The organism is Mesorhizobium sp. M0145 (assembly GCF_040322355.1).
GTDB lineage: Bacteria > Pseudomonadota > Alphaproteobacteria > Rhizobiales > Rhizobiaceae > Mesorhizobium.
Genome location: NZ_JAMYTK010000013.1, coordinates 109,875 through 167,545, shown reverse-complemented (window position 1 = coordinate 167,545; position 57,671 = coordinate 109,875). Strand labels below are relative to the sequence as shown.

General features: G+C 62.1%; 51 protein-coding genes and 1 pseudogene (2 of these 52 cut by a window edge). 28 read left to right on the top strand and 24 right to left on the bottom strand.

The features are described from left to right. Both gltA and gltX read right to left on the bottom strand, forming a co-directional pair. Positions 1-939, bottom strand: the 5' portion of a protein-coding gene (gene gltA, locus NKJ28_RS19830) for a citrate synthase (RefSeq protein ID WP_352636751.1). 390 nt of this gene lie to the left of the window's left edge; the window shows 939 of its 1,329 coding nt (coding positions 1-939); it begins with the start codon at positions 937-939; its stop codon lies beyond the left edge, outside the window. A gap of 179 nt (positions 940-1,118) precedes the next feature. Then, entirely contained in the window at positions 1,119-2,540 is a 1,422-nt protein-coding gene (gene gltX / locus NKJ28_RS19825; RefSeq protein ID WP_352636750.1) for a glutamate--tRNA ligase, read from the bottom strand. A 96-nt stretch (positions 2,541-2,636) separates the two neighbouring features. Between gltX and NKJ28_RS19820 the strand changes: the two genes are divergently transcribed. Next, positions 2,637-5,102, top strand: coding sequence for a ComEC/Rec2 family competence protein (locus NKJ28_RS19820; protein ID WP_352636749.1), 2,466 nt, complete (start codon positions 2,637-2,639; stop codon positions 5,100-5,102). Here NKJ28_RS19820 and lexA read toward each other — a convergent pair. Next, complete coding sequence (gene lexA / locus NKJ28_RS19815; protein WP_023674949.1) at positions 5,096-5,830, bottom strand: transcriptional repressor LexA; 735 nt, start codon at positions 5,828-5,830, stop codon at positions 5,096-5,098. The genes NKJ28_RS19820 and lexA overlap by 7 nt on opposite strands. A gap of 448 nt (positions 5,831-6,278) precedes the next feature. Between lexA and kynU the strand changes: the two genes are divergently transcribed. Together kynU and NKJ28_RS19805 are read left to right on the top strand one after the other, a co-directional pair. Beyond that, positions 6,279-7,526 carry a kynureninase gene (gene kynU / locus NKJ28_RS19810; protein WP_352636748.1) on the top strand — a complete coding sequence of 416 codons (1,248 nt, stop codon included), beginning with the start codon at positions 6,279-6,281 and terminating at the stop codon, positions 7,524-7,526. A gap of 95 nt (positions 7,527-7,621) precedes the next feature. After that, positions 7,622-8,452 carry a hormone-sensitive lipase gene (locus NKJ28_RS19805; RefSeq protein WP_352636747.1) on the top strand — a complete coding sequence of 277 codons (831 nt, stop codon included), beginning with the start codon at positions 7,622-7,624 and terminating at the stop codon, positions 8,450-8,452. Between the two features lie 7 nt (positions 8,453-8,459). On the opposite strand, the gene NKJ28_RS19800 is transcribed toward NKJ28_RS19805, so the two are convergent. Genes NKJ28_RS19800 through NKJ28_RS19780 form a run of 5 tightly spaced genes read right to left on the bottom strand, consistent with a single transcriptional unit; the run spans position 8,460 to position 13,890 of the window. Beyond that, positions 8,460-9,665, bottom strand: a complete 1,206-nt coding sequence (locus tag NKJ28_RS19800; protein ID WP_023674952.1) for a molybdopterin molybdotransferase MoeA — start codon at positions 9,663-9,665, stop codon at positions 8,460-8,462. Next, positions 9,665-10,171 (bottom strand): cyclic pyranopterin monophosphate synthase MoaC, encoded by a 507-nt coding sequence (gene moaC / locus NKJ28_RS19795; RefSeq protein ID WP_023674953.1) that lies wholly within the window; start codon positions 10,169-10,171, stop codon positions 9,665-9,667. The genes NKJ28_RS19800 and moaC overlap by 1 nt, the downstream gene beginning before the upstream one ends. 2 nt (positions 10,172-10,173) lie before the next feature. After that, complete coding sequence (gene trpC / locus NKJ28_RS19790; RefSeq protein ID WP_023674954.1) at positions 10,174-10,986, bottom strand: indole-3-glycerol phosphate synthase TrpC; 813 nt, start codon at positions 10,984-10,986, stop codon at positions 10,174-10,176. A 4-nt stretch (positions 10,987-10,990) separates the two neighbouring features. Then, positions 10,991-12,001 carry an anthranilate phosphoribosyltransferase gene (trpD, locus tag NKJ28_RS19785; protein ID WP_023674955.1) on the bottom strand — a complete coding sequence of 337 codons (1,011 nt, stop codon included), beginning with the start codon at positions 11,999-12,001 and terminating at the stop codon, positions 10,991-10,993. Then, on the bottom strand, positions 11,998-13,890 hold the full coding sequence (locus tag NKJ28_RS19780; protein WP_352636746.1) for a SurA N-terminal domain-containing protein: 1,893 nt from the start codon (positions 13,888-13,890) through the stop codon (positions 11,998-12,000). Before NKJ28_RS19780 ends, trpD begins: the two co-directional genes overlap by 4 nt. Before the next feature lie 142 nt (positions 13,891-14,032). On the opposite strand from NKJ28_RS19780, the gene tpiA reads away from it, so the two are divergent. From tpiA to NKJ28_RS19755, 5 genes are all read left to right on the top strand, one after another. Then, entirely contained in the window at positions 14,033-14,800 is a 768-nt protein-coding gene (gene tpiA, locus NKJ28_RS19775; protein ID WP_352448837.1) for a triose-phosphate isomerase, read from the top strand. A gap of 163 nt (positions 14,801-14,963) precedes the next feature. Continuing rightward, positions 14,964-15,416, top strand: a complete 453-nt coding sequence (gene secG, locus NKJ28_RS19770) for a preprotein translocase subunit SecG (protein WP_254817294.1) — start codon at positions 14,964-14,966, stop codon at positions 15,414-15,416. A 199-nt stretch (positions 15,417-15,615) separates the two neighbouring features. Then, a complete protein-coding gene (locus tag NKJ28_RS19765) occupies positions 15,616-16,737 on the top strand; it encodes a L,D-transpeptidase (RefSeq protein WP_352636745.1) in 1,122 nt (373 codons plus the stop codon). A 147-nt stretch (positions 16,738-16,884) separates the two neighbouring features. Next, a complete protein-coding gene (pyrG, locus tag NKJ28_RS19760; RefSeq protein ID WP_352458118.1) occupies positions 16,885-18,513 on the top strand; it encodes a CTP synthase in 1,629 nt (542 codons plus the stop codon). A gap of 11 nt (positions 18,514-18,524) precedes the next feature. Further along, positions 18,525-19,064 (top strand): DUF1697 domain-containing protein, encoded by a 540-nt coding sequence (locus NKJ28_RS19755; RefSeq protein WP_352458119.1) that lies wholly within the window; start codon positions 18,525-18,527, stop codon positions 19,062-19,064. Positions 19,065-19,093: 29 nt separating this feature from the next. On the opposite strand, the gene NKJ28_RS19750 is transcribed toward NKJ28_RS19755, so the two are convergent. From NKJ28_RS19750 to NKJ28_RS19740, 3 genes are all read right to left on the bottom strand, one after another. Beyond that, positions 19,094-20,524, bottom strand: coding sequence for an NCS1 family nucleobase:cation symporter-1 (locus tag NKJ28_RS19750; protein ID WP_352636756.1), 1,431 nt, complete (start codon positions 20,522-20,524; stop codon positions 19,094-19,096). A gap of 220 nt (positions 20,525-20,744) precedes the next feature. Further along, complete coding sequence (locus NKJ28_RS19745; protein ID WP_352568681.1) at positions 20,745-21,137, bottom strand: MmcQ/YjbR family DNA-binding protein; 393 nt, start codon at positions 21,135-21,137, stop codon at positions 20,745-20,747. Positions 21,138-21,164: 27 nt separating this feature from the next. Next, positions 21,165-21,848, bottom strand: coding sequence for a TetR/AcrR family transcriptional regulator (locus NKJ28_RS19740; protein ID WP_502898068.1), 684 nt, complete (start codon positions 21,846-21,848; stop codon positions 21,165-21,167). Between the two features lie 145 nt (positions 21,849-21,993). Here NKJ28_RS19740 and NKJ28_RS19735 point away from each other — a divergent pair, with 145 nt between their 5' ends. From NKJ28_RS19735 to NKJ28_RS19725, 3 genes are read left to right on the top strand one after another with little or no spacing between them, the layout of a single operon-like run. Then, on the top strand, positions 21,994-23,004 hold the full coding sequence (locus NKJ28_RS19735; RefSeq protein WP_502898067.1) for an efflux RND transporter periplasmic adaptor subunit: 1,011 nt from the start codon (positions 21,994-21,996) through the stop codon (positions 23,002-23,004). A gap of 6 nt (positions 23,005-23,010) precedes the next feature. Beyond that, positions 23,011-24,252 (top strand): ABC transporter permease, encoded by a 1,242-nt coding sequence (locus NKJ28_RS19730; RefSeq protein ID WP_352593659.1) that lies wholly within the window; start codon positions 23,011-23,013, stop codon positions 24,250-24,252. Next, a complete protein-coding gene (locus tag NKJ28_RS19725) occupies positions 24,249-24,920 on the top strand; it encodes an ABC transporter ATP-binding protein (RefSeq protein ID WP_352593657.1) in 672 nt (223 codons plus the stop codon). Before NKJ28_RS19730 ends, NKJ28_RS19725 begins: the two co-directional genes overlap by 4 nt. Before the next feature lie 17 nt (positions 24,921-24,937). Here the strand turns inward: NKJ28_RS19725 and otsB are convergent, their stop codons facing one another. The 4 genes from otsB to NKJ28_RS19705 form a co-directional block, all read right to left on the bottom strand. Further along, entirely contained in the window at positions 24,938-25,699 is a 762-nt protein-coding gene (gene otsB, locus NKJ28_RS19720) for a trehalose-phosphatase (protein ID WP_352593655.1), read from the bottom strand. Next, positions 25,696-27,477: an alpha,alpha-trehalose-phosphate synthase (UDP-forming) gene (locus tag NKJ28_RS19715; protein ID WP_352636744.1), complete on the bottom strand. Its 1,782-nt coding sequence runs from the start codon at positions 27,475-27,477 to the stop codon at positions 25,696-25,698. Before NKJ28_RS19715 ends, otsB begins: the two co-directional genes overlap by 4 nt. A 179-nt stretch (positions 27,478-27,656) precedes the next feature. Then, positions 27,657-29,819: an amylo-alpha-1,6-glucosidase gene (locus NKJ28_RS19710; protein WP_023674970.1), complete on the bottom strand. Its 2,163-nt coding sequence runs from the start codon at positions 29,817-29,819 to the stop codon at positions 27,657-27,659. Positions 29,820-29,866: 47 nt separating this feature from the next. Next, entirely contained in the window at positions 29,867-30,928 is a 1,062-nt protein-coding gene (locus NKJ28_RS19705; protein ID WP_352568676.1) for a glycosyltransferase family 4 protein, read from the bottom strand. Here NKJ28_RS19705 and NKJ28_RS33015 point away from each other — a divergent pair. The 12 genes from NKJ28_RS33015 to NKJ28_RS19645 all read left to right on the top strand — a co-directional run bounded on the left by NKJ28_RS33015 (position 30,818) and on the right by NKJ28_RS19645 (position 42,172). Further along, positions 30,818-31,486 carry a DUF982 domain-containing protein gene (locus NKJ28_RS33015; RefSeq protein ID WP_502896931.1) on the top strand — a complete coding sequence of 223 codons (669 nt, stop codon included), beginning with the start codon at positions 30,818-30,820 and terminating at the stop codon, positions 31,484-31,486. The two genes, NKJ28_RS19705 and NKJ28_RS33015, sit on opposite strands and share 111 nt — an antisense overlap. A 535-nt stretch (positions 31,487-32,021) precedes the next feature. Beyond that, complete coding sequence (locus NKJ28_RS19695) at positions 32,022-32,270, top strand: hypothetical protein (RefSeq protein ID WP_156937288.1); 249 nt, start codon at positions 32,022-32,024, stop codon at positions 32,268-32,270. Between the two features lie 27 nt (positions 32,271-32,297). Then, entirely contained in the window at positions 32,298-32,825 is a 528-nt protein-coding gene (locus NKJ28_RS19690) for a hypothetical protein (protein ID WP_023674974.1), read from the top strand. A gap of 263 nt (positions 32,826-33,088) precedes the next feature. Continuing rightward, positions 33,089-33,313: a hypothetical protein gene (locus NKJ28_RS19685; protein WP_352636743.1), complete on the top strand. Its 225-nt coding sequence runs from the start codon at positions 33,089-33,091 to the stop codon at positions 33,311-33,313. Between the two features lie 215 nt (positions 33,314-33,528). Beyond that, positions 33,529-33,783, top strand: a complete 255-nt coding sequence (locus NKJ28_RS33010) for a DUF6894 family protein (protein WP_502898254.1) — start codon at positions 33,529-33,531, stop codon at positions 33,781-33,783. Positions 33,784-34,246: 463 nt separating this feature from the next. Beyond that, positions 34,247-34,789 (top strand): class I SAM-dependent methyltransferase, encoded by a 543-nt coding sequence (locus tag NKJ28_RS19675; protein ID WP_352636741.1) that lies wholly within the window; start codon positions 34,247-34,249, stop codon positions 34,787-34,789. A gap of 237 nt (positions 34,790-35,026) precedes the next feature. Next, on the top strand, positions 35,027-36,814 hold the full coding sequence (locus NKJ28_RS19670) for an ABC transporter ATP-binding protein (protein WP_352636740.1): 1,788 nt from the start codon (positions 35,027-35,029) through the stop codon (positions 36,812-36,814). A gap of 6 nt (positions 36,815-36,820) precedes the next feature. Next, positions 36,821-38,002 (top strand): glycosyltransferase family 9 protein, encoded by a 1,182-nt coding sequence (locus NKJ28_RS19665; protein ID WP_023674979.1) that lies wholly within the window; start codon positions 36,821-36,823, stop codon positions 38,000-38,002. Positions 38,003-38,011: 9 nt separating this feature from the next. Further along, positions 38,012-39,199 carry a glycosyltransferase family 9 protein gene (locus NKJ28_RS19660; RefSeq protein ID WP_352636739.1) on the top strand — a complete coding sequence of 396 codons (1,188 nt, stop codon included), beginning with the start codon at positions 38,012-38,014 and terminating at the stop codon, positions 39,197-39,199. Next, positions 39,189-40,367, top strand: a complete 1,179-nt coding sequence (locus NKJ28_RS19655; protein ID WP_352636738.1) for a glycosyltransferase family 9 protein — start codon at positions 39,189-39,191, stop codon at positions 40,365-40,367. The genes NKJ28_RS19660 and NKJ28_RS19655 overlap by 11 nt, the downstream gene beginning before the upstream one ends. Positions 40,368-40,667: 300 nt before the next feature. Continuing rightward, complete coding sequence (locus NKJ28_RS19650; protein WP_352636737.1) at positions 40,668-41,483, top strand: sulfotransferase domain-containing protein; 816 nt, start codon at positions 40,668-40,670, stop codon at positions 41,481-41,483. Then, a complete protein-coding gene (locus tag NKJ28_RS19645) occupies positions 41,477-42,172 on the top strand; it encodes a sulfotransferase family protein (protein WP_352448858.1) in 696 nt (231 codons plus the stop codon). Before NKJ28_RS19650 ends, NKJ28_RS19645 begins: the two co-directional genes overlap by 7 nt. Before the next feature lie 30 nt (positions 42,173-42,202). On the opposite strand, the gene NKJ28_RS19640 is transcribed toward NKJ28_RS19645, so the two are convergent. After that, positions 42,203-43,600, bottom strand: a complete 1,398-nt coding sequence (locus NKJ28_RS19640) for a glycosyltransferase family 2 protein (RefSeq protein WP_156937290.1) — start codon at positions 43,598-43,600, stop codon at positions 42,203-42,205. On the opposite strand from NKJ28_RS19640, the gene NKJ28_RS19635 reads away from it, so the two are divergent. The 4 genes from NKJ28_RS19635 (at position 43,517) to NKJ28_RS19620 (ending at position 47,601) form a co-directional block, all read left to right on the top strand. After that, positions 43,517-44,572: a glycosyltransferase family 4 protein gene (locus NKJ28_RS19635; protein ID WP_210164203.1), complete on the top strand. Its 1,056-nt coding sequence runs from the start codon at positions 43,517-43,519 to the stop codon at positions 44,570-44,572. The genes NKJ28_RS19640 and NKJ28_RS19635 overlap by 84 nt on opposite strands. A gap of 113 nt (positions 44,573-44,685) precedes the next feature. After that, a complete protein-coding gene (locus NKJ28_RS19630; protein ID WP_023674986.1) occupies positions 44,686-45,459 on the top strand; it encodes a glycosyltransferase family 2 protein in 774 nt (257 codons plus the stop codon). Between the two features lie 108 nt (positions 45,460-45,567). Continuing rightward, positions 45,568-46,290 (top strand): glycosyltransferase, encoded by a 723-nt coding sequence (locus tag NKJ28_RS19625; protein ID WP_352568663.1) that lies wholly within the window; start codon positions 45,568-45,570, stop codon positions 46,288-46,290. 273 nt (positions 46,291-46,563) lie between these two features. After that, positions 46,564-47,601, top strand: a complete 1,038-nt coding sequence (locus NKJ28_RS19620; protein WP_352456718.1) for a phosphatidylglycerol lysyltransferase domain-containing protein — start codon at positions 46,564-46,566, stop codon at positions 47,599-47,601. Between the two features lie 590 nt (positions 47,602-48,191). Here the strand turns inward: NKJ28_RS19620 and NKJ28_RS19615 are convergent. The 8 genes and pseudogenes from NKJ28_RS19615 to NKJ28_RS19580 all read right to left on the bottom strand — a co-directional run bounded on the left by NKJ28_RS19615 (position 48,192) and on the right by NKJ28_RS19580 (position 56,999). Further along, on the bottom strand, positions 48,192-49,268 hold the full coding sequence (locus NKJ28_RS19615; protein WP_352636736.1) for an ABC transporter ATP-binding protein: 1,077 nt from the start codon (positions 49,266-49,268) through the stop codon (positions 48,192-48,194). After that, positions 49,265-50,065 carry an ABC transporter permease gene (locus NKJ28_RS19610; protein WP_352448865.1) on the bottom strand — a complete coding sequence of 267 codons (801 nt, stop codon included), beginning with the start codon at positions 50,063-50,065 and terminating at the stop codon, positions 49,265-49,267. Before NKJ28_RS19610 ends, NKJ28_RS19615 begins: the two co-directional genes overlap by 4 nt. Position 50,066: 1 nt before the next feature. Next, positions 50,067-50,927, bottom strand: coding sequence for an ABC transporter permease (locus NKJ28_RS19605; protein ID WP_023674991.1), 861 nt, complete (start codon positions 50,925-50,927; stop codon positions 50,067-50,069). A gap of 66 nt (positions 50,928-50,993) precedes the next feature. Beyond that, complete coding sequence (locus NKJ28_RS19600; protein WP_023674992.1) at positions 50,994-52,013, bottom strand: ABC transporter substrate-binding protein; 1,020 nt, start codon at positions 52,011-52,013, stop codon at positions 50,994-50,996. Between the two features lie 84 nt (positions 52,014-52,097). Beyond that, positions 52,098-53,573, bottom strand: coding sequence for an aldehyde dehydrogenase (locus tag NKJ28_RS19595; RefSeq protein ID WP_023674993.1), 1,476 nt, complete (start codon positions 53,571-53,573; stop codon positions 52,098-52,100). Then, positions 53,570-54,628: an LLM class flavin-dependent oxidoreductase gene (locus tag NKJ28_RS19590; protein WP_023674994.1), complete on the bottom strand. Its 1,059-nt coding sequence runs from the start codon at positions 54,626-54,628 to the stop codon at positions 53,570-53,572. The genes NKJ28_RS19595 and NKJ28_RS19590 overlap by 4 nt, the downstream gene beginning before the upstream one ends. 5 nt (positions 54,629-54,633) lie before the next feature. Next, positions 54,634-56,419: pseudogene (locus tag NKJ28_RS19585) on the bottom strand (alpha/beta fold hydrolase). Continuing rightward, on the bottom strand, positions 56,412-56,999 hold the full coding sequence (locus NKJ28_RS19580) for an amino acid synthesis family protein (protein WP_352636735.1): 588 nt from the start codon (positions 56,997-56,999) through the stop codon (positions 56,412-56,414). Before NKJ28_RS19580 ends, NKJ28_RS19585 begins: the two are co-directional and overlap by 8 nt. A 139-nt stretch (positions 57,000-57,138) precedes the next feature. Between NKJ28_RS19580 and NKJ28_RS19575 the strand changes: the two genes are divergently transcribed. Then, a protein-coding gene (locus NKJ28_RS19575; RefSeq protein ID WP_352593622.1) for a GntR family transcriptional regulator crosses the window boundary here: on the top strand, positions 57,139-57,671 show its 5' portion. 139 nt of this gene lie beyond the right edge of the window; the window shows 533 of its 672 coding nt (coding positions 1-533); the start codon lies at positions 57,139-57,141; its stop codon lies off the right edge, out of view.

Below are 57,671 nucleotides of genomic sequence, written 5' to 3'. Positions count from 1 at the left end.
TCGGAACGGATCGTTCTTATCCTTGGCGCGCGCAATGAATTCCGGGATGTGATCGACATGACCGATCTCGCCCAGCATGTTCAGGGCTGCCTCGTTGGCGCCGCCATGTGCGGGACCCCACAGGCAGGCGATGCCGGCAGCGATACAGGCAAAAGGATTGGCGCCCGACGAGCCGGCCAGGCGGACGGTCGAAGTCGAGGCGTTCTGTTCGTGATCGGCGTGCAGGATGAAGATGCGCTCCATCGCGCGGGCCAGCACCGGATTGATCTTGTATTCCTCGCAAGGCACGGCGAAGCACATATGCAGGAAATTGGCTGCGAAATTCAGCTCGTTCTTCGGGTAAATGAATGGCTGGCCGATGTGGTATTTATAGGCCATCGCCGCGATCGTCGGCATCTTGGCGATCAGCCGCATTGACGCGACCATGCGTTGATAGGGGTCCGAGATGTCGGTGGAATCGTGATAGAAGGCCGACAGCGCGCCGACCACGCCGCACATCACCGCCATCGGATGCGCATCACGGCGGAAGCCGGTGAAAAAGCGCGACATCTGCTCATGCACCATGGTGTGGCGCGTCACCCGGTAGTCGAAATCGTCCTTCTGCGCCTTGGTCGGGAGTTCACCATAGAGCAAGAGATAGCAGACTTCGAGGAAGTCGCCGTGCTCGGCCAATTGGTCGATCGGGTAGCCGCGGTGCAAAAGAATGCCGGCATCGCCATCGATGAAGGTGATTTCCGATTCGCAGCTCGCCGTCGACGTAAAACCGGGATCGTAGGTAAAGATGCCGGCGGTGTTGTAGAGCGAACCGATGTCGATGACGTCAGGTCCTACCGAACCACTTCGTATCTTGAATTCATGGGTTTTGCCGCCGAGTTCCAGCTTGGCCGTCGATGCCTGGGTTTTGCCGCCAAATTCCATTTTTGTCGCAGGTTCGGTCATAGCAAACTCCTTTTTGTTTCCTCAGGCCGGCAAAGGCAAAATATCTGAACCCAACACGTCAAAAGCATCGGAATACGCACATTTGCGCCCGCAATTGAATCTGCGCGGCAGATTAGGCCAAGACCCAATGTTGCACTGCGAAACACACCTTTCAATGCCAATCTTCTTAGGCCAGTTTGCTAATCGATTTGATCAGCGATCCGCGCCAGGCTTTCCTCGCGGCCAAGCACGGCAAGCACATCAAAGACACCTGGCGAGGTACTTTTGCCGGTGAGCGCGGCGCGCAAAGGTTGGGCCACGGCGCCGAGTTTATGGCCGGCGGCCTGCGCATAGTCGCGGATCGCGGCTTCGGCTGAGGCGGCAGACCACTCCGAAACCGTGGCTAGTGCCGCATGAGCGCCCCGCAGGATCGCGCGCGCCTCACCGCTGAGCAGCGCCGCCGCCTTCTCGTCGACCGGCAGCGGCCGCTCGACGAAAAGGAATGCAGCCCCTTCAACAAGTTCGACCAGCGTCTTGGCGCGCTCCTTCAGGCCCGGCAAAGCGGCAAGCAGTTGCGCCCTGCGTCTGTCGTCGAGGCGCGCGGCGATTGCCGGGCCGCCTTCAAGATAGGGCAGAGTGGCGATGAAGATGTCGAGCAGCGCCGCGTCGTTCATCCGGCGCATATGCACGCCGTTAAGCGCCTCGAGCTTGGCGAAGTCGAAACGGGCGGCGCCCTTGTTGACGTCGCCAATGTCGAACCATGCAATCATGTCGGCGATCGACATGATCTCATCGTCGCCGTGGCTCCAGCCAAGCCTCGCCAGATAGTTGAGCAGCGCCTCCGGCAGGTAGCCCATAGCGCGATAGGCTTCGACGCCAAGCGCACCGTGCCGCTTCGACAGCTTGGCGCCGTCGGCACCGTGGATCAGCGGGATATGCGACATCGACGGCACCTCCCAGCCCATGGCCTGATAGATTACGGTCTGGCGTGCCGCGTTGGTCAAATGATCGTCGCCGCGGATGATGTGGGTGATGCCCATGTCGTGATCGTCGACGACGACGGCATGCATGTAGGTGGGATTGCCATCCGAGCGCAGAATAATGAAATCGTCGAGATCCTTGTTGGGAAAGCGCACGTCGCCCTGGACGCGGTCATGCACCACCGTCTCGCCGTCTGTCGGCGCCTTGATGCGGATCGCCCCCTTGGCGCCGGGCGGCGCCTCCGACGGGTCGCGGTCGCGCCAGCGTCCATCATAGCGGGGCGGAAGCCCCTTGGCTCGCGCTGCCTCGCGCATCGCCTCCAGCTCCGCCGGCGTCGCGTAGCAGTAATAGGCCTTGCCCACGCGCACCAGCTCCTCGGCCACCTCGCGATGGCGCGGCGCGCGCTCGAACTGCGAGACAGGCGCGCCGTCCCAGGTGAGTCCGAGCCAGGAAAGTCCGTCGAGAATGGCTGCCGTCGCCGCATCGGTGGAGCGCTCGCGGTCGGTGTCCTCGATGCGCAGCAGCATCGTGCCGCCTGTGTGCTTGGCATACAGCCAGTTGAACAGCGCCGTGCGCGCGCCGCCAATGTGCAGATAGCCGGTGGGCGAGGGGGCAAAACGGGTGACGACCTTATCGGGCATGGAACTCTCAGGCGGGCGAAGGAAGTGGGTTTGCGGACTTTCGCGCGTTGCGCGTTCATGTAGCATAGGAGGTCGAGGGCGCAAGGGGCAGACCCGATGGCTGTGCGAGGCCGTGGTGCGGGCGAGGGCGAGGACGTTGGCAGCGGCGTCAGCGAACGCTTGCTGTTTGCCGCTCCCCCGCCTGTCCTGCCGGCACCGGCATTGCTACCCGCTCGGCGCTTCGATGCTCCGTCGCTGCCGGCCAGCGACCCAGCAACGGTTCTCGTGCCCGCGGGCGAGCCCATCGTACGCCTGCCCAGGCGTTTCCGCCTCCCGTCACCGTCCCGTATCCGCAACAGCGTAACCTCGGCAGCCGGCCTGGAACTCGACCGCGGCATCGCCTTCCTGCTGGTGCCGGTGTTCCTCGCATGCGGGGTGGTCGTATATTTCGGGCTGTCGGTGGAGCCGGCCTTTCCACAGCCGATCGCAATCGCGCTCCTCGCGGCCCTTTGTGCCGTCGTCTCGCGGTCATGGCCCAGGACGCGCCTGTGCTTCATGGTGGCGCTGCTCTGCGCGCTTGGCGTACTTGCCGCCAAGTTCGAGACATGGCGTGTCGGAACGCATATGCTCGGTTCCGAAATCTCGACGCGGCTGACGGGTCGCGTCGTATCGTACGAGCCCATGGCGAGCGGCCGCATCAGGCTGACAATCGATGTGACCTCAACCGCCAGGCCGACACTGCGCTACATGCCGGAACGGGTCCGCGTTTCGGCGATGAAGATACCGGCTGAGCTGACCGCCGGTTCCGAGATCACCGGCTATGTGCGGCTGCTGCCGCCGACCGGCCCGGTGCGGCCCGACAGCTATGATTTCTCCTTCGACAGCTATTTCGCCGGTATCGGCGGCAGCGGCTTTTTTCTCGGCAATCCGAAAGTCGTGTCGTCGGGCAGCATGCCGCTTGCCGCGCAGCTTTCTTCCGCGATCGAAGACGCGCGCGAATCCATCGCCGACCATATCCGCAGCCGCATCGGCGGTGCCGAGGGCGAGATTGCTGCTGCGCTGATCGTCGGCGTGCGCGCCGGCATTCCCGAGGAGATCAACGAAGCGATGCGGCGCACCGGCATCTACCACATCATCTCCATCTCGGGGCTGCATATGGCGTTGGTCGCCGGCACCATCATGGCGCTGCTGCGGGGTGCCTTTGCGCTGTTTCCCGATTTCTCATCGCGACGGCCGGTCAAGAAATATGCCGCGGCCGCCGCGCTTTTTTCGATTGCGGCCTACCTCGTCTTTTCCGGCATTGTCGTGGCGGCCGAACGCAGCTTCATCATGCTGGCGGTGATGCTTATCGCCGTGCTGTTCGACCGGGCCGCGCTCACCATGCGCAACCTGGCGATCTCGGCCATCGCGGTCATCCTGGTGTCGCCGCACGAGGTGGTCGGTCCGAGTTTCCAGATGTCCTTCGCCGCGACGGCGGCCCTTGTCGGCGCCTATGCAGGCTGGTCCGATTACCGCGCCGGCAGGGCCACCACGCCGCCGCCGCGGCTGTCGCCGCTACGCTTTGCCACTCGAAAGGTCCTGCTGGGCATGTGCGGTCTGGCGATGACCTCGATCATTGCAGGGAGCGCCACGGCGCTTTTCGCCATATGGCATTTCCAGCGCGTGGCGCCGCTCAGCCTGTTCGCCAATCTGGCCATCATGCCCATCGTCTCACTGGTCGTCATGCCCTTCGCCGTTCTCAGCGCGCTGGCGATGCCGTTCGGTGCGGATGGCCCTTTCCTCTATGTCATGGGCAAGGGGCTGACGGCGATGATCGCCCTGTCCGGGTGGATATCGGAGCGCTCGCCGATCGATGCGGTCGGGCTGATTTCGCTGAGATCCGTCCTTCTGGTGACGATCGCCCTCGTCATTGCCAGCATGGCGACGACCTGGTTGCGGCTGGCGGCACTTCCTTTTGCGCTCGCCGGCTTGCTGACGACAACGCAGACACGCATACCCGACGTATTGGTCTCGGAGGACGCACGGCTGGTCGCGCTGCCGATCGGCAGCGGTGAACTCGCGGTCAACCGGGCACGCCCGAATGAGTTCACCATCGACAACTGGAAACGCGCGCTCACATCAGAGGCTATCGTCGCGCCGGAAACACCTGGAAAGAACGACCCGCAATTCGACATTGCCGATCCGGCCGACCTACCGCCGGGCATGCCGTTCATTTGCACGGACGGCCTCTGCCTTGCCAGACATCCATCCGGCGCGATCATCGCGCAAGCCAAGGACCGCGATACTGCGCGGCCAGCCTGCGCCTTTGCCAGCTTGATCGTCATCGACGACGCCACCGCCCATAACCCCTGCTACTACGACCGGCTGGTCCTCGTCGTCACCAAACGGCAACTGGCGCACGCGGGAAGTGCCGCCGTCTACTTCGATCCACAAGCGGCAACGCGCGCCGAAATCCGTTTCGCGGTCGAAAAATCATACCGGCCCTGGCACGTGCAGCGGAAATTTTCACGCGCGGCACGGGGCCTGCCGCCATACCGCAGGGCCGACAACCCCAAAGCCGGTGCCAAGGGCGGAGCTCAGTAGCGGCGGATCAGTCCGACGAGCTTGCCCTGCACCTTGACCCTGTCTGGTCCGAAGATGCGCGTCTCGTAGGCCGGATTGGCGGCTTCCAGGGCGATCGAGGCGCCCTTGCGGCGGAACCGCTTCAGCGTCGCTTCCTCCTCGTCGACCAGTGCCACCACGATCTCACCGGGGCTCGCCGTATCGGCATTGCGGATGATCACCGTGTCGCCGTCGAAAATGCCGGCCTCGATCATCGAATCGCCTTTGACCTCGAGCGCATAATGCTCGCCGCCCATGATCATATCCGGCGGCACCGAAATCGAATGCGTCTGGTGCTGGATGGCGTCGATCGGCACACCGGCGGCGATGCGGCCCATCACCGGGATCGAAACGGCGGCGACGACATCGTCGTCATTGCCGGCTGCAGGGACGCGCGACGATGTCGGCTTGCCCTGCCGAGGGGCGCCTTGCCCAAGACTACCCTGGATGACACTCGGCGAGAACTTGCGTGCCGCATTGAGGCCGGGGGCGATCGAGTCAGGCAGGCGCAGCACCTCCAGCGCACGGGCCCGGTTGGGCAAACGGCGAATGAAGCCGCGCTCCTCCAGCGCCGTAATCAGCCGATGGATTCCCGATTTGGAAGCCAGGTCGAGCGCCTCCTTCATCTCGTCGAAGGAGGGCGGAATACCGCTTTCCTTCAATCTTTCGTGGATGAACATAAGCAGTTCGTGTTGTTTGCGTGTCAGCATAGCGACCCCCAACAGAATCAGAAAAACAAACCCAGAACAAACACTATCTGTTCCAGTTGTGTTCCGCAACTGTTTAAAGTTTAATGAATGCGTTAAGGCTTGGGAAACAAACGACGTCCCCTACCGGCGTACCGCATTTTCACCGCCGCGAGCCTCATCGCCTTGATTCTGCTTTCGTTTGCGCCCTTCTGGCCTCCTAGAAGGCGGCACTGGCATCGGCCGTCGGTCGGCAAAGGGCACGGAAGTGAACCCCTATCGACTGTGCGGTTTGGTCAATGCACCGTGAACGAAACGAACTCAAAACGCCAACCTCGCGGTTAAGTCCCGGTTTCCACCGCCTGGTCAGGCTGCTTCTCGCCGGTGGAGCCTTGCTGCGCATAACCAGGTAATGGAAGAACAGTCGATGCGTGTCCGGCGTTGCGTTGGATCTTGGGGGAGCAGACAAATCATGACAGGAATTCCCGATCTCGCGGCCATAAAGGCGATGGATGCCGCGGATCCGCTGCGCGCAATGCGCGACCGCTTTGTGTTGCCGCAAGGAGTGATCTATCTCGACGGCAATTCGCTAGGAGCTGCTTCACGTGCCGCTTTCGATGAACTGCACAAGGCCGCGACCGAAGAATGGTCGCATGATCTCATCCGCGCATGGAACACGGCCGGCTGGTTCAACATGCCGCTTGAACTTGGCGACCAGCTCGGGCGCCTGATCGGTGCCGCGGCCGGCCAGACAGTGGTCTGCGACACGACATCGGTCAACATCTACAAGCTGCTGCACGCCGCCATGGCAATGCGACCGGAGCGGCAGGTCATCGTCGCCGAGGGCGATAGTTTTCCGACGGACCTCTACATAGCTGAGGGTGTGGTTTCGACGCGAAAAGATACGCTGCTGCGCCTCTCGGGGGTCGACGCGCCGACCGTCGAAGAGCTGATCGACGAACGCACCGCCGTGGTGCTGGTCAACCACGTCAACTACAAGTCGGGCGAACTGCGCGACATGCCGGCGCTGACGCGCAGGGCTCAGGAAGCCGGGGCGATGATCGTCTGGGATCTCTGCCACACCGCCGGCGCGATGCCAGTCGAGCTCGACAAGGCAAACGCCGATTTTGCCGTTGGCTGCACCTACAAATATCTGAATGGCGGCCCGGGCGCGCCTGCCTTCATCTATGCGGCTGAGCGGCATCTTTCCGACATCCAGCAGCCGCTCACCGGCTGGTGGGGCCATGCACGGCCCTTCGCCTTCGAGCCAGGCTATGCGGCCGGCACCGGCATCCGCCGGTTTCTGTGCGGCACGCAGCCGGTCCTGTCGATGCGCACGCTGAAGGGCGCGCTCGACATCTGGAACGATGTCGACATGACGGCGGTGCGCAAGAAGAGCATCGCGCTGGCGGATCTGTTCATCGAGCTTGTCGAGGCAAAGTGCGGCACTTACGGGCTCACGCTCGAAAGCACGCGCGATGGGGAAAAACGCGGCAGCCAGATCTCATTCATGCATGAGCATGGCTACCAGGTCATGCGCGCGCTGATCGAACGTGGCGTGATCGGCGATTTTCGCGCGCCATCGACCATGCGCTTCGGCTTCACCCCGCTCTATGTCGGCTATGCCGATGTCTGGCAGGCCGTCAAATTGCTTGAGGACATCCTGCGCACCGGTGCGTGGAAGGATGCGCGCTTCGCCATCAAAGCAGCTGTCACTTGAGATTGATGCGAGAGCTGGAATCGTGAGGCTGGCGACGACGCGCCGCGCGATGCTCACGGCTACGTTGCAAGGCCATATTGCCAGGGAGGCGCAGGGTGTTCGAACGTCACATTGCCGATTGGGACAACGCTTATGCCAACGGCGCCAACATAGCCGGCAGCGATCGCTGGCCGGCAGCCTGGATCGAGCCCGCGCGGGTTTTCCGCGACGTGCTTTCGACCGAGGGCAGGGCGCGGCTCGACATGGCCTATGGCGACAACCCACGCAACCGGCTCGATCTTTTCCTGCCGGCCATCAAGCCCAAGGGACTCGTGGTGTTCGTTCATGGCGGCTACTGGATGGCATTCGACAAGAATTTCTGGTCGCATCTTGCCGCTGGCCCTGTTGATCGCGGCTATGCGGTGGCGATGCCGTCCTACACGCTCTGTCCGCAGATACGCATTGGCGGCATCGTCAAGGAAGTCGGCGCGGCGATCGGCAAGGCGGCGGCGATGGTCCCAGGGCCGCTGATGCTGACCGGACACTCGGCCGGCGGCCATCTTGTTAGCCGGATGGTTACGGCGACGACGCCGCTGGCGCCCGAAGTGGTCCGGCGCGTTCGTCACGTGGTGTCGATCTCGGGGGTGCATGATTTGCGCCCGATCATGCGCACCGGCATGAACGAGACGATCGCGATCGATGAGGCCGAGGCGCAGGCCGAAAGCCCGGTGCTGCTGCGCCCGATGGACAAGGCCCGCCTGACCTGCTGGGCCGGCGGCGGCGAGCGCGCCGAATTCCTGCGTCAGAGCGCGTTGCTGGCCAACATCTGGATCGGCCTGGGTACCGCGACCAGCTCGGTGGTCGAACCTGACCGGCATCATTTCAACATCATCGACGGTTTGGCCGATCCAGACCATCCGCTGACCCGGACCTTGATTTCGGAGTGAGGCAGGTTCAGCGTAGCATCAGCACGTCGCAGGGGGAGCCCGCCGCCGCGGCAGGAGCGAACGGCGCGCGAACGATCAGCCCGTCGGCATCGGCCAGCATTTTCAGCATCGAGGAGTCCTGGATGCCGAACGGCGTCGCCACGAGCGCGCCGGCGTTGGTGCTGACAACAGCCCGCACATAATCCTGCCTGAGATCATTGGCCGGCATGGCGGTACCGAGCCGCGCCCGACGCATATCCTGCTGAAAGGCGCGGCCGCCGAGCTGCGCCAGCAACGGCTTCAGGAAGAGCTGGGTGCAGACCAGGCTTGCCACCGGATTGCCGGGCAGGCCGATGCAGCGGATGTCGCCCAGCCGCCCGAACATCAGCGGCTTGCCGGGCCGCATGGCGATCTTCCAGAAATCGAGAGCCATGCCTTCCCCGGTCAGCACGTCATGAACGAGGTCGTGGTCTCCGACCGAGGCACCACCCAGCGTGACGATGACGTTCGCGCCCGCCTTCACCGCCTTTGTCACCAGCGCAGCGATCGCCTCCTTGCGGTCCGGCGCAATGCCGAGATCGAGCGCGCGCGCGCCGACCGACTGTGCGGCGGCGGCGACGCCATAGGCGTTTGACGAGATGATCTGGTCGGGGCCAAGCTCACTGCCCGGCGGCAGCAATTCGTCGCCGGTGGCGATGATGGCGACCAGCGGCCGCTTGACCACGCCGACCTTGGGGTGGTTGGCCGATGCCGCCAGCGACAAGGCCGCCGGATCGAGCAGGCGGCCCTCGCCCAGCAGGACGTCGTCCTTGGCGAAATCGAGCCCGAGGCGGCGGATGTTGCGCCCCTGCACCGTCGGCTCCGTCACTTCGACGCTGCCGCCGCCGTGGTCGCGGACGTTCTCCTGGATGACGATGGTGTCGGCGCCTTCGGGAAGCGGCGCGCCGGTAAAGATGCGTACGGCTTGCCCTTGCTGCACCACCCCGGCAAAGCCGCGTCCGGCTGGCGCCATGCCGACCACCGAAAGCTTTGCTGGTATGGACGCGATATCGGCGGCCCGCACGGCATAGCCGTCCATGGCGGAGGCATTGAACGGCGGCTGGGTGCGGAGCGCCACGACCGGCTCCGCCAACACGCGGTCTGCGGCATCCAGCAGTGCGACGCGTTCACCCGGCAGCGCTGCTGCGCCATCCAGCAGGCGCTCGAGCGCCTCGGCAACGGGGACCAGCGCCATTATCGGCCGGCCCCGGTGGTCCGATCTCCGGTGACCTTATAGTCGCCGGATTTGCCGCCGGTCTTTTCAACCAGCCTGATGCCGGAGATGACCATGGCGCGGTCGACCGCCTTGGCCATGTCGTAGATGGTCAGGCAAGCGACCGAGACGGCACTCAGAGCCTCCATCTCAACGCCGGTCTTGCCGGTGACGCGGGTCAATGCTGTCACCTTCAGGCCGGGCAGCGCGGCGTCCGCCTCGATATCGACAGATATCCTGGTCAGCAGCAGCGGATGGCAAAGCGGGATCAGTTCATGCGTCTTCTTGGCCGCCATGATGCCGGCAATGCGCGCGGTGCCCAGCACGTCGCCCTTCTTGGCGTCGCCGGCGAGGATCATGTCCAGCGTCTCGGGCCGCATCGCGACAAAACCTTCTGCGACTGCCGTGCGCACCGTCTCAGCCTTGTCGCCGACATCGACCATGTTGGCTTCGCCCTGCGCGCCAAGATGGGTGAGGGCGGCCGCCATCCTCAAACGGCCTCTGCCGGCGCCTTGCCCGTCAACAGCAGGCGCGTTGCCGCGGCCACGTCCTGCTGGCGCATCAGGCTCTCGCCGACCAGGAAAGTCGCAATGCCGCTCTGCTCCAGCCGGCGGCAATCGTCGTGCGAAAAGATACCGCTCTCGCTGACCAGATGGCGGTCGGCCGGCACCATCGCTACCAGCCGCTCCGAGGTCTGTAGGCTGGTTTCGAAGGTCCGGAGATTGCGGTTGTTGATTCCGATCAGCCGCGACGACAGCTGCAGCGCGCGTTCCATCTCAGCCTCGTCATGCACTTCGACCAGCGCGTCCATGCCGAGCCCGAACGCTGTCGCTTCGAGTTCTCTTGCCAACGCGTCGTCGACGCTGGCCATGATGATCAGGATGGCATCGGCGCCCCATGCCCTGGCCTCGTAGACCTGATAGGGGTCGAACAGGAAATCCTTGCGCAATGCAGGCAGCTCGACGGCAGCGCGCGCAGTGGTGAGGAATTCGGGCGCGCCTTGGAAGGAGGGTGCGTCGGTCAGCACCGAAAGGCAGACGGCACCGCCCTTCGCATAGGCACTGGCCAGCGTCGGCGGATCGAAATCGGCGCGGATCAGGCCTTTGGATGGGCTAGCCTTCTTGATTTCGGCAATCAGCGCGAACCTGCCGGATTTGCGCTTTGCTTCAAGGGCGGAAAGAAAGCCGCGCGGCGCGTCGGCATCAGTCGCCCGTGCCTTGATCTCGGCGAGCGGCACGCGCGCCTTGGCCGCCGTGATCTCGTCGCGCTTGTAAGCCTCGATCTTGCGCAGGATGTCGGACATGGTTTTAACCGTTCGAAATCTCGATCAGCCTATCGAGCACTTTCAGCGCGCGGCCGCTGTCGATGGCCTGCGCCGCCGTTACCATGCCGTCGGCAAGCGTCGTCGCTTTGCCGGCCACCACCAGCCCGGCGCCGGCATTCATCAGCACCGTATCGCGAAAGGCGCCGGCGGCGCCGCCCAGCATGTCGCGCAGTGCCTGGGCGTTGTGGGCGGCGTCGCCGCCGCGCAACTCGTCCTTGGTGTGACGCGTCAGCCCGACTGCTTCCGGGGTCAGCGTAAAGCTGCGGATCTCGCCGCCGGCCAGTTCGGCGACAAGTGTCTCGCCGGTGGTGGTGATCTCGTCATAGCCGTCGCCATGGACGATCCAGGCATGGTCGGCACCAAGTTCCTTCAACGTTTCTGCCACGGGCATGATCCATTCGGGCAGGAACACGCCGACCATCTGCCGTCTGACACTCGCCGGATTGGAAAGCGGGCCCAGCAGGTTGAAGATGGTGCGGGTTCCGAGCTCGACCCGGGTCGGGCCGACATGCTTCATCGCCGGGTGATGCGCCGGCGCGAACATGAAGCCGACGCCGGCCTCGTGGATGCAGCGGCCGATCGTCTCCGGAGGGATGTCGATCTTGACGCCCAATGCGATCAGCACATCGGCGGCGCCGGTCAGCGAGGACAGTCCGCGATTGCCGTGCTTGGCGACGGGCACGCCGCTGCCGGCGATGACGAAAGCGGATGCGGTCGAAATGTTGACGCTGTGCGAATTGTCGCCGCCGGTGCCGACAATGTCGATGGCGCCCTCGGGGGCTTCGACACGTAGCATCTTGGCGCGCATGGTGGCGACGGCGCCGGCGATCTCGCTGACGGTCTCACCGCGCACGCGCAATGCCATCAAGAAGCCGCCGATCTGGCCGGGGGTAGCATCGCCCGACATGATAATGTCGAAGGCCTCGCGCGCCTCCTCGAAAGAAAGAGCGCTGCCGGCGGCGACCTTGGCGATGTGGATCTTCAGCGCGCTCATCTGGCCAGGGCTTGGGTTACGGCCGTCTGATCGATGCGGACGTCATATTGCGTCTGCAACTGCGCCACCAACTGGTCGAGCAGGTCGTCGGACATGCCGGAGGTGAAGGACTTCTGTGCGTCCTCGGGTACTGAGCTGGCATCGGCCCCGGCAGGCTCGAACACCTCGGCAACCTTGAACAGGATCTGTCCGTCGCCCGTAGGTGAGGGGATCAGCCCGGTGCCGCCTTCGCCGACGCCGAACATCGCGGCGGCCCCTTCCTTGCCGAAATCGACGTCGTCAGCATCGCGCTTGACGCCGCGCTTGGTCTGCTTTTCGAGCTTGAGCTCACCGGCGATCACCTCGAGCGTGGCGCCAGCCTTGAGACGCTTCTCGAGATCCTGTGCTTTTGCGGTGAGCCGTTTGGTGGTCTCCGCCGCGGTCCAGTCGGCCACGACTTTCTGGCGGACTTCGTCCAATGTGCGGTCGCGGGCAGGCGTGATCGCGCTCACGTCGTAGAAGACGAAGCCGTTATCGGCGGTGGTGAGGCCTTCATTGTCGGTTCCGGGTTCGGATTCGAACACCGCCTTGATGAGTGCCGGCGATTCCGGCAGGTCTTTGACGATGCTTCCATCCGGCCGTTGGCCGGTGCGATCGATGGCATCGATGGTGACGACCTTCAGCTTCAATTTGGCGGCTGCCTCGGCGAGCGAACTGCCCGAGGCGCGCGTATCCTCGTAATTGTCGTGCACGTCCAGCAAGATGCGGCTTGCCTCGCCCAGTGCCAGGTCCTTGCGGATCTGCTCGGATACTTCGGCCAGCGGCTTCACCACTTCCGGCTTGATCTCGGTGACGCGCAGCAGAACGGGACCAAATGCGCCTTGTACGACCGGGCTGACCTCATTGACGTTGAGCTTGAAGGCAGCGTCGGCGACCGCCTTGTCGGCGATCTTGTCCTTGGCCAGCGTGCCGAGCAGCGTGTCGGCCGGCGTCTTGCCTTCGGCAGTGACGATCTTGTCGAAGGTCGCGCCGGTCCTGAGCGAATCGAGCGCCGCCTTTGCGGCATCAGGTGTCTTGAACACAAGCTGCTCGATGGTGCGCATCTCCGGCGTGGTGTAGCGCGCCTTGTTCTTATTGTAGTCGTCGCTGACCTGTTGGTCGGTCACCGCGCTCAAATCCATGATGTCTTCCGGTTCGAGCCTGACATAGGAGAACTTACGGTATTCGGGCGCGGCGTAGGTTTTCTTGTTTTCCTCGAAATAGGCCGAAAGCGCGCTGTCGGACGGCGCTTCTATCGGCTCGACAAGCGATTTCGGCAAGGTCAGGTAGTCGATGGTGCGATCTTCGCCGCGATAGAGCGCGACCGCCTTGAAGAATGTATCCGGGGCCTTGAGGCCGTCCGAAACCGCCTCGACGATCTGCTGGCGGACCGCGACCTGGGCGCGGTTCTTCAAATAGTCTTCCGGCCGCATGCCGATCTGCCGAAGCAGGTACTCGAAGGTTCTCCTGTCGAAGCTTCCGGCAGGCCCTTTGAACGCCGGGTCTTCACGCGTCAGTTCGGCGAGCCGGTCCTTTGACAGGCCGAGTCCGAGCTTGCGGGCCTGCTCGTCGAGGACAGCGCCCGACACGAGTTGCGCCAGCACCTGGTTGTCGATGCCGAGCGCCGTCGCTTGCTCACGGCTGATGCGCTGGCCGAATTGCTGCGACATGACGCTGAGCTGGCGATCGTAGGCGAGGCGGTATTCGTTGATCGAGACCTTGGTGCCTCCGGCCGTGATCACGGCATCATGGCCGGCAAGACCGCCCATCAGGCGGCCCGAGATGCCCCAGACGGCGAAGCTCAACACCAACAATGACAGCAGCAGTTTAGCGACCCAGGTCCCCGCCGCGCTTCTCAACATACCAAGCATGAGTACTTCCGATTTTTGTGCATTTCGCATGCGCCGAGTCTGAAACAAGCGCAATAGCGCCCTTCCTGCCCACTGTCGATTGCTTTGTGGCCTGATTTTGATAGTGAGGGCCAGCTGGAAATTGCCCGGAGAAACAAATCCCATGACGCCTGGAATCCGCCCGCTCGTCGCCGGCAACTGGAAAATGAACGGCACTAGCGCCTCGCTCAACGAGCTCAGGATGATCGGCAACGGCTTCATGAGTGGGCTCGACGCCGAGACCGAAGCGGTGGTCTGCGTGCCGGCGACCTTGCTTGCGCACGCCGCCGAGATTCTGTCGCGCACGCCGGTGCGGGCCGGCGGAGAGGATTGCCACACGGAGGAAAGCGGCGCCTATACCGGCTGCATTTCGGCCGAGATGCTGAAGGATGCAGGTGCCAGCCATGTCATCGTCGGCCATTCCGAATGCCGCGCCGATCGCAAGGAGGACGATGCCTTGGTCCAGGCCAAGGCCTCCGCCGCATGGCGCGCCGGGCTGGTGGCCATCATCTGCATTGGTGAGACAAGAGCCGAACGAGAAGCAGGAGCCACGCTCGACGTGCTGTCGCGCCAGGTCGCTGGCTCGGTCCCGCCAAACGCCACGGGTTCCAACACCGTCATTGCCTATGAGCCAATATGGGCGATTGGGACCGGCTTGACCCCGACCGCCGCCGACGTCGCCGAGGCACATGCGCATATCCGCGAAGAACTGGCACGGAAGCTCGGCAATACGGCGGCCAAGATGCGCATTCTCTACGGCGGCTCGGTCAAGCCGTCCAACGCCGTCGAGTTGCTCGGCGTCAGGAATGTCGATGGCGCGCTGGTCGGCGGCGCCAGCCTAAAGGCGGCGGACTTCCTCGGCATCGCGGAAGCCTATCGAAATATTGCTTGATACAAGGGCTGCTTGCTGCATTTGAGCGGACGGCCGGCGCCGAAATCGTTGCAAAGGACGCATTGCTTCCCATATTCCGGCCACGGGCTTGGAAATGCCGTCAAAGCATTGTATTGAGCCGCCTCCAAATCAGCGGCCGCACAAGGCCTTGCCAGGGTAAATTATGGAAACCGTACTGATCGTCGTCCACCTCATGGTCGTGCTCGCGCTTGTCGGCGTGGTGCTGCTGCAGCGCTCCGAAGGCGGCGGCCTCGGCATCGGCGGCGGATCGGGCTTCATGACCGCGCGTGGCGCCGCCAATGCGCTGACGCGGGCGACGGCGATCCTGGCTGCCGCTTTCTTCGTCACTTCGCTGACACTGTCGATCGTTGCGCGCTATGGCGAGAAGCCGATCGACATTCTCGATCGCGTGCCGGCGACCTCGGACGGAGCAGGCAAGGGCGTACTCAACCAATTGCCTGGAACCACGACGCCGACGCCGCCTTCGGGCACCACGGCGCCGACCCCGCCGTCCGGCAATGGCGCGGCAACGACGCCGCCGGCAACCGCTCCGGCGACGCCGCCAGCGACAAACGGCGCCACCGCGCCGGCCACGCCGCAGGTCCCCAACCAGTAATAGGGCAACTTATGCCGCGATCTGTTGTCGTTTGAACACAGTCGCGGCAAATGCCGCACGATCACGAAGATTCGACTGCGCCTCACGCTTGAGGCGCTTCCGGCTAATCGATTATACGTTGCACGCGGCATTCTCGGCGTCCTTGGGGGGCGCCGGGCGACGCCGTGGGCAACAAGCATTGAACGATCGGATCTTCCCCATGCAGCTTCGCAGCTTCATTTTTGCCGGCCTTTGTGCCGTGCTCAGCCTAGGTGCGCCCGCTTACGCGGCCATGCCGGCGGCAAACTCGGCCCACAAAGCCGCAACAACAACCGACGTCGTCAAGGTCGCTGCCAAAAGCGATGCAGCGCAATTGAAGCTTCTCAAGAAGAAGAAAGATCCGACGCCGGACGACCTTGCGCAGATCCGCAAGATCGAAGCCAAGATCGCAGCCGACAAGGAAGCCGCTCGCGCCAAGGCACTCGAAGCCAGGAAGCTGGCGATGCGCGAGGCGGCGAAAGCCAAAGCCGATGCGGAACGGCAGGCGTTCCTTGCCAAGAAGAGCCAGCCGCTCGCAACGGCCAAGGTGGCTGACGCCACGCCGGCCAAGAAGAAGACCGTCAACATCATCGAACCGATTACGCCCATTGCGCCGATCCAGTCGGCCGAGCCGATCCCGGCCGAGGCCATGAACGTTGCGCTGACCGGCAACAATGGCGAGTTGCGCAGCGAACCGGTCGGGCAGAAGCCGCAGAGCGTCGGGCTGTTCGCGGGACTGTTCGGCGGCACATCCTCTTCGTCGATGTCGCTGCTTCCGGAAACACGCGCGCTCGACGCCGCGCTCGAAAGGAAGCAGGCCAAGCGGCAGTTCAAGGTCAAGCCGGAATTCGTGCCGCAGGAGGTCGAATTCACCGGCTACAACGCCGGCACCATCGTCATCGATACCAGCGCCCGTCGTCTCTACCTCGTCGAATCATCGTCAACCGCCCGCCGTTATGCCATCGCGGTCGGCCGGGAAGGCCTGCAGTTCAAGGGTACGGTTGCCGTCGGCGACAAGCAGGAATGGCCGCGCTGGATTCCGACGCTGGATATGCAAAAGCGCGAACCCAAGCACTATGGCCAGTACAAGGACGGCATGCCCGGCGGCGGCGACAATCCGCTCGGTGCGCGCGCCATTTATCTCTACGACGGCAAGAAGGATACCCACCTGCGCATTCACGGCACCATCGCGCCGCAGTCGATCGGAACCAGCGCCTCCAATGGCTGCTTCCGCATGATCAACGAGCACGTCATGGACCTTTACCGCCGGGTGAAAGTAGGCACCAAAGTCGTCATCATCTGACGCTTTGACAGATCGTGCCAAAAGGGCCGGCCTCGCCGGCCCTTTTGTTTTGATACGCCAACGACCAGAGCGCCTTCTTGGGAAAAAGCCTTCGCGGCGGTTTTTTCTCTGGCGGAATCAATTCGGCCGCGTTAAGCGATGACTCCCATGGCGCGATATGTATTCATCACAGGCGGCGTGGTTTCCTCACTTGGAAAAGGCATTGCTGCAGCGGCCCTTGGGGCTCTCTTGCAGGCGCGGGGCTATCGCGCACGCATCAAAAAGCTCGATCCCTATCTCAATGTCGATCCCGGCACGATGTCGCCCTATCAGCACGGCGAAGTCTTCGTGACCGATGACGGGGCCGAGACCGATCTCGATCTTGGCCATTATGAGCGCTTCACCGGCCGCTCGGCCAACCAGCAAGACAACATCACCACCGGCCGGATCTATAAGAACATCATCGAGCGCGAGCGGCGCGGCGACTATCTCGGCGCTACCGTGCAGGTCATTCCGCACGTCACCGACGAGATCAAGAATTTCGTCCTCAACGGCAATGACGACTACGATTTCGTGCTGTGCGAGATCGGCGGCACCGTCGGCGACATCGAAGCGATGCCGTTCCTGGAGGCGATCCGCCAGCTCGGCAACGACCTGCCGCGCAACAACGCCGTCTACGTCCACCTGACCTTGATGCCTTACATTCCGACGGCAGGCGAACTGAAGACCAAGCCGACGCAGCATTCGGTCAAGGAGTTGCGCGGCATCGGCATTGCACCCGACATACTGCTGGTCCGCGCCGACCGGCCGATCCCCAAGGAAGAGCGCAGAAAGCTGTCGCTGTTCTGCAATGTCCGCGAAAGCGCCGTCATCCAGGCGCTCGACGTCCCGCATATCTACGACGTGCCGATGGCCTATCACAATGAAGGGCTGGATTCGGAAGTGCTGGCCGCCTTCGGCATCGATCCGGCGCCGAAGCCCCGCATGGAACGGTGGCAAGCGGTGTCCAACCGCATCCACAATCCGGAAGGCGAAGTGACCATTGCCGTCGTCGGCAAATATACCGGCCTCAAGGACGCCTACAAATCGCTGATCGAGGCGCTGTCGCATGGCGGCCTCGCCAACCGGGTCAAGGTCAAGCTCGACTGGATCGAAAGCGAGATATTCGAGAAGGAAGACCCGGCGCCGTGGCTGGAGAAGGTCCATGGCATTCTCGTCCCCGGCGGTTTTGGCGAGCGCGGCTCTGAGGGCAAGATCCTGGCGGCGAAGTTCGCGCGCGAACGCAAGGTGCCGTATTTCGGCATCTGCTTCGGCATGCAGATGGCCTGCATCGAGGCGGCGCGTTCGCTGGCCGGCGTCGAGCGCGCATCATCGACCGAGTTCGGTCCAACCGAGGAGCCGGTCGTCGGCTTGATGACCGAATGGCTGAAGGGCAACATGCTGGAAAAGCGCAGGGAAACCGGCGACCTTGGTGGTACCATGCGGCTCGGTGCCTACCAGGCCGACCTCGCCAAGGGATCGAAGATCGCCGAGATCTATGGCGATACCCAGATTTCCGAACGCCATCGCCACCGCTACGAGGTCAATGTCGACTACAAGGAGCGGCTCGAGGATTGCGGCCTGGTGTTTGCCGGCATGTCGCCGGACGGCGTGCTACCGGAAACGGTCGAATATCCCGGCCACCCCTGGTTCATCGGCGTGCAGTACCATCCCGAGTTGAAAAGCCGGCCGCTCGATCCGCACCCGCTGTTTGCCAGCTTCATCGAGGCGGCGGTAGAGCAGTCGCGGCTGGTCTAGACTAACCGCCCATGCAAACTTACGTCGCGCTGCTCTACAGCATTGTCCTGGGCGAGGGGCGGCGGGTCGTCATGTCCGATCTGAAGGCGATGGCCGAAGGCCTGGGTCTGAATAAGCCGCGCACGCTGGTAGCGACCGGCAATCTGGTCTTCGAGGCGCAAGAAACAGAACTTGCGGCGTTGGAGCAGCGGCTGGAGGCGGCGTTCGCAAAGATTTTCGGCCGCCACGTCGACATCATCGTGCGCCGCGCCGACGGCTGGCTAAGGCTGGCGGCCGGCAATCCGTTCCCAGCTGAATCGGCCGAGGCCGCGGACCAGGTGGCGGTGCGCGTGATGCGAGCGCCCGTTCCCGCCGAGACCGCCGCGGCGCTTGAGGCATATGCCGGCAAGGACGAGAAGCTGCGGATTGTCGGCGGCGACATCTGGATCGTCTTTTCCCGCGAGATGCCGAGTTCGCGGCTGCTTGCGGCGGTGAGCCACAAACGCCTCGGCATTGGCACGTCGCGCAACTGGAACACCGTGCGCCGCCTGGCCGAAATGATCGCAGAATGAACGGGGCGGCTCGCGCCGCCCGAGTCTGTTCAGGCCTTGGCTATCCTGGCTCCGGCACCGAGTGCCATCGTGCGCAGCACGTAGTAGATGACGCCGGCAATTGCCACGCCGAAGAACCAGCCATAGACGCCCCACCATGACGGCAGCAGGCTGGTGAAGTTGGGCAGGATCGAGGAGAAGACCGCGCCGATACCGGCGGCGATGAAGGCATTGACATGCCAGCCGCCCTGAAAGCGGAATTCGCCATTCTCCCTGTAGAGTGCCTCGACGTCGACCTCGCCCTTCCGGATCAGGTAATAGTCGACCATCATCACGCCGAAGATAGGCCCCATCGTCGCGCCAATGATGTTGACGAAGGAGGCGGCACTGCCTTCCCAGGGCGCGAATGGATAGAGCACCAGCGCGATCAGCGCCGCGATGTAGCCGCCCTTCTTGAAGTCGATCTGGCGTGGAAAGACATTGGAGAAGTCGAAGGCCGGCGACACGAAGTTCGCCACCACATTGATGCCGAGCGTCGCCACCGCAAAGGTCAGGGCTGCGAGCGCCGCCAGGAACCAGCTGTCGAATTTCGCCGAAATCTGGTCGGGATGCAGCAGCACCTCGCCATAGACGTCGAAGGCGGCGATCGTGGTGACGCCGGCGACCAGCGAGAACAGGATAAGATTGACCGGCAGGCCCCAGATGTTGCCCTTGCGCAGCGATGCCTTGTCCGGGGCGTAGCGCGCGAAATCGCAGAAGTTGAGATAGAGCGCGGAGAAATAGGTCACCCAGATCGCGGCCACCGCAAACAGCGAGGTCCAGGAGCCCGGCGTGCCCGGCACGCCCGCGTCCTTTGTCTTTTCCAGCAGCGCATCCATCGGGATGTCGCTGGTGAAAGCGAAGGTGCCTGCCTTGATGCAAAGATAGATCGCCAGGATCAGCATCATCACCCACACCGCCGGTCCGGCCCAGTCCTGGAAGCGGCGCACCGTTTCCATGCCCCTCTGGATGATCAGGAGCTGCAGCGCCCAGATGACGGCGAAGCAGATCACCTCGAGCCCGGAGTGGCCGAGGAAATGGGTGCTCTGGTTGAAGTCGGCGAACCATTGCGAGCGGATCAGCAGGGCTACGATCGCCCCGGAGGCCGCCGCCGTCTGCGCGCCGTACCAGAAGCAGGCGACGACGGCGCGCACCAGCGCCGGTATGTTGGCGCCCCAGATGCCGAAGGAGGCACGCGCCAGGACAGGGTAGGGCACCCCGGTCTTCACGCCGGCATAGCCGACCATGTTCATTAACGCATAGATGATCAGCGAGCCGATACCGATGGCGATGATGAAGTTGACGAAGCCGCCGCAGAACAGGAACAGGCTGGCAGCGAGATAGTAGCCCCACAGGCTGTGGACGTCCGACGTCCAGACGTTGAAGATCGAGAACGGTCCCCAGTTTCGAACCTTCGCCGGTGCGAGATCCTCATTGTACAGGTCCGGTCATGCGCCTTGTATGGTCATTGCTATGTCCTCCCCTTGTTACCGCACGCGCCTCCACGCATGGCACGCAGGTTAAGCCTGACGCAGGGGAACCGGCAAGCAGACGATTTGCCGGCTTTGGACTTAAAGACATTCAATGAAAAAGGCGCTTATCGGCGTGGCGTCGTTGAGCTTCTAGCGCCGACGATTCGTGGGGTGACACCGATCGCTCGACCTAAGCTCGCGAGTCCACCTTGTGCGTGATCAGGGCGGCAAGCTTTTTGGGCGCTTGTGCGCGATAACTCTCATCGAGCCATGACTTCAGTTGTCCGATCGGTGGCAGTTCGTCCGGTGCTGGTTCGAACGTCACCCATCCGCTCTTGCCAAGGCCATACTCTGTCGGCGACGCATAGTGGAGCTTTCTCGCCTCGTCGCCGCTGTAGGGGAGTTTGAGGGAGATGCTGAACGGTTCGCCTTCAAGGCTCAAATAAGCAAAGGTCTTTCCTTTCACCGCGAGATCGTCGTGACCAGGCCACGGAGTCTTTGTCTCGGCGCCCGGATAGGTGAGGCCGAAGGCGCGCAGTTCCTTGAGAACGGCATCGGTCGAAGCGCGCGATTTCCTACTCATCAACTCTCCTCCATCGCTGTCAGCGGTTTACGGTCCGGCTTCGAGAAAAGCCCGGGCAAAACCGGGCTGCACGGCTTCTATCGTTCCATCGGGCAACTTCAAAAGCCGGTCGATTGCGATGCCGTAGAGCCGCAATCGGCCCTCGAGCAGCCGCGCTGCTTCGTCGATATTACCCTGTTCGGCCTGTAGCAGGGCGCGGTGCATCACGTCCCGAAAGGTCAGCCGGAGTTGCAGGAACATCTCGGCAAAAGCTTGCGGGTCGGGCACGTCGAGAATGCCTTCCTCGCTTCCCTTCCTGAGCAGATTTGTGATTATCGGCTCGGCCAGTTCCCTGGCCGCCTGGTCGACCCGATGGAAGAGGGCAAGGTTCTCGGGCCGGAACACGACGAAGAACGTTTTTCGCAATTGCGGGGCAAGCTCGACGTTCAGCCGTCGCGAGCCGGCAAAGAGTGCATTGAGCCGGCCAATCCCATCGAGTGACGGATCGTCGAGGAGGGGTTGCAGCTCGGCAAGGCTGTCACGTGCGAGACGTCTGGCGAGCGCCTCCAGCAGGGCCTCCTTCGACGCGAAATAGTGATAGAACGCACCCTTCGACAAGCCGGCCTCGCGGATGATGTCGTTCACCGTCGTGTTGTCGTAGCCATGCTCGAAGAAAAGCCGCTGGGCACAGTCGAGGAGCTCGGTGGATCGTATCTCCGGGGGCTTTATCACTCGGGGCAAAATCGACCTCACAAAGTACAGGGGGCAAGAGGAGCACGAACCGTTTCTTTATGCAACTTTTATAGACCGACGGTCGGTCTAATGCTATGTCTGCCACCGCTCCGACGTTCGCATTCGATGGTGGAAGGAGAGCTTCTTGCGACGGATACGCTGGACTGTCGGCATCGTTCTTGTCGCGGCGACTGCTGCTTTCGGCGCTTGGTATGTGTGGCAGCCGGCCAAGGTTTCGATCGTGACGCCACAACGCGGCGACGCGGCGGAGATCGTTTACGCGAGTGGCTCAGTCGAGCCGCGAACCTGGGCCAAGGTGACTCCCGTTGTCCGCGAGAGGATCGTCGAGCAGTGTAATTGCGAGGGGTCGAGGGTTGCACAAGGCGATGTGCTCGCCAAGCTCGACGACAGCGAGGCCCGGGCCGTGCTTGGCGAGATCGAAGCGCGTCAAGCACTTGCCCAGGAAGAGCTCCGGAGGCTGACCGTGCTTGCCGAAAGGCGTGCGGCAAGCCAGCAGGCGCTCGATCGCGCGCAAAGCGAGCTTGGCCAGATCGAAGCGCTGGTTGCCGGACAGAAAGCGCGGCTCGACACCTACGTCTTACGAGCGCCGAGCGCCGGTATCGTGCTCAGGCAGGACGGCGAGGTCGGTGAGATCGCCGAACTCGGCGCCGTGTTGTTCTGGGTCGGCGAGCCGAAGCCGCTCCTGGTGGTCGCCGAGGTCAACGAGGAGGACATTCCACGGGTCGAGATCGGCCAGCGCGCGCTGCTTAAATCCGATGCGTTCCCTCGGCAGAATCTGGAAGCGGTGGTCGACAGCATCACGCCCAAGGGCGATCCGGTGACGAAGACCTATCGCGTCCGCTTCCGCCTGCCGGACAATACGCCGCTTCGTATAGGCATGTCGACCGACGTGAACATCGTCATCCGCGTTTCGAAAAATGCGCTGTTGATCCCGTCGGTTGCGGTGGATGGGAACAAGGTGTTCGTAGTCGAAGGCGACAAGGCCTGGCGGCGTGAAATCCGAACGGGCATTCGCGGCACCAATGGCGTCGAAGTTATCTCTAGTGTCGATGAGAAGGCTCGCGTCATCTCGCCCTATCCCGCTGACCTCGGCGACGGTGCGCGCGTGAACATCGCCGCCGCGCAGGAGAGATAGGCAACGATGGCGCTGATCGTCGACATTGCCGTAACGCATATCGCCGGCCGCGGCCGCCAGACGCTGGTCGCCATAGTCGGCGTCGCGGTGGGTGTCGGCTTCTCAATTGCGATGGCGGCGCTGATGCAGGGCGGGCAGGACGATTTCGTCAGGCAGCTCGTCGACACGATGCCGCATGTCGACATCACCGACGAGCAGCGCACCGCCCGCCGGCAGCCGGCCGAGGACTACTTCGAGACCGCCGCCATCTCGGGGCTCCGGCCACGCGACGATCGGCGCGGCATCATCAACCCGACCGCCGCGACCTCCTGGCTGGAGAGCTGGATTCCCGGCCGGTTCGCAGCAAGCCTAAAGACGCAGGGCGTGATCCGCTATTCCAGCCGCGAAGTGGGCGCAGCTATCATCGGGGTCGATCCGCAGCGCGAGACCGGCGTTTCACCGATCGTCGGAGAGTTCGTCGAAGGCAGCTTTTCGGCACTTGCCGCGGGCGGCAACAACGTGCTCATCGGCGACACGATGGCGAACCGGCTCGGCGCCGGGTTCGGCGACACGATAACGGCGGTTTCCTCCGAAGGGCTGACGCGCAATTTCAAGATCGCCGGACTTTTCCACACCGGCACTACCGCGCGCGACGAAGGCGAAGCTTATGTGCTTTTGAAGAACGCGCAAATCCTCTCCGCGCGTCCGAATGCCATCAACGAGATCCGCATCAAGCTCGACGACCCCAACCGCGCTGCGGCGGTGGCGCATCGAGCCGAGGCCGAACTGGGCTACAAGGCCGTGGCGTGGCAGGAGGCGAATGAATCGATCCTTGAAGCGCTCGTCGTGCGCAACGTCATCATGTACACCGTCGTCGGCGCGATCATGCTGGTTGCTGGCTTCGGCATCTACAACATCATCTCCACCATCACGCACGAGAAGGCGCGCGACATCGCCATCATGAAGTCGCTTGGCTTCCCGGAGTCCGACATGCGCCGGCTCTTTTTGCTGGAAGGCGTGGCGATCGGCGCTGCCGGCTCTGTGCTCGGCGGGGTGCTTGGCTTCTCCATGACCTATGCACTGTCGCTGGTGCGTTTCGAGATCGCCGCGACTGGCCAGGAGATGACCCGGCTGCCGATAGCCTGGAGCCTGACCCACTATATCATCGCCTCGGCCTTCGCACTGGGCTCGGCGGCGGTGGCTGGCTACCTGCCGGCGCGCCGTGCAGCGCGCCTGAATCCGGTCGACATAATAAGAGGCGCGACATGAGCGCACTCATCGAGACCGAGAGACTGACCCGCATCTTGCCAGAGACGGTCCCCGTTACGCTGGTCAAGGACATCACGCTCACGATCAACGACAACGAATTCGTCGCCGTCACCGGTCCCTCCGGCTCCGGCAAGTCCTCGCTGCTCTATCTGCTTGGGCTGCTCGACCGGCCGACAGGCGGGACCTTGAGGATAGGCGGACGCGATAGCGAGCCTATGAATGAAAGGGAGCGGGCGCAGACACGGCTTTCGACGCTGGGCTTCGTCTTCCAGTTTCATTTCCTTCTGCCGGAATTCACGGCGCGCGAAAATGTAGAAATTCCAATGCGCAAGCTTGGTCGGCTGGCCCGACCCGTGATGCGCGAACGGGCTGGCGAGTTGCTGTCATCGCTGGGGCTCGGCGAACATCTCGAAAAGCGGCCGGACCAGCTTTCGGGAGGCCAGCGTCAGCGCGTCGCGGTGGCACGCTCGCTCGCCAACGACCCGCCGCTTATCCTGGCAGACGAGCCGACGGGGAGCCTCGACAGCAAGAGCTCGGAGCAGGTGTTCACAATCCTGCAGAATTTGGTGCGCGAACGCGGCAAGACGGTCGTGGCAGTCACGCATGACCTCGACATGGCCGCACGCATGGATCGCCGCATTCACATGGTGGACGGGAAGATCAGCTGAACCGGGCCACGGCGCGATCAGGCCACCGCCGACGTCTCGAAACTGGCCTCGAGCCAGGCTATTGCGCCGGTCACGTCGTCGAGGGCATAGTTTGCGGCCGTCGGTCCGTTCGGCTTCACGCGGATGGAGATGCCGCCAATTTCATTGATCGCCTCGAAACCGTGTTCGTCCGACGTATCGTCTCCGAGGAATATCGGCCGCCGGCCGACAAAGGGCGGAATGTCCATGAAACGCCGGATGGCAGCACCTTTGACGGCTTCCAAAGGCATGAGCTCGACGCCGGCGTTTCCCGGAAGCACCCGATAACCCTTCGGAAGCCGGGCCAATGCCTGTTCGACGAGCTGGATTGCGGGTGCAAGCAGTTGCGGTGCTGCTCTTGTATGAACGGCAAGGACCGGCCCCTTGCGCTCGACATAGACCTTGCCGCTGCCCAATTCGGCCTCGATCTCGTCCGCAAGGGCGGCGATGTCGGCCGGCGCGTCGGCGGCATCGATCGGACCGCTCGGCGTCAGCCGGTGCTCCAGCCCATACAGTCCGGCGATCCGCAGCTTCAGCGGATGGAACAGCTTGTCCACGGCGGGAATCGACCGGCCGGTGATGAAGGCGACCGCACCATCCAGCCGCCGCTCGATGCGTTCGAGCAGATTGCGCAATTCCTCGCCGACGAACACCGCGTCGGGATGGGCAGCGTGTTCCAGCAGGGTTCCGTCGATGTCGAGGAAGAGCGCCCATTGCCCTTCCGACAGGTTCAACGCCGGCGGTTGTTCAAAGCTTTTCACGACGCTGCCTTCCGAGCCCGCTCGAACATCGAGATGACGTTGTTGGTGTTCGATGGCGGGCGCTCGCCGGTTCCGGTCACCCTGTCGAGATCGCCGCGTTTGCGCAGGCGCGCGGCGTCCAGCAGCATACTGCCGGCCCAGCGGTAGACATTGTTGTCGCGGACCATCTCGCGCATCGGCCGCAAACGTTCGCGCTGCTCTTCCGGCGTCATCGTCAGCGCCTGCAACAGCGCCTCGCTCATCATGGCCGCATCGTAGGGGTTGACGATCAGCGCTTCCAGCAGTTCGCGCGAGGCACCGGCGAAGGTGCTGAGCAAAAGCACGCCCTGTTCGTCGTCGCGCGCTGCGACGAATTCCTTGGCGACAAGGTTCATGCCGTCATGCAGACTGGTGACCATACAGATGTCGGCGGCGCGATAGACCTCGTAGACCTGCTCCTGCCGATGATGTTCGGCGACCATCAGGATAGGGCTGTATGTCTCGCTGCCATAGCGCCGGTTGAGCTCCTCGGCACAGCGGCGGCATTCGTCGTGGAGTTGCTGGTAGGCGGGCAATGTCCCCCGGCTCGGCGCGGCGATCTGCAGGAAAACCACCTTGCCTATCCATTCGGGATATCTCGTGAACAATTCGTCCAAGGCATGGAAGCGATCGAGAATGCCTTTCGTGTAGTCGAGGCGCTCGACGCCAACGCATAGTTTGGTATCCGCAGACAGGCCGAATCTGTCGCGCACGCTGGCGCGGCACTCCTCCACAGACGGCAGTTTTGCCAGCAATTGGGCCGGCCATTCTATGGAAATGGGATAGGCGTGGACCAATGTGGTTTGCCCACCATAGGAGATTGCCGCGTCTGCCCGTTCGATCCGGCTCTCCAGAAAGCGGTCGACACTTTCGGTGAAGTTGTTGGCATGGAATTGGGTATGAAAGCCGATGATCGAACTGCCGAGCAGTCCTTCCAGGATCCGCTCACGCCACGGACAGATGCTGAACACTTCCGAATTGGGCCAAGGGATGTGCCAGAAGGTGATGACTATCGCGTCCGGCAGGCGCTGGCGAATCATGCGTGGCAGCAGCGCAAAATGGTAGTCCTGCACCAGCACGATCGGCCGTTCGTTGCGGGCTTCGGCAACCACCGTATCGGCGAATTTGCGGTTGACGGCCTCGTAGGCGTCCCAGTCCGAGGCGCGAAACACGGGGCGGGTGAAGGCGATATGGCAAAGCGGCCATAGGCCCTCATTAGCGAAGCCCAGATAATAGCCCTGATATTCCTCCTCCGTCAGCCAGACCCTGCGCAGCGTATAGGACGGATTGCCTGGCGGCACCTGCACCCGGTCGTCCTTGTCGACGGTGAGGCGGTCTGCCGTGCCGCCGCCAAAGGCGATCCAGGTGCCGGCACAGGCGCGGGTGATGGGCTCGAGTGCCGAAACCAGCCCGCTGGCCGGCACCAAAAGTTGGACCCCGTCATCCTTGATGTTGTGGATGTAGGGTTCGCGGTTGGACACCACGATGACCTGTGCGTCCGGCAGGTCGTCGGCCAGGATCTTGCGCAAAGTGTCGGGCGACCATGTGACCAGTGCCGCATCGGCCGATTGGCCGTTCTTTTCGAACTCGCGCAGCACCTTGCGTGCCGCTTCCGACGCGACATCCTCGCTCGGCGTGTATGCGGCCGCCGTTGCGCGGCCGCGACGCTGGCGGGATATCGACAGGAGAATGGCAAAAGCGGAAAAGCCAAAACTTGCAATCAGCAAAACCCAGAGCAGGTTTACAGTATAATCTGACATAGAATGTGATCTCGCCTCCGGCCGGCCGATAGCCGTTTTTTTATTTGTTTTCTGGTTCGCCGCCGTATAACAACTGCAGCGTTCCCGCGCCGCCCATTTTTGCAACGCACAAAGAGGCTATCGGTTCCGGACGATTGCAATGCCGCGCGTCATTTTCGACGCGCCGCAGTGCGGCGGCATCAAGTGCGCACGATGAGCGGCACCATCCCCTCATACCGATCGGCGAGAAAGGCGACGACCCGGTCGCCGACACGCTGGAATGTGAGGTCGACCACTGTCGAGCCGACACCTAGATGCCGCAATGTCAGCGTGTCGATGCCGATCGGCAGCCTTGGGCGGGTGACCCGGATTTCGCTGTTCCAGCCGTCGATTTCGAGCCCAAGGCAGGCCTGCATCAGCATGAAGGCCGATCCCGCCGACCAGGCCTGCGGCAGGCACGCGACGGGATAGGCGATGGGCGCTTCGCCCGGCGACCGGGTAAAGCCGCAGAACAGTTCCGGCAGCCGCATGTTGAAATGGACAGCCGATTCGAACGTGCCGCTCATCAGCCTGACTACGCTGTCGCGCACGCCATAACGTGCCAGGCCGGCACCGCACATGGCGGTGTCGTGCGGCCAGATCGAACCATTGTGGTAGGACATCGGATTGAAGAATATCGCATCGTCGGCCAGCGTCCTCACTCCCCAACCAGAGTGGAACGACGCAGAGAGCAGCTGATCGGCGACCATCTGCGCCCGTTCCGGCTCGGGCAGCCCGACAAAGAGAAGATGGCCGGCATTCGACGTCCGTACCTTGCAGAGCTCGCCTGCACCATCGATCGCCAGTGCATAGAAATTGAGATCGTCCATCCAGAAATGGCGTTCCACCGCGGCGCGCATGGTTTCGGCGCGTTCCTCCCAATGATCGGCCTTGTCGTCCTCGCCGCGGCGGCGGGCGAGCGCCGCCAGCCCACGGAACGCGGCAAAGACGTAGCCTTGCACCTCGACCAGGGCGATCGGCCCCTTGGGCATGCGGCCATCGGCATGGAAGACGGAATCGAAACTGTCCTTCCAGCCCTGGTTGGCAAGGCCGGTCTCGGCGCCGCGCTGGTAGGTAACGAAGCCGGTCGCGCGGCTTGTCTCCTCCGTCCATTCGGCCGCTGCACAGAGCGATGGCCACAGGCTGTCGACGAACGCCATGTCGCCGGTACGATCCGCATAGGCGCAAGCGAGATGAATGTAGAGCGGCGTGGTATCGACGCCGCCGTAATAGCGGCCGAACGGGAGCTCCCGCAGTGCCGCCATCTCGCCCTTGCGGGTCTCGTGCATGATCTTGCCCGGCTGCGAATCGCTGAACGGCGACGTTTCGGTCGCCTGATGCTGGGCGAGAAAGGCGAGTACGCCGCGCGCCAGCCCAGGATTCAACCACAGCATCTGCAGTGCGGAAATCACCCCGTCACGGCCAAATGCCGTCGAGAACCAGGGTATGCCGGCATAGGGGTAAGGTCCGGTTGAAAGCTCGGTGGTCAGCAACGCCACGTCCGCGCGCGCGCGTTCGATCCAGTCGTTGAAGACGCGGCCGGAGCTGTGCACCGTCGCGCCGTGGCGGCGTTTGGCGCGCATGCCGAAGCGAGCGCGGGCGGCAGCAGCCCGAAAACGGTCGCGGTCGGGTGTCTCCGCCACTTCCGGGCCGACCTCGATATAGAGGACCTCGCTGCTGCGCTTCGTCACCGCAACCAGGAAATCCGCGCGGCTGGCGGTCAAATTGTCCGGCGCCTGCGAGAACGAGATCGCCGACAGGCGCACGAGCTGGTCCAGCCCGTCATATCGAAGCACCACGGATGTCGGACTGGTCTCGGCGGCGTGGGCTATTCCGCGCTTGAGCCGGGTCGAACCGCGCACCTCGAACATGTCGCGGAAATCTGCTGCGAAATGCAAGGAAACCCGAATGGCCGACGATTCCTGGCTGTAGTTGGAAAGGGTGATGCGCTCGAACAGCCGGTCCTGCCAAAGCAGCCTGACGCGTTCTATGTGGATCGCGCCCTGCGGAATGTCGCGACCACCGACACTCTGGATCGGCAGATTGGTCAGGTTCGAGGTGAAAAGCACATTGTCCTGGCTGAGCGAGGCGCCGAGCAACGACATTTGCCGGCCACCGACCGTCAGCCGGAATTCCGAAAGCACACGCGTGTCGTCTCGGAAAAAGCCATCGCCGGCGCCGCGGATGTCGCCATAGGCGTCGGCCACCGCGAAGCAGTCGGCTTGCTTGAGGGCGAACAGCCGGTGCGGCTCCCGGGGCGCAACCTCGTCGAGGGAGGCAAGGGCTACGGCGGGATCAAGCTTACGCTCGTCGAGTTGATTCATACGTCACAAGCTCTGTCGTTTCGTTCCAACGTCCACAATGACGCCGATCAGGACGCTCTCGCTTCACCGGGAGTACCGATCAGGCGCGCATAGGCAGCCACATAGTCGTGGGCCATTCTCGTGGCAGAAAAACGGTTTTCGAACACGGCTCTCACCTGTCGCCTGTCGAGGCGCAGCAATTCCGGTATCGAGGTGACTGCGGCATCGACCGTATCGACAAGGAAACCGGTCACGCCGTGGTCGATGATCTCCGGCAGGGCACCGCATTTCCAGGCGATTACCGGCGTGCCACAGGCCATAGCCTCTATCGCGGCAAGACCGAACGGCTCCGGCCAATCGATCGGAAACAGCAGGCCGGCCGCCTTGCCGAGGAATTCCGCTTTTCTGTCCTCTTCGATCTCGCCGATATAGTCGACACGGTCGCCGTCGATCAGCGGCTCGACCGTGTCGTGGAAAAAAGGGCGGTCGTCGTCGCCGATCTTTGCTGCAAGCTTCAGTTTCAGCCCGGAGCGCAAGGCGATCTCAATGGCACGCTCCGGGCGCTTGTCGCGCGACAGCCGGCCGAGAAAGGCCAGATACGGCTCGTCCGCATTCGTCTCGAAAGTCGGCTCGTACATATTGATCGGCAGCCCGTGATGGATGGTCGCCAGCCAATTGGCCCTGGGTAGCCCGGTTCTCTGGCTGCGGGAAATGGAGATCATCGGAAAGCGCGGAAAATGTTCGTAGGCCGGGGCTAGGTCGACATAGTCGAGCCTGCCATGCGGTGTCGTCACCGTCCGGTCGGGCATGTGTTCGAAGAAAGGAAAATGCAGGAAGTGGCTGAGATGGAAATGGATGATGTCGAACTGTTGCGCACGGCTCCTCACCTCGGCGAGCATCGAGAGATGCGCCGCGGTTTCGGATTTGTGCGGGCGCGGATCGAGACGGAGCGCGCGCTCGCGACACGCCACCAATTTCGCCGACGTCTTGGTATCGCCGCTGGCGAACAGGGTCACGTCATGGCCAAGCTCGACCAATCCTTCGGTCAGATAGGAGACGATGCGCTCCGTCCCTCCATAGAACCGGGGTGGCACGGATTCATGGAGCGGCGCCACATGGGCTATTCTCATGTTTTGGCATTTCCCTCAAAAAGACTGCTCGTGGCATCGAAATGCATCAGCCGCGCTAACGTTCCCGTACAATGGCAAGATGTCACCCAATTGGGGCAAGATGTCACCCAATTGGAGCTGCCGGGCGCGTCCACCGCTGCTCGTCTCGTGCAGCCAACATTTTTCAGGCCAAGCCCTCTTTTGCCGGGAACCAAAGTCGGGTTCGCGAGTTTAGTGGGGTTCGATCGCACGCATCCGGTCGACGGGGAGGAAATGATGGACCGCTTGCAATTCTTTTCGCCCGTGCGGGTTTTGCGCGGACAGGGACAGCCTGTGGAGGAGATCGACAGCGTTGCCGAAGCAATGGCATTCTTGCGAAAATGGCCGGCGGGGCGGCGCGGGCCGGTTTACCAGTGCGCCGTGAATTGCTGCGCTGCGGCCATGGCCGGCCGGATGTCGGCCGAGGAAGCGAGAAAGGCTTTTGCCGGCTTCGCCCGGATCACCCGCCTGCTCGAGGGCGATCGGCCGTTGCCGATGAGCGGCGAGGATCGGCATCGCGATCACGCCTTGAGGCGATAGCGCCGACTGCCGCAGATGGTCCGAGCAAGGGTGGCATTCAGCCGGAGCGCCCGATCGGCGACCGACGAGCAGCGCCGGCAAGGTGTCGTAGAGCGCTGCCCAGTAGGGGGCGTAAAACTCACGCCGGTATTCCGGCACTATCCAGTAGACTGCGGCAATGGTCGTGAGCGTAACGATGAAGCCGATGAGCTTGCGCACGACACGCTCGACTTCAAGCGCTCGCATCGGCTTCGCCTGCAATCCCGTTGAACGCCTTCGAAACGTCTGGAAATAAGCCGTGTCGACCGCGATCATTGCTGCAGTAGTAGCTGCAATGACAGTCATGGCCTGCAAATGCACAGGCCAGCTTCTGTCGGCGAGCATCGCGACGGTGAGCGCAAGACCAAGCAATCCTGCAAGGCCGGTGAGGGGCGCGGTCGCCGATTTCGGTCGGAGCGTCATACTACTACTCCCGTTGTCGTGAGGATCGATCGTCGTTGCCGGCCGCGTGGTCGCCGCCACGGTTCAACTCGAGTGGCGCCGCCACCGGAGCCGCTTGAGCAGCCGCTACACTCCGCCGCTGCCGTTAGACCCGCCGCTGCTTGTTCCGTCGTTGCCGCCACTGGATCCGCTGCTGCCGCTCGAACCGCTGCTGCCGCTCGAACTGGTGGTGCCGCTTGAGCTGCTGGCGCCGCTCGATCCGCTGCTGCTGCTTGAGCCGCCGATGGGCCCCTTGTTGACATTGTGCGGGGAGGGATGGTTGTTAGCGCCCTCGCTTACATTTTCGCAGGTGCATTTGCGCTGATATTTGGCGCCGAAGGCACTGCCTTCATTGCTCGCCTTCTGGCAGACCAACCCATGGCAAATCAAAGTCGCTTCGGTTGTCTCGGGGGTAAGCCCGGTGATGACTATTGCGGTTGTCGTGGCCGCCATGGCCATGATCGAGAACCGGAGTAAATTCCGAAAATTTTGCATAGATACCTCGCTTTCTGACGCCTCGCTTCTCGGGCCCGCGCCCAAGCTTCCTGATTGTCGAGTGGGTGTTTGCAACAAGGCCGCACACGGATCGCTTACGCCTCAGCGATTGGGGCTCAGGGGCGGCATAAAAAGTTGGACGAAGCGCAGACAATGGTGCCGCATTGCGGTATTTCGACCGGAAAAGGCCAAAGATGCACTTTTGGGGGAATGGATAATGTCGAAACGGCTTAGACTGGTGCTGGGAACGGCCGGCGCGATTGCCGTCGCCATTGTCTGGGGGATCATCGCCACGTTAATGGGTGTGCCATCGATTCTGATCACTGTAGGAGCGGTCGCGATCGGCGCGGGCATCTACACCTATGTCGATCGAAGCCGAAGCTGATCCGGTTATCAGGCTACGGGCATAGCGCAAAAATCCCACGGTCGCAGACTGTCTGTGGCAATGCTCAGTGTACGAAAATTACCAACGACAGCGTTCTGTGGAACGAGTGGCCTGCCGAAGCTATTGTGGTGGCGGTCCGAGACACCCCCGCCTCGGGTCATTGGCTCACCCAGCCGAGTGGTCCGCTGCTACCCAATGGCAGCGGACCTTCATCCGGAGGACAGACCTGGAAGACGGACATTGTGCCGAATCGAGGGAGAACGATGGTCGTTGACGAGATTGCCGCGCGGCGCCTGAAAATTCTGCTCGAGCAATACATGGAGACCAGGAAGAGGCGCCACGATGCGGTTTCCACCGCAGCGGCTGAGATCGCGATCAGGGCTGTCATGCCGAATTGCCCGGTCTCCGGAAAAGCCCTGGACGACATGATTGTGGTATGTGCGTTCGAACACGGGCTGGGGGTGCTGTTCGATCGACCTGACGCATGAAGGCCTAAACGCCATGAATCCCAACGCCTAAATCGCACGGTGCCGTCGTGCACAAATCCGACGCTGTTCCTGAGGCGCTCGCGACTAAAGCGCATCGCGTCGATCGGCCTCATGCGACGCGCTTTAAGTGCTTGTTTTTGTGCATGTCGTTGTCGCAAAACCGCTGCACACTTTTGCGCGACATGCATTAGAGAAACCGACCGACCGGAGCAGCCATGCCGAGATATTTTTTCCATTTCCGAAACAATGAGGGCCGCTTGACGGAAGATTTCGAGGGTCAGGAGTTGGACGGTTTGTCCGCGGCTCAGGATAACGCAATGGCTTCGGCCAAGGAAATCCTGGCCGAGGGCCTGCTCAGCGGCAGCCCGGTCCTGACAGGTCTTTCCTTCGAAGTCTGCGACGAGAACCGGAAGCTGCTTTTCCGATTTCCATTCTCGGAAGCTGCCGAAAAGGCCGGCACCCGGCCGTGATTGGCCAAAAGCCCCGCGATGCGGGCGAGCTTTGATCGAGCCTGGCTGAAAAACCGCATGTCGCGGCAAGACGGTCGTTGGTGCAAATCAGCACCATAGGCAAATTGGTAGCATAGCTGCCGGCACAAAGCAAGAACAAATATGGCTTGCCTTGCCGACGGGGCATTACTTATGTCCCTGCGTGTGCCGGCCCGGGCTATCGTGCGTTTCAGGAACTCGAGGGCAGGCACGGGTAGGGGGCGCCAAGCGACGTTGCCATTTCCAACCAATATGTCGATTTGTCGGGCCGGGTGTTCGTCAACTTACCGAAACGTCTTCGCAGGATGCTGTGATCAGGAGTTCCTTTCTCCCGCGGTTGCGTTTACAGGACGCTCAGGACAGTGTCGTTGCGCGCCAGCAACTGGACCGAGTTAGGCCGGGCGCACAGTCCCCCTCCGTCAAGGAAACCAGTCCGGCGCCGTTTTTGGAGAACAACGATTTGTGGTGGTCAAATAAGCAAAAGAGATTCAAGGGAACGTGGGACGACCGTCTGGACGGCCTATTCTCAGCAGAGGTCGACTACGCCGGGAAATCCATTCTCGATGTTGGCTGCAACATGGGTGTTGTCGCCTATGAGATATCCAAGCTAGGACCGAGTTCGATCCATGGGATCGACATTCTCAAGCCGCATATCGAGACGGCCAAGATGATCTTCCTGGGTTGTCCGGTCCAAAGCCGGTTCGATTGTCTCGATCTTGGCAGCCGGAAGCTGCAAAATGTTCTCCAACCGCAGTACGACATCGTCATGCTGCTGGCGGTCTACCATCACATGCAGTGGAGCCTCGGCGAGGACAAGGCGCGACGCGTGCTGTGCGATATCGCCGGGCGTGCTCAAACGATCGTTGCCCGCGTTCCTCCTGGCAAGGATAAGGAGATGATCGCGGTGCTTTCGGATGTGGGCTTTTCAATCAAAAGCAATCACACATCGCCTCTTGGAAGCCATCTCATGGTCCTCGCGAAACACTGACCAGGCATAGCGCGGCCGACGACGAATGGCGCAAAAGCCGCGTGGCTGGGGTCCGCTATGCTCGCATGCGAGGAACCGACGGTCATAAGCCGATGACGTGCAAGGATCCGGTTCGGCATTGACTGCGGTCGGGAACGAAGCCACAGACAGGTGATCGAAACCGTCTCGCGCTTCAAGATAACGCGAAGACCGGACGGGATCGCAACGGGCGGCGACGAGATGATTACAAAGAAACGAGTGTCAACGGCCCCAGCATATCCGCTGATCAAGCGTCTGATTGGCGAAAATCTGCCGCCGCACAAGATGCTGTATGTGACAGGTTTGCTGTGCTCGATCGCCGCTGCTGCGGCGACCGGCGCGGCGGCCTGGATCATGAAAGTCATGATCAACACCATCTATGTCGAGCGAGACGCTGCCGCTGTATCGGGTATCAGCGTCGTCATCATCGGCATTTTCCTGGTCAAGGGCATAGCTGCCTACTGCCAGACCATCACGACGGGAAAGATTCGCCGGGCTATCGTTTCGGACCTGCAAAACCGGCAATTTTCCCGAATGGTGTATTTCGACATCAGCCGTTTCGCGAACCAGCATCCGGCAAAATTCATCTCCAAAATCATGTTCAACGCGCGCGCCGGGGCGACCGTTATTCTCACCCTCACGAGCAGCGCCGTCTCTGATCTGCTGACCCTGATTGCCTTGGCCAGCGTCATGGTCAAGCAGGACCCGGTGATGTCGCTGATATCCGTGGCGGTTCTGCCGATGCTGTTCCTGTCAGTCGGCGCGATAACCAGGAAGCTCAAGGCGCTGGCGAGGGGCGAGACGGAATTGGCCGCACAAGTCCAGTCGATCGGCACGGAAGCCGTCGAAGGCATCCGCACCATCAAGTCCTTCCAGCTCGAGGACAAGGCCGTCGCCAGCTTTGCAAAGGCCGTCCGCAAGATGGAAAGACGTGGCATCCAGATCAATCGGACGTCAGCATTGATGAGCCCATTGATGGAGACCGGCGGCGGCGTGATCATCGGGCTTTTCGTTATGTACGCCAGCTGGCAGACCCTCGGCAACGGCAAGACGCCCGGCGAATTCATGGCCTTCATTACCGCGTTCCTGCTTGCCTATGAGCCTGCCAAGCGGTTGGCCCGGGTCAATGTCGACATCCAGAAGCAAATGGTCGCCGTCGAGCAGATGTATGATTTGATCGACACGCCCGAGCAGCGGCGACTCGCGATCGCGGGCGAGCGTCTGACCGACGTCGATGGTGGTATCCGCTTTGAAGATGTGGCCTTTTCCTATGACGGCAACAGCCCCGCGCTCGAGGGTGTTTCCTTCGACGTGCGACCTCGTGAGAAGCTGGCGATCGTCGGCCGCTCCGGCGCCGGCAAGACTACCATCGTCAATCTGATCCTGCGTCTGATGGAGCCGGACAAGGGCAGGATCCTGATCGACGGAAAGGACATTTCGAAGATCAGCCTGGCCGACGTCCGCGATAACATCGCACTTGTGTCACAGGACGTCTTCCTGTTTGAAGGCTCGATCCGCGACAACATTCGCGACGGCCGCCCGAATGCCACGGATCAGGAAATCGAGTCTGCTGCGAACCTCGCCCGGGTCACCAGCTTTGCTTCGGCGCTCGAAAACGGGCTCGACACGCTTGTCGGGCCAAGCGGCACCAACCTGTCCGGCGGCCAGAAACAACGCGTTGCCATCGCGCGCGCCCTGCTCAAGAATGCTGCGGTAATCGTCTATGACGAAGCGACATCCGCGCTTGACGGTGAAAACGAACGGGCGGTTATGGAGGCAGCCTTCGACAACACATTTCAGCGCACGGTGATCTGCATTGCGCACAGGCTGTCTACAATCAAGGCGGCCGATCGTATTCTCGTGTTTGACGCCGGACAGCTCGTCGATGCTGGAACGCATGACCAGCTTGCCAAGCACAGCGAGATATATCGTTCGATATTCCACCTGGAGACGCCCGATCCGATGGTCGAAAGCGGCAAAAAGCTGCGGCAGAGCGTATTGCGCTGACGGCCGATGACCAGCTTTTATCACGGTTCCTATGTCCGGTATGTGATTGGTGGACTGGGCCTTCAGGTGCGCCGGTACAAAAAGGCGGTGCGCAGGTTGTTTTCCGGTCCCAAGCAGCCTCGTTCCATTCTTGAGCTGCAGGCCAAGGTTGAGGCCCTGATCGTGCGCAGGGACTGGAAAGGCCTTGAAGCAGGTACCAATGAGATGGCTGTCACGGCCGATCATAATCGCGACCCGGAGCTGATGCAGAAGGCGGGCCAGGCGTTCGAACGCCTTGGCAACTTTGCGCGGGCAGCTGAGCTTCGGCTTTCCGCTCGCCGGCTGCGGAAAGGGAAGAGCGCCAACGAGTGGACCGGCGAGAATCTCGGATCGGATACACTGCTGATCGATCTTGTGGAGGATGACCCGCGCAGCCTTGGCCGGGTTATCCGCCACGCGCGACTGGCCGGCGCTGCCGCTGCCTATGCCCAAAGCGCAACAATTCGGGTCGAGCCGCGCCTGGTATCAATTCTGCAGCGAACGTTCCCGAAGGCGACCGTGGTCCCGGCGCAGCGGGATGTGGTCGGCGACAAACACGCGACTTTCGAAGATCTCGCCTGGGTGTTCGGACGCGACGCCGAAAAGCTTGCTGCCGACTTCGTACCGCTGCGGGCAGATCCTGAACTCGTCGAGGCATTCCGCAAGCGCTATCGCTCGATGACGGATCTGCCGCTGGTCGGTCTCTCCTGGGGCAGCAAGTCCCACACCAAGGACGTGCCTGATTTTCCTGAATGGGCACGGTTCATCGCCCAGACACAAGCGACATTCGTTTCGCTCCAGTACGGACAGATCAAGCCGGCGTTGCGGCGCCTTCGCAACGGCAACGACGCGCGTCTGATCTTTGACGACAGCGTCGACCAAATGGTCGACATGGACCGTTTCGCCGCACAGGTCGCCGCACTCGATGCTGTCGTGACGATCAGCAATACGGCGGCCCATCTTGCCGGAGCCATTGGCGTGCCGACTGTTTTCCTCATCGACGATAATTTTCAGACGGCATGGCCGGTGACCGGCGACCGGACACCCTGGTATCCGAAGGGCATTGTCATTCGCAAGGAGGGACGCCCTTGGTCGCTGGTGCTCGACGAGGCCGGCCGGCGGCTCTCGTCGATCCTGACGACGCTTTCCGACGCTCCCCGAGGACGATAGAACATCGCCGTGCAGAACAGACGAACCATCCTTCAGAAGGCAAAAACCGCCGATCTGCGCCCGCAAGGCGCCGTCGGCAAGCGGCTGCAGAAGGTTCTCGAGCGGGCAAAGGAACTTCTTAGACGTCCTTCGCGCCACGCCGACGAAAGTGCCGAAAGGCATATGAGGCTGATGGAGGAAAGCGTGCAGCGTGGTGACTGGCAAACTGCTCGCGACCATGCACTGGCGCTTGGCGCGCTTGGTGAGCAGCTTGGCGATCTCGGCCTGATCAAGAAAGCGGGGCGCGGACTGAGGCGTCTCGACGGAGGAAATCGCATCTGGCAGTTGATGGCGGCGAGCAAGCAGCTGCGCGGCAGGCCCGATTGGGATGGCAGTGATCTTGCGGGTCGCACGCTTCTCGTCGATCGTCGCGAAGGCGACCTGGCGATCTTTTTCCAGTTCGCATCTTTGCTTGGTCCAGCAGCTGCGGCTGCCGGTCGATGCATCGTCTTCGTCGAGCCGCGACTGGCACCGCTTTATCGCAGAACATATCCTGCGCTCGATGTCAGGATTGAAGGGGAAGAGGACATGGCGGCGGTGGACGCTGATGTCGTTGCCGGTTTCGAGACACTCGCAAAGCATTTCTGGCCGGACGACCCGGCGGCACGCGCGCCCTTCGTTCCGCTGGAGCCGGACCGCCGACTGGTTGCCGAGCTGCGCGGCACCTATCTCGATGGCGGCCCAGGTCCCCTGATCGGATTTGCCTGGGGAAGCCTCAACAAGAGCAAGGATCTGCCGGCCCTGGACGATTGGCGGACGCTGTTCAGCAGCCTGCCGGGGCGCCTCGTCAGCTTGCAATATGGCGATGTCGGGCCAGCCCTCTCCGAGTTCGAGCGCCACGCGCCGGGGCGCATCATCCATGACGCTTCCGTCGACCAGTTGACGGACATGGACCGCTTTGCCGCTCAAATTGCGGCGCTCGACGCGGTGGTGACGATCAGCAATACCGGCGCCAACCTGGCCGGAGCGCTCGGCGTGCCGACGATTGTCATGCTCGACGACGGGTTTCGACTGTCCTGGCCTGCCTTCGGCGAGACCGTCGCCGCATATCCGAGCGTTCGACTGGTCAGAAAAGGCGGCCGAGCCTGGGCGTCGGCAGTGCAGGAAGCAGGCGGACGGGTCATGCAAATCATCGGCGGAGCTGGCGATGGAAGGTAGCCTACTTCTCGGCCGGTTGCGCCGCGCTGTCGCGCTTGCAGGCTACAAATACAAGGTCTGGTTCCGACGTCACCGCCGGCAGCTCTTCCTTCGCTGGCGCGACGGCGGCATTGCCGATCAGATGGCGGATTATCGGCGAAGCGTCGAATCCCGCGATTGGCCGGCGGCACTGCCGAAAGCCCTGGCTCTTGGATCCATTGCGAAGTCGAGGGGCGAGGTCCACCTGATCGACGAGCTCAGCAAGGCGCTGATGCGGATGGGCGCTTATGGCGCAGCCGCCGAACTCAGGATCGCCCGACGCCACATCGTCAACGGCCGCGTCGATGGCGAGTGGCTGGGCCAGGATATTTCTGGCCAGACACTGCTGATCGATCTGATGGAAACCGAAAAGCAGGGTCTGGCCACCGCGATCCATCATGCGAGTTCCGTCGGCTGTGCCCTGGGGCGCGCCGCCCGTTCGATCGTGCTGGTCGAGCGCCGCCTGGTACCGCTCTTTCAGCGCACTTTTCCGACCGCCGATGTGCGGCCGGTCGGCGCTGGCGGCAAGGCCGCCTATGCCGAGGCGCAGGCCTTCGCCGGCGTCCAGCATCTGACAGCCGTTTTCGAAACCGACGAGGCGACGATCCGCGAGCATTTCGTGCCCCTTAAGCCGGATCCGGCCCGGGTCGCTGAACTTCGCGCCCGCTACCGGAAGGAAGGACGGCCGTTGGTCGGTATCGCATGGGGCAGCTCCAATCCCGGCAAAGACCTGCCGCCGCTTGCCGCCTGGCGAAACCTGATCGGCCGACCGGACCTCCGGTTCGTCTCGCTGCAGTACGGCCAGATCGAGACCGATCTGAAGATCCTGACCGACGGTGAGCCGGAGCGCATTCTTCATGACAGATCGGTCGATCAGCTCGTCGACATGGATCTTTTCGCCGCGCAGGTTGCCGCGATGGACGCCGTGGTGACCATCAGCAATACCGGAGCGCATCTGGCCGGCGCGCTCGGCATCCCCTCGGTTTTCATTCTGGGCGACGGCTTCAAGCGCTCCTGGCCGGTCGAGGGCGACCGCACGCCCTACTATCCATCGGCCGTGCTGGTCTCGAAACGGGAACGCCCCTGGTCCGTGGTGATGGGCGAGGCCGAGTCCATTCTGGCGCCATGGCTCACAAAAGTGAGTGGCTAATGCATGTCGTCCGAAAGCGCGTCACTGAATACGCTTCGACGCGATGCGCATTAAGGATTCGGCCGCCGGACCGCGGAATGGAGCGCCCGTGTCGAACAGTCGTCGCAACAGGCCAAAAAACATAAGGCATTCCGAACCGGGATATAGTAAAGGCCAATTCGCCCCGCAGAGGATCGCAATTCTTGCTGGCATTTCTGCCTTGTGTTCGAATTAGCCGTAGGCTTAGGCGCCCAGTAATGGGGTTGGTCTGGCCGGCAGCGGTTCGGGCGCCAGCTCTGATAATCTAAAGGAGGTCTCTCCATGTCCTTTCTAAACATGTCCTTTCTAAAATTTTTCCAGGCCAAAGCGCCGCCTCTTCCTCTTATCGTATCCTTTCCAAAATCGGGGCGCACGTGGCTACGTGTCATGCTGGACGATCTCGGAGTTGAAGTTCAATACATTCACGACGGAACCGACCACAAGTTACTTCGACCGATATCGGGCCTCAAGGAGAATAAATCTCGATACAAGAAGAGAAGAACAATAATGCTTGTTCGCGATCCAAGAGATACGGTGGTCTCAGGGTACTTTCAGGTTCAGAAGCGCCACATGCTTCCAGCGGGATCGTTCAGCGATTTTATCAGAAGCGACAATCATGGGATTGAAAAGATCATCAGATTTAATCTGCATTGGTTCGCGGCCATGCCCCGGATGCGCGAAATCCGGTATCTTCAATATGAAGATATGCATCGGGATACGGCTGGTGTCCTTCGCGCCATCCTTGGATTCCTGAACCAGCAGGCTGACGATCGGACGCTTGTCGAGGTGGCGAACAACCGAACGTTCGACAAGATGAAAGTGAGTGAATCGACCGGTGATCTGTCCGATCGATACGGCAAGATATTACAGCCGCGCGATGCGAATGATCCCGAAAGCTTCAAGGTGCGCAAGGGCAAGATAGGCGGTTACGGCGAATATCTTTCCGAGGACGACGTGGCCTATTGTGACGAGCAGTTGGCTAAGTTCGAATATTGGGAGAAGCTGGACAAGGTTTTTAGCACGAACGGCTTGTGCTACGCTCGCGTCGATAACCGCGTCCGGGTCGCCTTGGGTCAGGGAGCATTGCCGACATGGTGATGCGGACCGGATTCATTTGCGGCTGCGGCCATAGCGGGACGACGTTGATTGCGACGATCCTTGCGTCGCATCCCGACGTCTACCTGCCGCTCCAGGAAACCAACATTTTCTTCAAGTGGACGCCACTGGCCATGTTCCGCTTCTGGAAACTGAAGCGGGCGGCGCTCGATGCTGGAAAGAACGTGCTGCTTGAAAAAACACCGCGGCATATCCGCCGTGTCGCCCGCATTCGCCGGCTCGTGCCCGGCGCGCGTTTCGTCATGCCGGTGCGAGATGGGCGCGACGTCGTAGCGTCCCTGATCAAACGACTTGGCGACCCAGCGGAGGCTCTCGACCGCTGGATCAACGACAATGCGCTGGTTCTTGCGGAACGGGGAAAGCCGGATGTGCTGATCTATCGCTATGAGGACCTGGTCGAGAATCCGGCCAAAGTCGTCGAGCAGATATGCGGCTTTCTCGATGTAACCTTCAGCCCGGATCTCCTCGACTATCACAAGAACCCGCAGCAGTGGTTCAAGCCGACCGACGCCAGCGGCGAGACGCCGCATGCGGTGCTCCGGAACCAACAGGTCAATCAGCCGATCTATGACGGGAGCGGAAGATGGCGCTCCGAACTTGGAAACGCCGAGCTACAGGACCTGGTACAAGGACGAGGTGCCCAGCTTATGAAAGCATTCGGTTATGCATGATGTCGGTTCGGCATCTGCTTGAAATGCCGTCTACCAATCAATTTTGTCGATCAAACCCGTTTTGAACAGGCTGTGAGCTCCTTCGTACAGCATTGACTGTTCGCTCATCGCGCTGAGAGCGGCTTTACCGCTCGATACCTCATGATACTGGCGATATTTGGAAGCGCCGTTCCAATACTGACCTTCCGCCACCGCGACCTGCGCCTTGTCGTTGAAATCGGCGAAGAACTTGAAATGAAGCAGGCCAGCCAATCCCTTTATATAGTTTCGCCAGTAGGGCAGCGGTGAGTGAATCGACGTAAAAATCGTCTGGCGATCAACATATATCAGAGGAAACTTGGTCAACTTGTGCTGCCTGGCGAAAAGCCGGGTTCTCGGGCCGCCTGTGATCTTGAGATGCCGGGGGCTCCTCGTCACCTCATAGCCGCTGCCGTCGAAATGGTCCGCAACTTGCCATGGCGGCACGATGGGATCGAAGGGTACGTCCCAGATGTTTCCGCTCGGATACATGTCGATCATCGGCGCCAGCAGGCGTGTCATTCCGCGCCGCTTGAGCCAGTCGGCCATCGCACCGAGCGGATGCTGATCCATACCGTCATAGACAAGATATTCGTCCGCATCCACGGTCAGATACCAGCGAGGCTGACCATAGATCTGCACAATCCGCTGACGCCAAAGGTTTCCCAGGTCCGACTGCGAATAGGTGATCGGCGAGCTGAATAGATCGACATCTGGCTGCTCGGCCAGAAGCTCAGCTGTTCCGTCTGTCGAGCGGTCATCGAGGACGGCGAATCTGGTGACGCCGAGTTCGCGATAGTGCTTCAGGAACGGGCGTAGCCTGTCCGCCTCGTTGCGGATGACGAGGATCAAAGGCAGGTCATTCGCTTTAAGGGGCGTTATCGGCCGCAGCGATGACACTTCTGCCCGTCTTCCGAAGGTGTGTCTCAGCCGATATATGGCGGTGTCGGTAATCGTCCGGCGGACAATGGCGGGCCAGGTTGCTTTGCTCAAGCCATCGATTCCCCTCATGGCGGTCACCGCCCGGCTGGAGCTGGCGCTGATCCGCTGTTTGCAGTTAATTTCTACATGCAGCACCGTTAGGCAAATCGCAAGCAGTTGCGGACAATGGACACAGGCCTGTTCTGAGTTCCGGCGGGTGAGCTTTCCAAGTGTTGCCGATGCGAGCTGGCCTCTATAGACATCGTCAGATGGCAACAAGGCCGGAGCCCAGACCCCATGTACGCCGGCATTCGTGGCACCGAAATTCAATTCGACAGGCCGCTCCTGTTCGTGCGCCAGCGTTATGCGCCTTTCGGTGGCGGCGAGATCATGTTGGAAAACATCATGGCCGCATTCGCCGCGCGTCAGCGGCGGGTGGCCGTGCTGTCCGGCGACTGGCCGCGTTATGAAGGCATCGAGTTCATCCATTGTGCCGGCCGCCGGTTTCCGCGTTCGCTGCGGGCGACGTCCTTTGCTCAAGCTGCCTGCCGCAAGATCGCCGAGATGCCGCCGGCGCTGGTGCAGAGCAACGATCGCCTCCCGTGCTGCGATGTCTTCCGGGCCGGGGAGGGCGTTCATGCCGCCTATCTTGCCGAGCGGCGGCGTTTCGAGACGCGGCTTGGCAGGGCGGCAATGGCGCTGAGCCCCTTTCACCGCCAGACGCTGCGCCTTGAACGTGCAACCTACGCCAGCCCGAGGCTCAAAGCTGTCATTGCCATTTCGAAGATGGTGGCAGAGGACATTGTCCGTCACTACGATTATCCGGCGGAAAATGTGCACCATATTCCCAACGGGGTGGATCTCGACCGCTTCAACCCGCAGCTGCGCCAGCAGCATCGGGCGACAATCCGCGCGCGGCTCGACGTCGACGAAAACAGGCCGGTCGTCCTGTTTGTCGGCTCGGGCTTTGCGCGAAAAGGACTTCTTGCACTGATGAAGGCGGTCGCTAGGCTCGATGGCGAGCCTGAATTGTGGGTCATCGGCCATGATTCGCGCGCCAACGCCTTCAGGCAGGCCGGTGACAGGCTCGGTCTCGGCGCACGGCTCAAGATGCTGGGGCCGCAGAAAGACATGCTGCCGTGGTACGGCGCGGCCGATATTGCCGTGCTGCCTTCCATCTATGATCCTTTCGGCACAGTGGTCATCGAAGCGATGGCCAGCGGCTTGCCCGCCGTGGTAAGCACCGGCTGTGGAGCGCGCGAGCTTGTCGAGCGGTTCGAGCCGACGCTCGTTTGCGATGCGGCCAGCGAAAGCGACCTCGCTGCAGCGCTCGCGCACGCGCTGCAGTTGTCGTCACGACCTGAGACCGCAGCCCGGGTGAGAGCGGCGGCCGAACACTATGATTTCAATGTCATGATCAAGCGAATGATGGCGCTGTATGAAGGCCTTGATCTGAAATGATTTTCGACTTTGTTGAATTAGGTTAGTACCCTCAGTGTGCTAACGGGCCGGGAGCCGATGCTGCAGATGCATTCGAATGACAGTGGCAGCTTTGATGCCGGAGCATTCTGACCGTGCCGGCGCTCTCGGTCATTATCATCACCCGCAACGAGGAGGCATCCATCGCGCAATGCCTTCGGTCGGTCCATTTTGCCGATGAGATCGTCGTTCTCGACAACAACAGCAGCGACAGAACCAGGGAGATTGCCGGTGCTCTGGGAGCAAAGGTTCTGATGACCGTTGATTGGCCCGGTTTTGGTGCGCAAAAAAACCGTGCGCTGGCCGCGGCAACGGGGGATTGGATCCTCTCGCTGGATGCCGATGAGTGGGTGGAGGCGCCGCTCGGCGCGGAAATAAGGGCCGCAATCGCCGACCCAAAAGCCAATGACGGCTTCGAAATACCGAGAAGATCGCGCTTTTGCGGGCACATTGTCCGCCATAGCGGCTGGTCGCCCGATCTGGTGCTCAGGCTCTTCCGTCGCCGCTCCGGGCGGTTCAGCGACGACACCGTGCACGAGAAGGTATTGGTGAACGGGAAGGTCAGCCGATTGTCCCGGCCGATCGAGCACGATTCCATTACCGACTTGGCAGATGCCCACGACAAGATCGGCCGGTACGCAGAAGCGTCCGCCGCGCAACTGCTTGCCGAGGGCAAAAAAAGCTCGATAGGCAAGGCGGTTTTGCGCTCGGTCTGGGCCTATGTGCGCAGCTATATTTTCCGGCTGGGATTTCTGGACGGTTCCATTGGTGCGATGGTGGCCGCGTATTCGGCCAGCTACACCTATCAGAAATGGGCCCGTGTCGCATTGGGAATGCGAGGCCCAGTCCACCCAAAAAAGCAACGCTGAGGCCAGGACAAATCTGTGAGAAACCGGCTTGGTTGACCGCAATTGTTGCCGAGCCATCGCCAACTAGTTAGTGTACGACCGTAAAAATCGAAAGCCAGGGTAGTGAATATGACTGATGCGTTTAGGGTATTTATCGGATGGGACAGCCGTGAGCCGATCGCGTACGACGTCGCGCGACACTCGCTGCTCAAACATGCGTCGGCGCCTGTCTCCGTCATTCCGATCAAACAGGACGAGATGCGTGCCCGCGGGCTATATTGGCGGGAAAAAGATCCGCTCGCCTCAACGGAGTTCACCTACACGCGCTTCCTCACGCCCTTTCTCGCCGACTACACGGGTTGGGCCCTGTTTTGCGATTGCGATTTCCTGTGGCTTGGTGATGTCGCAGGCCTGCTGAAATATACGGACTCGGACAAGGCGGTCTATTGCGTCCAGCATGACTATACGCCGAAGGCCACAACCAAGATGGATGGTGTGGTCCAGACGTCCTATCCTCGGAAAAACTGGTCGTCGCTGATGCTGTTCAATTGCGCGCATCCTTCGGTCAGATCGCTCACGCCAGAGGTCGTGAATCAGGAAAGTGGCGCCTATCTTCACCGAATGCAGTGGGTTGCCGACAAAGATTTGGGCTCATTGCCGGTAGAGTGGAATTGGCTCGAAGGTTGGAATGAAAAGCCTGCGGTCGGCACACCTAAGGCGGTCCACTATACCAGCGGCGGCCCGTGGTTTGCCGAATGGCAGAATGTCGACTACGCTGATTTGTGGATAGCAGAACGCGACGAGTTCCTGGCTTCCTATCAAGCGGAATCTTCGCAGAGCGCCGTTCGATAAGAACATCGTGTTGGCAGGTGACCTGGGCGCTTCCGAAAGTGGCATTGATTTTCGTGTCGCCAAGGGCGCAGCAACCAGCCGTCAGGCGCTGGGCGTCGACAACAATGCATGTTGCCGCCTGGGGGCGGGACCGAGGCAGATTGCGCCTACGAATCTGGCGGCTCCGGCCGGGTAAACATGCCGCGCTGAGATAAGGATCAGCTCGCGGCAATATGATCGGTTTTAGGGTCCGTCAGCTCTTTCATCGGCCTAGCCGGCACGCGAAAGTCGACCATGCCGTCACTGCGAAGACGCCTCGATCGTTTCCTGGAGAACCGCGGGCCTAAAATACCGCGGCTGCAGCTGAACCATGTCGAGCGCCTGGCGCTGGTCCGTCGCCACGGTGATTTTTCCCTTGCCTATTCGACCGCCGTGCAGAAGGGGCTTCACTACTTCGGCGATGCCCAGGGCTACATCGCTTACGGCAGCAAAACGCGACATCATTTCGCGCTCGGTGATCCAGTGGCTGCCCCGGCCGATCGGCGCGACTATATCAGACGTTTCATCGAGGTTGCCGGCAGCCCGTGGTTCGTGCAGATCGGCGACCAGACGGCGCGCGTGCTTGCCGGGCTTGGCTATCAGGTCAACCGCCTCGGCGTCGACACCAGGCTTGTCCTGCCCAGACACGACTTTTCCGGAAAGCGCAATGAGACAGTGCGCTATTCCGAACGCTGGCTCTTGAAGAAGGGTTTTTCCTTCGCAGAGGACAACGGGACTGTCTTCCTCGACGAGATTGCCAGGCTCTCCCAGAATTGGCGGGCCGACCGCATCGTCAAGCGCTGGGAGATGAGATTTCTCAACAGGCCCTTTGCCGATCACCTTGGCGTCGATATGCGCCGTTTCGTCCTGCACGGTCCGGATGGGGAGCTCGTGGCCTTGCTGGATTTCGATCCGCTGTTCAGCGACGGCAAGGTCATCGGCTACACCACCTCGTTCAAGCGCAAGCACATCGATGCCTCGGCGCATGCCGAGATCGGCCTGACCAAATTCGCGGTCGACCGCTTTCGCGATGAAGGTGTTTCCGTCGTCACCCTAGGCCTGTCGCCGCTTGTCGAAATCGGACCTAGCGGGTTTGCCGAAAGCGATTTCTGGCGGCACGCCTTCCAGCGTGCCTATGACTCCCTCTGGGTCAATCGCACCCGCTTCAATCTGCAGGGGCAGGCGGCCTTCAAGCGCCGGTTCCATGGTGTCGAAGAGCCGACCTATCTTGCCTTTCGCAAGGGGACCTTTTTCGAAGCGCTTTCTCTGCTCCGGCTGATCAGGGCCGTCTAGTGCCTAGTGACTGAGCGCTCGTCGTCTCCTAGTATGGTCGACCTCACACCGGTCAGGCTTGGTTGTTTAGGTGGGAAAGAAATGCCGCGGCGGGAAGCAAAAGACCGGCTGCGAACCGCCGGCCCATTCTGCGGCGTCCCCCAGTCCCGCCGGGGCACTTTTGGCAGGCTGAGAACGGCTCCGCGTCAGCGCCAAGGGGTCGGATTCACGGTTGCTGCAGCGTACCGCCAGGAATAACGAGGGTACCCTGGCCTGGCCTTGAGTATCTGAAGCCTATGAAGAACAAAGCAACGATGATCAAACAAATGACGATGACCGCGACGACGCTGCCAGGATGGTGTCCGGTATCTGGCGGTTGGACCATTGCCTTCCCGTATGGCTATCGCCGCTGACCTTCTTCATCTTCCAACCGAGCATGACGACTGTCAATGGATACAGGAGTTGCGCCCGCCATCCAATCAGCCGACTGCAGCGTCGATCACGTTGCGCGCTTGCTGACCGAAGCTGATGATGGACCTAACCACAGCTTGTTCCCAAGCACGCTTCCATCGCTGCGAAGCGTTGAAGGGCGGCGATCCACCGCGGCTTAGTCAGGCCGGAAACAGGAATGCAGCAGCGGGATCGAAAAAGACCTGCCGGCTGCAGGGCCACACATCCTGCGATTGCATGGCGGCGGTGGTCGGCCTGATGTCAACCTCCTGTCCAGCGGCGATGCGCGCGACGATCCGCCGGCGCTCGCCGTAAAATGCGATGTCGACGATCTCGACATTCAGTTCCGCGCTCGCCGGGCTCCGCTCCATGCTAAAGGCTTCGGGCCGGATCATCAGCCTGGTCTTCTGGCCTTTGCCGAACGTGCCGTTGGCCCTGACTCCGGATATGACCGAACCGTCTGTCATGCGGATCGTTGTCGTGCCGTTGGTGGTGCCGAGATGTTCGGCGGCGAGGAAATTCGAATTGCCGATGAAGCCGGCGACGAAATCGGTCGCCGGCCTGAGATAGAGATCCTCGCCGGTGCCGGTCTGCTCGATGCGGCCATCGTTGAACAGGGCGATTCGGTCCGACAGATGCAGCGCCTCTTCCTGATCGTGGGTGACGTAGAGAATGGTGACGCCGGTCTGGCGATGGATGCGGCGGATTTCGCCCTGGATTTCCTCGCGCAGCTTCTTGTCGAGCGCCGACAATGGCTCGTCCATCAAAAGGATCGGAGGATCGTAGGCCAGCGCCCGGGCCAGCGCGACGCGCTGCTGCTGGCCGCCCGACAGCGCACCGGGTAAGCGTCCGGCAAAGCTTTCGAGCCGCACCAGGGCCAGCATGTCGGCGACCTTTTTCTTCACATCGGCGTCCGGCCGGCGGCGAACCCGCAGCGGAAAAGCGACGTTTTCGGCCACCGTCAGATGCGGAAACAGCGTGTAGCGCTGGAAGACCATGCCGATGTTGCGCTTGTGCGAAGGCACTGCAAGCAGTGATTTTCCTTCCAGCAAGACATCGCCGGAAGTCGGGTCCTGAAAGCCGGCGATCGCGTAGAGCGTCGTCGATTTTCCCGAACCGGAGGGCCCGAGGAAGGTCAGGAACTCGCCCCTGGGAATGTCCAGCGTGACGTCGTGCACGGCGACGATCGCCCCGAACGCCTTGCGCAGATTGCGGATGGAGAGGAAAGGGTGGGTCATGTCCGGAACTTTCGCTGCAGCAGCGCCGTCATCACCATCAGGGCAAGCGTCAGCCCGACCAGCAGGCTGGAGGCAGCGGCGATCACCGGACTGAGGTCCGACCGCAGACTGCCCCAGATCTTGACGGGCAAGGTTTGCAAGCTGGGGCTGGCCATGAAGATCGCCACCACGACTTCGTCCCACGAGGCGAGGAACGAAAAAATCGCGGCGGAGAAGATGCCGATCCGGATCGACGGCAAGGTGATCCTGAGCCTGGCCTCGAGCGGGCTTGCCCCGCAGACGATTGCCGCGTCCTCGATCGACTTGTCGAACCCTTCGAGCGCGGTGGCGATCGGAATGATGGCGAAGGGCAGCGCCAGCACGGTGTGGGCGATGACGAAGCCGATGGTGGTGCCGCCGAGGCCAAGGCGAAGGAAGAAGGCGTAGATGGCGATGGCGAAGACAACGACGGGCAGAACCATCGGCGTCAGCAGCAGGCCGCGCAGGATCTCACGTCCGGCAAACCTTCCGCGAACCAGGGCAAAGGAGGCGAGCAGGCCGATCGCTACTGCCAGGATCGCCGTCATGGTGGCGATCCGAGCGCTGGTCAGCGCGGCGTCGAGCCAGGCCGGATCGGCAAAAAGCTCCTGGTACCATTTGAGCGTCCAGCCGGGCGGCGGAAAAGCCAGCCAGCGCGACGAGCCGAAGGAGAGCAGAACAATGAAGACCACCGGCAACAGAAGAAAGCCAGCGACCAGCGCGGTGAAGCCGAGCAGGGCAACCCGTAGCCAACCCATGCGGTCATAGTCGAGCAGCATCTCAGATGCCTCCGCTCGTGCGCCTGGCACCGACAAGGCGCAGCTGCAGTGCATAGAGAACCATGGTGACGACAAGCAGGATGAAGGCAGCGGCGCTGCCGAGCCCCCAGTTGAGCAGCGACTGGACCATCTGCGCGATCATTTCGGCAAGCATCATGTTCGACGTGCCGCCGAGCAGTGCCGGCGTTACGAAGTAGCCGAGCGACATGACGAAGACCATCAGGCCGCCGGCCGCGACGCCGGGCAGCGACAGCGGCACGAGGATACGGCGGAACGCCTGGAAAGGGCTTGCGCCGCACAGCGACGCCGCACGCAGCGTCATCGGATCGATCGCCCGTAACGTGCCGACCAGCGGCAGGATCATGAAGGGCAGCATGATATAGACCATGCCGATAGTGACGCCGGTGAGATTGTTGATGAGCGGCAGCGGGTGGTCGATGACGCCGATGGTCATCAGCGTCCGGTTGATGACGCCGGTACGCTGCAGGAGCACCATCCAAGCATAGGTGCGGGTGAGCAGGTTCGTCCACATCGACAGAATGATGATGCCGAAGATGATCGAGGCCAGTCCCGAAGGCATGATTGCCAGCATCCAGGCGACCGGAAAGGCGACAAGGACCGTGGCGACGGTGACCAACGCCGCGACCAGGAATGTGTTGAAGAACACCCGCGCATAGGTGCCGTCACCAAGCAGGGCAGCATAGTTCTGCAAGCCTGGCTCGGGCTCCGTGACACTGCGCAAAAGCAGCGCCAGCACGGGGATGACGAAGAACAGCATAATCAGAATCAGGGCCGGCAGCAGGCCATTGAGACCTGCCGGCACCCGCACCGTTCCAAAGTTCCGGCGTGTTTCGACCGACATGACAGCGACCCGGCTACGGGACGAGACGGCGCGAACCGTCTCGTCCATTGCGGTTCAAGGGCGGGCTTATTTCGCCTGCCAGGCATACCAGCGCGCGGCGATGGTGTCGCGATTGGCGGCCCAGTAGTTCATGTCGAGATTGATCTGCCCGCCGACATGAGCGTCCGGCAGCGATTTCACGGCATCGGCCGGCATCTCTGCCTTGGCCTTGGTATTGATCGGCGCATAACCGCTGGCTTCGGCAAATTTGGCCTGGCCGGCGGGGCTGCTCGCCGCGGCGAGGAATTTCATCGCCGTATCCTTGTTCTTGGCACCCTTCGGTACCACCAGAACGTCGGCTGCGGTCAGGTTCTGGTTCCAGGAGACGCCGACATCGGCGCCATCCTTGTCCAGTGCGAAGACGCGGCCGTTCCACAGCTGGCCGAACGTTGCTTCGCCGGATGCGATCAATTGCTGCGACTCCGCCCCGCCGCTCCACCAGACGATGTCCGACTTGATGGTGTCGAGTTTCTTGAAGGCGCGATCGAGATCCAGCGGATAGAGCTTGTCCGCCGGAACACCATCGGCCAGCAGCGCGATCTCGATGACACCGGGCGCCGACCATTTGTAGAAGGTCCGCTTGCCCGGGAACTTCGTCAGGTCGAACATGTCGGCCCAGCCGGCCGGTTCACCCGAAACGGCGCCCTTGTTCCAGGCGAGCACGAAGGAATAGTAGAAACTGCCGACGGCGTGATCGGTGGTGAAGCGCGGATCGAGGTCGGCCTTCGGCACGGTCTTGAAGTCGATCGGCTCGAGCAGACCGTCCTTGGCCGCCTTGATGGCGAAATCCATCTCGACGTCGACGACGTCCCAGTTGACACTGCCGCTGTCGATCATCGCCTTCAGCTTGCCGTAGTCGGTCGGGCCGTCCTGCATGACCTTGATGCCGGATGCAGCGGTGAACGGCTCGGCCCAGGATTTGGTCTGCGCTTCCTGGGTCGTCCCGCCCCAGCTGGTGAACACCATGTCCTCGGCCTTTGCGGCCGTCGTTGCCGGAACTGTCGTTGCAATAAATCCGGCAAGGAAGCCGGTGATGATCAGTTTCATTGTCGTTCTCCTCTGTTGTTTTCGTTGTTGTCTGTTCGCGATCGGTCGTTTTCGCCTTGATCGCGCATCTCCGGCCAGCGGCGGCTACCGCATGACAAAAGGATCGGGAATCGGGTCGTCGGAGGTGCGTATCCACACCGATTTCGAACGCGTGTAGTCGCGGATCGCATCGAGGCCGCCCTCGCGGCCGAGCCCGGATTGGCCGTAGCCGCCAAACGGAACCAGCGGCGAGACCGCCCGATAGGTGTTGATCCAGACCACGCCGGCATGGATGCCGCGCGCCATGCGGTGGGCTTTTGCCAGATTGGTGGTGAACACGCCGGACGCCAGGCCGAATTTCGTGTCGTTGGCGAGCGAAAGCGCTTCAGCTTCGCCGTCGAAGGCTAGCACACAGAGCACCGGGCCGAAGAGCTCTTCGCGCACGCAGGCAAGGGTCTGATCAGGCGCGTCGATAATCGTCGGCGCGTAATAGAAGCCGTCCGCCATGCCCGCGGGGCGAATGCCGCCGGTGACCAGTTGCCCGCCCGCGGCCAGGCTTTCAGCAATGATCTTCTCTATCCATTCGCGCTGGCGCGAGGTGGCGAGCGGTCCCATTTCGATCGCGGGATCCTGCGGATCGCCAATCCTGATCGCCTCGGCTTTGCGCTTGAGCCGGGCGAGGAATTCGTCCTTCACGGAGCGCTGGACCAGCAGCCGAGAGCCGGCGACGCAGCTCTGGCCGGTGGCAGCGAAGATGCCGGCAACGACCGCGTTGGCGGCGCTGTCCAGATCGGCATCGGCAAACACCACGACCGGGCTTTTGCCGCCGAGCTCGAGCGTCGTGAAAGCGAGGTTTTCCGCCGTATTCCTGACGATCTGCCGAGCGGTCGAGGGACCGCCGGTGAAGGCGACGCGGGCGACGAGCCGATGACTGGTCAGCCGGTGACCGCAATCGTGGCCGAAGCCGGTCAGGATGTTCACGGTCCCGGCGGGAAATCCCGCCTCATGGACGAGTTCGGCGAAGGCCAGCAACGGGGCAGGGCCGTCTTCCGATGCTTTCAGAACGATGGTGCAGCCGGCCGCCAGCGCCGGCCCGAGCTTGACGGCGGACAGGAAGAGCTGCGAGTTCCACGGCACAATGGCGGCTACGACGCCAATTGGCTCCGGCCGGATGGTCACTTCCATGTCGGCCTTGTCGATGGGGACAAACGAGCCCTCGTGCTTGTCGGCCAGCCCGCCATAATAGCGGTAATAGTCGCCGACATAGGCGATCTGGGCGCGGGTCTCGCGGATGATCTTGCCGGTATCGCGCGTCTCGAGTTCCGCCAGCCGGTCGGCATTGGCGACCACCAGATCGCCGAGCCGCACCAGAAGCTTGCCGCGTGCCGTTGCCGTCATTGCCGGCCACGTGCCGGAGCCAAGCGCCCGGTGAGCAGCTTCGACGGCGCGGTCGACGTCATCAGACGATGCAGCGGGCATCTTCGCCCATGGCGCGCCCGTCGAGGGATCGATGCTGTCGAAGGTCGCCGCCACTTCGACGAAGCTGCCGTCAATATAGTTCCTGAATTGAGTGGTGCTCATCGCAATCCAGCTTTCGGCTCGGAAAAGGCCGGCATCACCCTGTCGATGAAGAGCTGCAGCGATTTCTTCTTGCGCCGATGGGAAAGGCCGCTGTCGATCCAGATCGAATACTGATCGTAGCCGAGCGCTTCGTAGGCCTTCAGCCTGGCGATCACCTCGTCGGCTTCGCCAATGACCAGGTTCTGCTTGATCTTGTCAGGCGCATATTGCGGCATGGCCGCGATCTCGTCTTCGGTCAGCGCTTCCATTATGCCCTGGTGCACCGGCTTCTTGTTCTGGAACCAGGCGCCGAACTGGCAGTAGAACTGCGACAGATCCTGCGCGAGCCGGTCAGCCTCCGCGGCATCCTCGGCGACGAAAGTATGCATCAGCAGCATGATCTCCGGCCTTGGTACGTCGGGGTGGGCATTACACGCCGCGTTGAAACGCTCCATCAGGCTGGCCACTTCGCCATCGCCGGAGGCAAGCGGCGTCACCTGGACGTTGCATTTGCTGGAAACCGCAAAGTCGTGCGAGTTCGGATCGCGTGCGGCCACCCAGATCGGTGGATAAGGCTTTTGCAGCGGCTTGGGCGACGAGGTGGTTGAAGGAAACGACCAGAACTCGCCGGCGAGTTCGAAATCACCATCCCAAAGGCCCCGGATCGCCGGCACCATCTCGCGCATACGCTGGCCGGCACCCCAGGCCTCGAGGCCTGGGAAAAGCCGCTGGTATTCGTAAGCGTAGGCGCCGCGCGCAATGCCGATGTCGAGACGGCCGCCGGTGACGACGTCGGCCATCGCTGCTTCGCCGGCAAGCTTGATCGGGTGCCAGAACGGCGCGACGATGGTTCCTGTTCCGAGCCGGATGCGCCTGGTTTTGGCGGCGAGCCAGGCGATGTTGATGAACGGGTTCGGCGAGATGGTGAATTCCATCCCGTGATGCTCGCCGATCCAGGCAGTCTCGAATCCTGCCTCTTCCGCCTGCAAAACCAGCTCCTCCAGCTCGCCGACAAGCTCGGAATGCGGCTTTGCCAGATCCGATCGCTCCATGTGCACGAAAAGCGAAAACTTCATCGGTTTCACCCGCGGCCGGAAATAGGAATTTGAGAAGGCGCGGGCTTGGCGAGCGGCCGGACTTCGCCTTCGACCTCGTTGCCGACATAGACGCCGAATGCATCTTCCGTACGTTCGCGCGCATAGCGGGCAAGCATCGAACGCACTGCGGGATCGGCGATCTTCAGATCCGCGATCTTCTCGAGGTCGACAAGCCGCATCTGGCGATCGTCGGAATAGGATCCCTCGACCGTTCCGCGATAATAAACATGCGTGCGCCAGGGTTCGGCGGCATCGTCCCACACCGCGAACAGGAAGCCGAGCTGGGCGTCTATGGCCCTGGCGGCAAGGCGCCCTTTGAGGCTGCGCGCATCGTTGGGCGTGCCCAGTCCGCGCCCCGCAGGCAATTCATAAATCCCGTCGGCTGTTTGGACGAACAGCACACGGAATGGCGCCGACCTCCGTATCGGGGGGCGCCGCCGCCAGCGCCTCCTGGCTGAGGCCAGGCGTGACGTAGGTGCCTCTGCAATAACCGAGGGGCTGGGCTCCGTTGTGGCTGAAGTCGCGGACGCGGCCGATGAGGATCGAGTGATCGCCAGCATCGACCAGCTGCTCCATGCCGCAATCGAACACCGCAACGGAGCCGTCGATCAGCGGATTGCCGGTCCGGCCCGGTTGCCAGCTCACGGCCGCGAACTTGTCCGCTGCTTTGGAAGCGAAGATGCCGGAATGGGCCTTCTGGTCCTCTGACAGGATGTTGATGGCGAAACCTCTCGACGTCGAAAAAGCACTGTGCCCCAGCGCCCTCTTGGCGATGCAGACAAGCACCAGCGGCGGCTCGAGTGAGACCGAGGTGAAGGAGTTGGCGGTGAAGCCGCGCGGTTCGCCTTCCGCTCCGATCGTTGTGACGATGGTGACACCGGTCAGGAAGGAGCCGAGTGCGCGCCGGAATTCGCCGCTGTCAAAGACTGCATCCGTCTCCGGCCTCACGCCAGCGTCTCCTGCCGTGTCGAGAAATTCCATGATGTGTTTGGTCACTTTTTCAGGTGAAGCCATTGCCATCATGTGCCTTTCTCCATTGAGCACGAGGCATTGGCTGTGCGGCGCAAGCCTCGCCATCGCCGCCGACATGGCCGGGGTCGAATTGCTGTCCTGCGACCCGGTCATGAACAGGGCCGGTGCGGCAAGACCGGGGAGGGCACCGGCATGCTCGGCATCGGCACGGGCAAAGAGGCGATAGGTGCGCGCGTAGCCTTCGGGGTCGACCCTTTCAAGGGCGGCGCGCGCGGTAGAGGCCGCCCCGATAAGGTTCGCCGGCAGCGGGTCGCCGAACCAGCGGGCAAGCGTAGCCGCAATGGCGGAAGGGTTGCCATGGGTGCCGAGCGCGGCCGCACGCTCGCGTACGGCCTGCGCCAAGGCCGCGGGGCGGCGGAATACCGCATTGAGACAGACGATGGAGCGAACGCGCGAAGGGGTGCGAAGGGCGATCTCCAGAGCGACCAGCGCGCCCATCGAATGGCCAACGATCGACACCGACGCCACGCCAAGATGGTCGAGAAGGCGAACCGCCTGATCGGCGAAATCCGACAGGCTGGCTTCTTCCGGCGGCAGCGGTGAAACGCCGTGGCCGAGCATGTCGATGGCGATCAGGTCATGATGGTCTTTCATCGCCGCGATCTGATCGTGCCAGATCGCGGCGTTCATGCCGACACCGTGAATGAGCAGAACCGGCGCGCCGGAGCCGGCGCGGATGAAGCCGGTGCCGTCCGGAGCCGTGTCCCGGACCCATGCGGTGGCAGCGACGTCAGCCATGCAGGTCGCCGACCTCCTTGAGGTCCTGATAGCGGTCGCCGATACGATGGTGCGGGCGGCCGCCAATCGAAGCGCCAAGCGCCACTACCAGCTCATCGGGCGCGGGCGCGTCGCCGATTTGGAAATGTACGGTCAGATAGTGGGAGCGGCGGCCTTCGTCGTTCTTGTCCATCAGCGGGATCATGATCGGGGTGTTCGGCCCTCCGCGCAGATTGGTGAAGGCGAGATAGGTCTTGGCGCCGACCGCGCGACGGTAATGGTTGCCGAAATGCAGCGTATGGATCAGCGCCGATGCATGCTCGATCTCGCCCGCCGTGCCGCAGACCGCGGCCTTGCCGTAGCCCTCTATCGCGTCGCCGGAACCGGCGACGGCGATGATTTCGCGGGTCAGCAGTTCACCGAGGACGGGAGCAATGGCGCGGATCTCCGTCGACAGGTCGTCGGTGAAACCGCGGCCCGCCCAAGGGTTTGTCAGCACGGCGGCGACGCCGATCAGACGCAACGGTTTTGGGGCTTCCTTGCCGCCCTCGATTAACGTGTTCTCGATATAGGTGACGATCTTTCGAATGGCTGGTTTCATGAAGTCCTCGGTCGCCACGGCGCTGTGCAGCGCCGAAATCTTTACGTCATCTTATGGTATACCATACTATGGAGCACCAGAAGCCTTGTCAATCGGCTATGGAATCTGTTTTGTGGCCGGATCGGGGTAGGGAGAGAAAATGTCAGGCGATACGCTGCGGATCGACCGCTCTGCCAAGACGCTGAGGACGCTGGCGCTGGAGCGCATGCGTGAAGCGATCATGGGCTTCTATTTCCAGCCTGGTGAAAGGCTGGTCGAGCGGCCTCTATGCGATCAGCTCGGGGTGAGCCGTTCCGTCGTGCGCGAGGTCCTGCGGCAGCTGGAGGCGGAAGGCCTGGTGCAGATGATACCGGGCCACGGACCCGCCGTGGCCAAGCCGGATCTCGGCCGCACCGACGAAATCTATGAATTGCGGGCGCTGCTCGAGGGCATCGCGGCGCGGGCTTGCGCCCTAACGGCCACGGACGCGCAGATCGCTTTGCTCGATGCCGCCTTGAGGAACCTGCTTGAGGCGTGGGCGTCCGGTGCGCCTGTCGAGGTGATGCGGGCAACGACCAAGTTCTACGAAACGCTGTTCGAGGCGGCGGACAAGCGCATTGCCTGGGAAATCGTGACGGGGCTGAATGTCCGCATCAACCAGCTCCGCTCAATGACGATCGCGTCGGAGAACCG

What these genes read in the sequence shown, in the direction of transcription:
- NKJ28_RS19615 (WP_352636736.1), bottom strand. Translation starts at nt 49,268, where the DNA reads ATGACCCACCCTTTCCTCTCCATCCGCAATCTGCGCAAGGCGTTCGGG.
- NKJ28_RS19645 (WP_352448858.1), top strand. Translation starts at nt 41,477, where the DNA reads ATGGTGATGCGGACCGGATTCATTTGCGGCTGCGGCCATAGCGGGACG.
- NKJ28_RS19780 (WP_352636746.1), bottom strand. Translation starts at nt 13,890, where the DNA reads ATGCTTGGTATGTTGAGAAGCGCGGCGGGGACCTGGGTCGCTAAACTG.
- NKJ28_RS19705 (WP_352568676.1), bottom strand. Translation starts at nt 30,928, where the DNA reads ATGAGAATAGCCCATGTGGCGCCGCTCCATGAATCCGTGCCACCCCGG.
- NKJ28_RS19715 (WP_352636744.1), bottom strand. Translation starts at nt 27,477, where the DNA reads ATGTCAGATTATACTGTAAACCTGCTCTGGGTTTTGCTGATTGCAAGT.
- NKJ28_RS19665 (WP_023674979.1), top strand. Translation starts at nt 36,821, where the DNA reads ATGACCAGCTTTTATCACGGTTCCTATGTCCGGTATGTGATTGGTGGA.
- kynU (WP_352636748.1), top strand. Translation starts at nt 6,279, where the DNA reads ATGACAGGAATTCCCGATCTCGCGGCCATAAAGGCGATGGATGCCGCG.
- NKJ28_RS19640 (WP_156937290.1), bottom strand. Translation starts at nt 43,600, where the DNA reads ATGGATGAACTCGATGCCTTCATAACGCGGCCAGTCGCCGGACAGCAC.
- NKJ28_RS19725 (WP_352593657.1), top strand. Translation starts at nt 24,249, where the DNA reads ATGAGCGCACTCATCGAGACCGAGAGACTGACCCGCATCTTGCCAGAG.
- gltX (WP_352636750.1), bottom strand. Translation starts at nt 2,540, where the DNA reads ATGCCCGATAAGGTCGTCACCCGTTTTGCCCCCTCGCCCACCGGCTAT.
- moaC (WP_023674953.1), bottom strand. Translation starts at nt 10,171, where the DNA reads ATGGCGGCCGCCCTCACCCATCTTGGCGCGCAGGGCGAAGCCAACATG.
- NKJ28_RS19655 (WP_352636738.1), top strand. Translation starts at nt 39,189, where the DNA reads ATGGAAGGTAGCCTACTTCTCGGCCGGTTGCGCCGCGCTGTCGCGCTT.
- NKJ28_RS19595 (WP_023674993.1), bottom strand. Translation starts at nt 53,573, where the DNA reads ATGAGCACCACTCAATTCAGGAACTATATTGACGGCAGCTTCGTCGAA.
- secG (WP_254817294.1), top strand. Translation starts at nt 14,964, where the DNA reads ATGGAAACCGTACTGATCGTCGTCCACCTCATGGTCGTGCTCGCGCTT.
- trpC (WP_023674954.1), bottom strand. Translation starts at nt 10,986, where the DNA reads ATGTCCGACATCCTGCGCAAGATCGAGGCTTACAAGCGCGACGAGATC.
- NKJ28_RS19650 (WP_352636737.1), top strand. Translation starts at nt 40,668, where the DNA reads ATGTCCTTTCTAAACATGTCCTTTCTAAAATTTTTCCAGGCCAAAGCG.
- NKJ28_RS19755 (WP_352458119.1), top strand. Translation starts at nt 18,525, where the DNA reads ATGCAAACTTACGTCGCGCTGCTCTACAGCATTGTCCTGGGCGAGGGG.
- NKJ28_RS19620 (WP_352456718.1), top strand. Translation starts at nt 46,564, where the DNA reads ATGCCGTCACTGCGAAGACGCCTCGATCGTTTCCTGGAGAACCGCGGG.
- NKJ28_RS19635 (WP_210164203.1), top strand. Translation starts at nt 43,517, where the DNA reads ATGGCCGCATTCGCCGCGCGTCAGCGGCGGGTGGCCGTGCTGTCCGGC.
- tpiA (WP_352448837.1), top strand. Translation starts at nt 14,033, where the DNA reads ATGACGCCTGGAATCCGCCCGCTCGTCGCCGGCAACTGGAAAATGAAC.
- NKJ28_RS19600 (WP_023674992.1), bottom strand. Translation starts at nt 52,013, where the DNA reads ATGAAACTGATCATCACCGGCTTCCTTGCCGGATTTATTGCAACGACA.
- NKJ28_RS19730 (WP_352593659.1), top strand. Translation starts at nt 23,011, where the DNA reads ATGGCGCTGATCGTCGACATTGCCGTAACGCATATCGCCGGCCGCGGC.
- NKJ28_RS19685 (WP_352636743.1), top strand. Translation starts at nt 33,089, where the DNA reads ATGGTCGTTGACGAGATTGCCGCGCGGCGCCTGAAAATTCTGCTCGAG.
- trpD (WP_023674955.1), bottom strand. Translation starts at nt 12,001, where the DNA reads ATGAGCGCGCTGAAGATCCACATCGCCAAGGTCGCCGCCGGCAGCGCT.
- NKJ28_RS33015 (WP_502896931.1), top strand. Translation starts at nt 30,818, where the DNA reads ATGGCCAAGCTCGACCAATCCTTCGGTCAGATAGGAGACGATGCGCTC.
- NKJ28_RS19610 (WP_352448865.1), bottom strand. Translation starts at nt 50,065, where the DNA reads ATGCTGCTCGACTATGACCGCATGGGTTGGCTACGGGTTGCCCTGCTC.
- NKJ28_RS19710 (WP_023674970.1), bottom strand. Translation starts at nt 29,819, where the DNA reads ATGAATCAACTCGACGAGCGTAAGCTTGATCCCGCCGTAGCCCTTGCC.
- NKJ28_RS19800 (WP_023674952.1), bottom strand. Translation starts at nt 9,665, where the DNA reads ATGGCGCTGGTCCCCGTTGCCGAGGCGCTCGAGCGCCTGCTGGATGGC.
- NKJ28_RS19625 (WP_352568663.1), top strand. Translation starts at nt 45,568, where the DNA reads ATGACTGATGCGTTTAGGGTATTTATCGGATGGGACAGCCGTGAGCCG.
- NKJ28_RS19590 (WP_023674994.1), bottom strand. Translation starts at nt 54,628, where the DNA reads ATGAAGTTTTCGCTTTTCGTGCACATGGAGCGATCGGATCTGGCAAAG.
- NKJ28_RS19745 (WP_352568681.1), bottom strand. Translation starts at nt 21,137, where the DNA reads ATGAGTAGGAAATCGCGCGCTTCGACCGATGCCGTTCTCAAGGAACTG.
- NKJ28_RS19765 (WP_352636745.1), top strand. Translation starts at nt 15,616, where the DNA reads ATGCAGCTTCGCAGCTTCATTTTTGCCGGCCTTTGTGCCGTGCTCAGC.
- NKJ28_RS19820 (WP_352636749.1), top strand. Translation starts at nt 2,637, where the DNA reads ATGGCTGTGCGAGGCCGTGGTGCGGGCGAGGGCGAGGACGTTGGCAGC.
- NKJ28_RS19580 (WP_352636735.1), bottom strand. Translation starts at nt 56,999, where the DNA reads ATGAAACCAGCCATTCGAAAGATCGTCACCTATATCGAGAACACGTTA.
- NKJ28_RS33010 (WP_502898254.1), top strand. Translation starts at nt 33,529, where the DNA reads ATGCCGAGATATTTTTTCCATTTCCGAAACAATGAGGGCCGCTTGACG.
- NKJ28_RS19605 (WP_023674991.1), bottom strand. Translation starts at nt 50,927, where the DNA reads ATGTCGGTCGAAACACGCCGGAACTTTGGAACGGTGCGGGTGCCGGCA.
- pyrG (WP_352458118.1), top strand. Translation starts at nt 16,885, where the DNA reads ATGGCGCGATATGTATTCATCACAGGCGGCGTGGTTTCCTCACTTGGA.
- lexA (WP_023674949.1), bottom strand. Translation starts at nt 5,830, where the DNA reads ATGCTGACACGCAAACAACACGAACTGCTTATGTTCATCCACGAAAGA.